The 57,671-nt window shown below is 71.8% G+C and carries 49 protein-coding genes and 1 tRNA gene (2 of these 50 cut by a window edge); 34 read left to right on the top strand and 16 right to left on the bottom strand.

Annotated elements, in window-relative coordinates:
* The 4 genes from G6R20_RS13180 to secA all read left to right on the top strand — a co-directional run.
* Positions 1–1,416, top strand: the 3' portion of a protein-coding gene (locus G6R20_RS13180) for an LpqB family beta-propeller domain-containing protein (RefSeq protein WP_163376653.1). It extends 330 nt beyond the left edge of the window; the window shows 1,416 of its 1,746 coding nt (coding positions 331–1,746); the start codon falls outside the window, past its left edge; the stop codon is at positions 1,414–1,416.
* 4 nt (positions 1,417–1,420) lie between these two features.
* The gene (locus G6R20_RS13185) at positions 1,421–2,191 is read left to right on the top strand and encodes a ComF family protein (RefSeq protein WP_167457921.1); all 771 of its coding nucleotides are present in this window, start codon (positions 1,421–1,423) and stop codon (positions 2,189–2,191) included.
* A 245-nt stretch (positions 2,192–2,436) separates the two neighbouring features.
* Positions 2,437–3,135: a ribosome-associated translation inhibitor RaiA gene (raiA, locus tag G6R20_RS13190; RefSeq protein ID WP_069388695.1), complete on the top strand. Its 699-nt coding sequence runs from the start codon at positions 2,437–2,439 to the stop codon at positions 3,133–3,135.
* Between the two features lie 165 nt (positions 3,136–3,300).
* Positions 3,301–6,078 carry a preprotein translocase subunit SecA gene (secA, locus tag G6R20_RS13195; protein ID WP_067712293.1) on the top strand — a complete coding sequence of 926 codons (2,778 nt, stop codon included), beginning with the start codon at positions 3,301–3,303 and terminating at the stop codon, positions 6,076–6,078.
* Between the two features lie 31 nt (positions 6,079–6,109).
* Here secA and G6R20_RS13200 read toward each other — a convergent pair whose 3' ends face one another.
* The gene (locus tag G6R20_RS13200) at positions 6,110–6,502 is read right to left on the bottom strand and encodes a hypothetical protein (RefSeq protein WP_240341453.1); all 393 of its coding nucleotides are present in this window, start codon (positions 6,500–6,502) and stop codon (positions 6,110–6,112) included.
* A gap of 368 nt (positions 6,503–6,870) precedes the next feature.
* On the opposite strand from G6R20_RS13200, the gene G6R20_RS13205 reads away from it, so the two are divergent.
* From G6R20_RS13205 to G6R20_RS13220, 4 genes are all read left to right on the top strand, one after another.
* Complete coding sequence (locus G6R20_RS13205; protein WP_067712297.1) at positions 6,871–7,281, top strand: HAD-IA family hydrolase; 411 nt, start codon at positions 6,871–6,873, stop codon at positions 7,279–7,281.
* A gap of 4 nt (positions 7,282–7,285) precedes the next feature.
* Positions 7,286–8,683 (top strand): wax ester/triacylglycerol synthase family O-acyltransferase, encoded by a 1,398-nt coding sequence (locus G6R20_RS13210; protein WP_163376654.1) that lies wholly within the window; start codon positions 7,286–7,288, stop codon positions 8,681–8,683.
* A gap of 44 nt (positions 8,684–8,727) precedes the next feature.
* Positions 8,728–9,249, top strand: coding sequence for a hypothetical protein (locus G6R20_RS13215; RefSeq protein WP_067712302.1), 522 nt, complete (start codon positions 8,728–8,730; stop codon positions 9,247–9,249).
* A gap of 194 nt (positions 9,250–9,443) precedes the next feature.
* Complete coding sequence (locus G6R20_RS13220) at positions 9,444–10,562, top strand: ferredoxin reductase (protein ID WP_067712304.1); 1,119 nt, start codon at positions 9,444–9,446, stop codon at positions 10,560–10,562.
* Positions 10,563–10,651: 89 nt separating this feature from the next.
* On the opposite strand, the gene rsgA is transcribed toward G6R20_RS13220, so the two are convergent.
* Both rsgA and aroA read right to left on the bottom strand, forming a co-directional pair.
* Positions 10,652–11,701 carry a ribosome small subunit-dependent GTPase A gene (gene rsgA, locus G6R20_RS13225; RefSeq protein WP_067712307.1) on the bottom strand — a complete coding sequence of 350 codons (1,050 nt, stop codon included), beginning with the start codon at positions 11,699–11,701 and terminating at the stop codon, positions 10,652–10,654.
* Between the two features lie 9 nt (positions 11,702–11,710).
* Entirely contained in the window at positions 11,711–13,072 is a 1,362-nt protein-coding gene (gene aroA, locus G6R20_RS13230) for a 3-phosphoshikimate 1-carboxyvinyltransferase (protein ID WP_240341454.1), read from the bottom strand.
* Between aroA and G6R20_RS13235 the strand changes: the two genes are divergently transcribed.
* Complete coding sequence (locus tag G6R20_RS13235; protein ID WP_163376655.1) at positions 13,071–13,931, top strand: SOS response-associated peptidase; 861 nt, start codon at positions 13,071–13,073, stop codon at positions 13,929–13,931. The genes aroA and G6R20_RS13235 overlap by 2 nt on opposite strands.
* 46 nt (positions 13,932–13,977) lie before the next feature.
* On the opposite strand, the gene G6R20_RS13240 is transcribed toward G6R20_RS13235, so the two are convergent.
* Entirely contained in the window at positions 13,978–14,508 is a 531-nt protein-coding gene (locus G6R20_RS13240) for an aminoacyl-tRNA deacylase (protein WP_163376656.1), read from the bottom strand.
* 106 nt (positions 14,509–14,614) lie between these two features.
* Here G6R20_RS13240 and G6R20_RS13245 point away from each other — a divergent pair, with 106 nt between their 5' ends.
* The 3 genes from G6R20_RS13245 to G6R20_RS13255 all read left to right on the top strand — a co-directional run bounded on the left by G6R20_RS13245 (position 14,615) and on the right by G6R20_RS13255 (position 16,092).
* A complete protein-coding gene (locus G6R20_RS13245; RefSeq protein ID WP_067712319.1) occupies positions 14,615–15,292 on the top strand; it encodes a sigma-70 family RNA polymerase sigma factor in 678 nt (225 codons plus the stop codon).
* Positions 15,292–15,618 carry a zf-HC2 domain-containing protein gene (locus G6R20_RS13250; protein ID WP_067712322.1) on the top strand — a complete coding sequence of 109 codons (327 nt, stop codon included), beginning with the start codon at positions 15,292–15,294 and terminating at the stop codon, positions 15,616–15,618. Before G6R20_RS13245 ends, G6R20_RS13250 begins: the two co-directional genes overlap by 1 nt.
* A 258-nt stretch (positions 15,619–15,876) precedes the next feature.
* Positions 15,877–16,092, top strand: coding sequence for a biotin/lipoyl-binding carrier protein (locus G6R20_RS13255; RefSeq protein ID WP_067712324.1), 216 nt, complete (start codon positions 15,877–15,879; stop codon positions 16,090–16,092).
* A 115-nt stretch (positions 16,093–16,207) separates the two neighbouring features.
* On the opposite strand, the gene G6R20_RS13260 is transcribed toward G6R20_RS13255, so the two are convergent.
* Entirely contained in the window at positions 16,208–16,456 is a 249-nt protein-coding gene (locus G6R20_RS13260) for a WhiB family transcriptional regulator (protein ID WP_163376657.1), read from the bottom strand.
* A gap of 394 nt (positions 16,457–16,850) precedes the next feature.
* On the opposite strand from G6R20_RS13260, the gene G6R20_RS13265 reads away from it, so the two are divergent.
* Entirely contained in the window at positions 16,851–17,273 is a 423-nt protein-coding gene (locus G6R20_RS13265; RefSeq protein ID WP_307872459.1) for a hypothetical protein, read from the top strand.
* A 59-nt stretch (positions 17,274–17,332) separates the two neighbouring features.
* Here G6R20_RS13265 and G6R20_RS13270 read toward each other — a convergent pair whose 3' ends face one another.
* Both G6R20_RS13270 and G6R20_RS13275 read right to left on the bottom strand, forming a co-directional pair.
* Positions 17,333–18,628, bottom strand: a complete 1,296-nt coding sequence (locus tag G6R20_RS13270) for a hypothetical protein (protein WP_163376658.1) — start codon at positions 18,626–18,628, stop codon at positions 17,333–17,335.
* Positions 18,629–18,657: 29 nt separating this feature from the next.
* Positions 18,658–20,208 (bottom strand): DEAD/DEAH box helicase, encoded by a 1,551-nt coding sequence (locus tag G6R20_RS13275; RefSeq protein ID WP_163376659.1) that lies wholly within the window; start codon positions 20,206–20,208, stop codon positions 18,658–18,660.
* Positions 20,209–20,495: 287 nt separating this feature from the next.
* On the opposite strand from G6R20_RS13275, the gene G6R20_RS13280 reads away from it, so the two are divergent.
* Complete coding sequence (locus G6R20_RS13280) at positions 20,496–20,723, top strand: DUF3107 domain-containing protein (protein ID WP_067712332.1); 228 nt, start codon at positions 20,496–20,498, stop codon at positions 20,721–20,723.
* Between the two features lie 50 nt (positions 20,724–20,773).
* Here the strand turns inward: G6R20_RS13280 and G6R20_RS13285 are convergent, their stop codons facing one another.
* Entirely contained in the window at positions 20,774–21,439 is a 666-nt protein-coding gene (locus tag G6R20_RS13285) for a TetR/AcrR family transcriptional regulator (RefSeq protein ID WP_067712337.1), read from the bottom strand.
* A gap of 151 nt (positions 21,440–21,590) precedes the next feature.
* Here G6R20_RS13285 and G6R20_RS13290 point away from each other — a divergent pair, with 151 nt between their 5' ends.
* The 8 genes from G6R20_RS13290 to nudC all read left to right on the top strand — a co-directional run bounded on the left by G6R20_RS13290 (position 21,591) and on the right by nudC (position 34,934).
* Positions 21,591–22,601, top strand: coding sequence for a DUF3152 domain-containing protein (locus G6R20_RS13290; protein WP_067712339.1), 1,011 nt, complete (start codon positions 21,591–21,593; stop codon positions 22,599–22,601).
* Positions 22,598–23,827: a ThiF family adenylyltransferase gene (locus G6R20_RS13295; protein ID WP_205475872.1), complete on the top strand. Its 1,230-nt coding sequence runs from the start codon at positions 22,598–22,600 to the stop codon at positions 23,825–23,827. The genes G6R20_RS13290 and G6R20_RS13295 overlap by 4 nt, the downstream gene beginning before the upstream one ends.
* A gap of 26 nt (positions 23,828–23,853) precedes the next feature.
* Complete coding sequence (locus G6R20_RS13300) at positions 23,854–24,744, top strand: TIGR02569 family protein (protein WP_240341455.1); 891 nt, start codon at positions 23,854–23,856, stop codon at positions 24,742–24,744.
* Positions 24,741–26,021 carry an MFS transporter gene (locus tag G6R20_RS13305; protein ID WP_163376661.1) on the top strand — a complete coding sequence of 427 codons (1,281 nt, stop codon included), beginning with the start codon at positions 24,741–24,743 and terminating at the stop codon, positions 26,019–26,021. Before G6R20_RS13300 ends, G6R20_RS13305 begins: the two co-directional genes overlap by 4 nt.
* A gap of 124 nt (positions 26,022–26,145) precedes the next feature.
* Positions 26,146–29,430 (top strand): UrvD/REP family ATP-dependent DNA helicase, encoded by a 3,285-nt coding sequence (locus tag G6R20_RS19030; RefSeq protein ID WP_275898254.1) that lies wholly within the window; start codon positions 26,146–26,148, stop codon positions 29,428–29,430.
* 5 nt (positions 29,431–29,435) lie between these two features.
* Positions 29,436–32,783, top strand: coding sequence for a UvrD-helicase domain-containing protein (locus G6R20_RS13315; RefSeq protein ID WP_163376678.1), 3,348 nt, complete (start codon positions 29,436–29,438; stop codon positions 32,781–32,783).
* Positions 32,784–32,846: 63 nt separating this feature from the next.
* Entirely contained in the window at positions 32,847–33,926 is a 1,080-nt protein-coding gene (locus tag G6R20_RS13320) for a potassium channel family protein (protein ID WP_163376662.1), read from the top strand.
* Between the two features lie 81 nt (positions 33,927–34,007).
* A complete protein-coding gene (gene nudC / locus G6R20_RS13325; RefSeq protein ID WP_163376663.1) occupies positions 34,008–34,934 on the top strand; it encodes an NAD(+) diphosphatase in 927 nt (308 codons plus the stop codon).
* Between the two features lie 43 nt (positions 34,935–34,977).
* Here the strand turns inward: nudC and G6R20_RS13330 are convergent, their stop codons facing one another.
* Positions 34,978–35,256, bottom strand: a complete 279-nt coding sequence (locus G6R20_RS13330) for a mycoredoxin (protein WP_119191979.1) — start codon at positions 35,254–35,256, stop codon at positions 34,978–34,980.
* 96 nt (positions 35,257–35,352) lie between these two features.
* Here G6R20_RS13330 and G6R20_RS13335 point away from each other — a divergent pair, with 96 nt between their 5' ends.
* Positions 35,353–37,494, top strand: a complete 2,142-nt coding sequence (locus tag G6R20_RS13335; RefSeq protein WP_119191980.1) for an ATP-dependent DNA helicase UvrD2 — start codon at positions 35,353–35,355, stop codon at positions 37,492–37,494.
* Between the two features lie 39 nt (positions 37,495–37,533).
* Here the strand turns inward: G6R20_RS13335 and G6R20_RS13340 are convergent, their stop codons facing one another.
* Together G6R20_RS13340 and G6R20_RS13345 are read right to left on the bottom strand one after the other, a co-directional pair.
* Positions 37,534–38,850, bottom strand: a complete 1,317-nt coding sequence (locus G6R20_RS13340) for an AarF/ABC1/UbiB kinase family protein (protein WP_119191981.1) — start codon at positions 38,848–38,850, stop codon at positions 37,534–37,536.
* An 8-nt stretch (positions 38,851–38,858) separates the two neighbouring features.
* A complete protein-coding gene (locus tag G6R20_RS13345) occupies positions 38,859–39,917 on the bottom strand; it encodes a hypothetical protein (protein WP_240341456.1) in 1,059 nt (352 codons plus the stop codon).
* Between the two features lie 123 nt (positions 39,918–40,040).
* Between G6R20_RS13345 and G6R20_RS13350 the strand changes: the two genes are divergently transcribed.
* A complete protein-coding gene (locus G6R20_RS13350) occupies positions 40,041–40,736 on the top strand; it encodes a M48 family metallopeptidase (protein ID WP_240341457.1) in 696 nt (231 codons plus the stop codon).
* 126 nt (positions 40,737–40,862) lie between these two features.
* Here the strand turns inward: G6R20_RS13350 and G6R20_RS13355 are convergent, their stop codons facing one another.
* The gene (locus G6R20_RS13355; RefSeq protein WP_163376664.1) at positions 40,863–42,284 is read right to left on the bottom strand and encodes a zinc-dependent metalloprotease; all 1,422 of its coding nucleotides are present in this window, start codon (positions 42,282–42,284) and stop codon (positions 40,863–40,865) included.
* Positions 42,285–42,362: 78 nt separating this feature from the next.
* Here G6R20_RS13355 and G6R20_RS13360 point away from each other — a divergent pair, with 78 nt between their 5' ends.
* The 6 genes from G6R20_RS13360 (at position 42,363) to G6R20_RS13385 (ending at position 50,437) form a co-directional block, all read left to right on the top strand.
* A complete protein-coding gene (locus G6R20_RS13360) occupies positions 42,363–43,424 on the top strand; it encodes a S16 family serine protease (protein ID WP_082923688.1) in 1,062 nt (353 codons plus the stop codon).
* Positions 43,425–43,490: 66 nt separating this feature from the next.
* Positions 43,491–46,553: a UPF0182 family protein gene (locus G6R20_RS13365; RefSeq protein WP_172812087.1), complete on the top strand. Its 3,063-nt coding sequence runs from the start codon at positions 43,491–43,493 to the stop codon at positions 46,551–46,553.
* A 113-nt stretch (positions 46,554–46,666) separates the two neighbouring features.
* Positions 46,667–46,743, top strand: a tRNA-Met gene (locus tag G6R20_RS13370).
* Between the two features lie 238 nt (positions 46,744–46,981).
* Entirely contained in the window at positions 46,982–48,436 is a 1,455-nt protein-coding gene (locus tag G6R20_RS13375; RefSeq protein ID WP_163376665.1) for an aldehyde dehydrogenase, read from the top strand.
* 2 nt (positions 48,437–48,438) lie between these two features.
* Positions 48,439–49,245 (top strand): enoyl-CoA hydratase-related protein, encoded by an 807-nt coding sequence (locus G6R20_RS13380; protein ID WP_163376666.1) that lies wholly within the window; start codon positions 48,439–48,441, stop codon positions 49,243–49,245.
* A gap of 49 nt (positions 49,246–49,294) precedes the next feature.
* On the top strand, positions 49,295–50,437 hold the full coding sequence (locus G6R20_RS13385) for an FAD-dependent oxidoreductase (protein WP_132063686.1): 1,143 nt from the start codon (positions 49,295–49,297) through the stop codon (positions 50,435–50,437).
* Positions 50,438–50,453: 16 nt separating this feature from the next.
* On the opposite strand, the gene G6R20_RS13390 is transcribed toward G6R20_RS13385, so the two are convergent.
* Entirely contained in the window at positions 50,454–51,614 is a 1,161-nt protein-coding gene (locus tag G6R20_RS13390; protein ID WP_132063685.1) for an acyl-CoA dehydrogenase family protein, read from the bottom strand.
* A 137-nt stretch (positions 51,615–51,751) separates the two neighbouring features.
* Between G6R20_RS13390 and G6R20_RS13395 the strand changes: the two genes are divergently transcribed.
* From G6R20_RS13395 to G6R20_RS13405, 3 genes are all read left to right on the top strand, one after another.
* Entirely contained in the window at positions 51,752–52,375 is a 624-nt protein-coding gene (locus G6R20_RS13395) for a TetR/AcrR family transcriptional regulator (protein ID WP_227022361.1), read from the top strand.
* A 155-nt stretch (positions 52,376–52,530) separates the two neighbouring features.
* The gene (locus tag G6R20_RS13400; protein ID WP_069388447.1) at positions 52,531–53,241 is read left to right on the top strand and encodes a peptidase S1; all 711 of its coding nucleotides are present in this window, start codon (positions 52,531–52,533) and stop codon (positions 53,239–53,241) included.
* 107 nt (positions 53,242–53,348) lie between these two features.
* The gene (locus G6R20_RS13405) at positions 53,349–53,528 is read left to right on the top strand and encodes a hypothetical protein (protein WP_132063683.1); all 180 of its coding nucleotides are present in this window, start codon (positions 53,349–53,351) and stop codon (positions 53,526–53,528) included.
* An 80-nt stretch (positions 53,529–53,608) separates the two neighbouring features.
* Here G6R20_RS13405 and G6R20_RS13410 read toward each other — a convergent pair whose 3' ends face one another.
* The 3 genes from G6R20_RS13410 to G6R20_RS13420 form a co-directional block, all read right to left on the bottom strand.
* Positions 53,609–54,814 (bottom strand): acyl-CoA dehydrogenase family protein, encoded by a 1,206-nt coding sequence (locus G6R20_RS13410; RefSeq protein WP_069388448.1) that lies wholly within the window; start codon positions 54,812–54,814, stop codon positions 53,609–53,611.
* Positions 54,815–54,863: 49 nt separating this feature from the next.
* Positions 54,864–56,264, bottom strand: a complete 1,401-nt coding sequence (locus G6R20_RS13415) for an acyl-CoA dehydrogenase family protein (RefSeq protein ID WP_069388449.1) — start codon at positions 56,262–56,264, stop codon at positions 54,864–54,866.
* A 118-nt stretch (positions 56,265–56,382) separates the two neighbouring features.
* Positions 56,383–57,186, bottom strand: coding sequence for an inositol monophosphatase (locus tag G6R20_RS13420; protein WP_163376667.1), 804 nt, complete (start codon positions 57,184–57,186; stop codon positions 56,383–56,385).
* A gap of 172 nt (positions 57,187–57,358) precedes the next feature.
* Here G6R20_RS13420 and prfB point away from each other — a divergent pair, with 172 nt between their 5' ends.
* A protein-coding gene (gene prfB / locus G6R20_RS13425) for a peptide chain release factor 2 (protein ID WP_154830266.1) crosses the window boundary here: on the top strand, positions 57,359–57,671 show its 5' portion. The gene runs 794 nt beyond the window's last position; only the first 313 of its 1,107 coding nucleotides appear in the window; the start codon lies at positions 57,359–57,361; its stop codon lies beyond the right edge, outside the window.

The following is a 57,671-nucleotide window of genomic DNA, read 5'->3' on the forward strand; positions in this document are numbered from 1 at the left end:
GGCCGGTCGGCCGACCGCGCCGAGTACACGCTGCGTGCGGAGAAGGTCGGCACCCTCGACCCCGGCGGCATCTTCCGCGAGGACGTCGGCCAACTCGAGGTCACCATCGGCCTGACCCGCACCGACGGCCAGTGGCGCATCGACGAACTGCCGCCCGGGGTGGTGATCGAGAAGGCCGAGTTCTTGTCGACCTACGCGCAACGGGACCTGTTCTTCCTCTCCGGATCCGGTGACGCGCTCGTCCCGGACCCGCGCTGGACGGCCGCCGACCGCACCGATCTCGAGTACTCGCTCGTCAATCTGCTCGCCACCGGCCCCCGGCCCGGACTCACCGACGCGGTCCTGTCCCGCGTACCCGCCTCCGTCTCCGTCCGCCCCGACGAGGACGAGGACGGCGCCGACGCCGCGGGCACCACCATCGACTTCGCCGGATTGCCGGTCCTCAGCAGCCAGGCCACCACCCAGTTCGCCGCGCAGGTCGTGTGGACCCTCGCCCGCGCCGACGTCCCCGGCCCCTACCGCCTCGAGCGGGACGGCGCCCCCCTCGACGAGCGATACGCGACCGGGTGGACCACCGAGGACGTCCGTGACTTCGACCCCTACCCGCCGGCGGAGCCCATGCGATACGCCCTCACCGCCGCGGACGGGTTGGTGCGGCTCGAGGCCGGCGGCGCACGACCGGCCTCGGGGCCCTGGTCGGAGGTGCGCGGCGGCACCAACGCGGTGATCTCCCACGACGGACGCAACCTCGCCGTGGTGACCGGGGAGGGGGAGATCGGACCGCGCCGTGTCCTGGTGGGGCCGATCGACGGCGCGCCCGCCGAGGCCCTCACCGCCGGGACGGTGGCCGGCCCGACGTTCCACCCGGTGACCGGGCGGGCCTGGGTGCTGGTCGACGACGCGCGACTGCTCCGTATCGGGATGGGCGAGAACGCCCCCGCCGTCCAGGAGATGGACGCCGGGCCGCTGCTCGCCCTCGGGGCGAGGGTGACCGGCCTGCGTATCGACCAGTCCGGAACCCAACTGGCCGTGGTCGTCGACGGCAAGGTGTTCATCGGCGCGTTGTCCGCCGAGACCGGACAACCGCTGCCGGGCACGTTCCGCCAGGTCGGCCGCGCACTCGGGGAGACCGTCACCGCCGTGGCGTGGCGGGACCGGTCCACGATCGTCGTGGGTCGCGACACCACCGAGGCCCCCGTCGCGACCGTCTCCGTGGACGGGGCGATCGCCGAGCCGTTGTCCCAGCGCAACATCTCGGGGCCGGTGACCGCGGTCGCGGCGGCCGGGCGCGAGATCTACGTGGTGGACCGGCGGTCCCTGCTGCGACTCGACACCAGTGCCGACACCGGTGACAGGTACTGGCGGGAGATCGCCGGACTGGCCGCCATCCGCGCGGACCCGGTGGTGGCGGGCTGAGCCGGTGACCGCCGGGGACGAGGGTGCGCCGGCCCGGTGGCGCGGCGGGGAGACCTGGACCGCGGCTCTCGCCGACCTGGTCGTACCCGTGGAATGCGCCGGATGCGGCCGCCCCCGTCACCGGTGGTGCCCGGACTGCGCCGCCACACTCGCGGGCGCCCCGCTGGGAGTGCGGACCCGCGCCGACCTGCGGGTGCCGGTCTGGGCGCTGTCCCGGCACGCCGGCCCGGCCGCCCGGGCGGTGTCCGCCTACAAGGACCGCGGGCGGGCCGACCTGGCACGGCCACTCGGAGCGGCACTGGCCGCGGCCGTCGACGTGCTCCGGGCAGACGGGGAGATCGCGGAGGCGGGCGACCGCCCCACCGTGCTGGTGCCCGCGCCCGCGTCGGCGCGGGCCCGGCGGCGGCGGGGGTTCGACCACGTCCGTGGCGTGGTGGACGTCCTCGCCGCCGAGCTCGCCGGCTCGGTGCCGGGCGGGCCGGTGGTGGTGGCCCCGCTCCTCGAGGTCCGGGGACGGGTGCGGGATGCGGCCGGGCTCGGCGCGCAGGCCCGCGCGGACAATCTCTCGGGGCGGATCCGCCGCCGCCCGGTGGGCGCAGGGTTGCGGGCGACCCCGGGGGCGCCGGCGACCGTGCCCGCCCTGTTGGGGACACCGTCGACCGTGCTCCTCGTCGACGACGTGGTCACCACGGGCGCCACCGCCGCGCAGTGCGTCGCGGTCCTGGACGCGGGCGGGTTGCGCGTCACGGGTGTGCTCGCCGTGACCGCCGCCTGACGGCGGACGACTCCCCGTGGGGGAGGGGTCGACGCGACCTTCGCGGTCCGCGGGTCCGCGCCCACGCGAGGGGGTAGGGTGGGTTTTGGACGCGTTCACCAGCACGTTCGCCGCCTGGCGGCTCCGGTGGACAGCGTCTGCAGAGTATCCACTCAGCCATGTGGGTGGCCCCTTCGGCCGGGATTCCGGGCGGTTACCGGATCGGCCGCAGCGGTCCGCCGCAGGCCCGATGAGGAGGAGCTTCGATGGCGAAGACCCCCGCAGTCCTGCTTGATCCCGCCACCTTCGACGGTCCGTCGACGGACGACCCCGGTACGCCGGAGGCCCCGGTCACCATCCGTGGCCGCAATGTCGAGGTCCCCGAACACTTCGCGAGCCGCATCAACGCCAAGCTCGCGAAGATCGAGAAGATCTCGCCGGCCATCCAACGGTTCGACGTGATCCTGCTGCACGAGAACAACCCGCGGCTGTCCAAGGTGAGCCAGCGCATCGAGATCACCCTCAAGGGCAAGCCCGGCGTCGCTCGCGCGGAGGCGGCCGAGGACACCTTCTACGCGGCCCTCGAGTCGGCGGTCGCCAAGCTCGAGCGTCAGATGCGCAAGGCCCGCACGCGGCGCAAGATCAGCCACTCCGGCCACCGGCGCCCCCAGTCCGTCGCCGAGGCGACCGCCGAGCTGACGGCCGACGCCGCCCCGGCCGAGATGCTGGACGGGGTCGACGGCGCCGAGTACGACGACGGGGTCGACGAGCAGATGCCGGGACAGATCGTGCGGAAGAAGGAGCACGACGGCGCCCCGATGTCGGTCGACGAGGCACTCGAGAAGATGGAGCTGGTGGGCCACGACTTCTATCTCTTCCGGGATACCGAGACCGGACGCGCCACCGTCGTCTACCGCCGGCACGCGTTCGACTACGGGCTCATCACCCTGAGCGACGAGGGCTGACGGCCCCGTCCCGTAACCCCCGAGGGCGGTCCGGTCCCCCCTGACCGGACCGCCCTCGGCGTGTCACGACGGCCCACAGCGCCTAGGATGAGGACGGGCCCGCGTGTCGCCACGCAGGTCGCCGTATCCACGACCACTTCCCCGACCACGAGGACGTTCGAGACTGTGTCGATTCTTTCCAAGCTGCTCCGTGCCGGCGAGGGGCGAAAGCTCAAGAAGTACACCGCTCTCGCCGACTACGTGGACACACTCGCCGACGAGACGGAGAAGCTGAGCGACGACGAACTGCGGGCAAAGACCGACGAGTTCAGGCGTCGCGTCGCCGACGGGGAGACGTTGGACGAGCTCCTCCCGGAGGCCTTCGCGGTGGCCCGCGAGGCGGCCCACCGGGTCCTCGGTCAGAAGCCCTACAAGGTGCAGATCATCGGCGCCATCGTGCTGCACACCGGCTCGGTCGCCGAGATGAAGACCGGCGAGGGCAAGACCCTGACCTGTGTGTTGCCGGCCTACCTCAACGCCCTCGCCGGGAACGGCGTGCACGTGGTCACCGTCAACGACTACCTGGCCAAGCGCGACGCGGAATGGATGGGTCGCGTCCACCGCTTCCTGGGCCTGTCGGTGGGAGCGATCCTCGGCGGGATGACCCCGGCGCAGCGCCGCGAGGCCTACCACGCCGACATCACCTACGGCACCAACAACGAGTTCGGCTTCGACTACCTGCGCGACAACATGGCGCACGACACCGCCGACCTGGTCCAGCGCGGCCACAACTACGCGATCGTGGACGAGGTCGACTCGATCCTCATCGACGAGGCGCGGACCCCGCTCATCATCTCGGGACCCGCCGACGGTTCCAGCAAGTGGTACGGCGAGTTCGCACGCATCGCGCCGCTGCTGGAGGAGGGGACCCACTACGAGGTCGACCGCAAGAAGCGGACCATCGGCGTGACCGAGCAGGGCGTGGAGTTCGTCGAGGACCAGCTGGGGATCGACAACCTCTACGAGGCCGCGAACTCGCCCCTGGTGAGCTACCTGAACAACTCCATCAAGGCCAAGGAGCTGTTCACCAAGGACAAGGACTACATCGTCCGCGACGGTGACGTGATCATCGTCGACGAGTTCACCGGCCGCGTCCTCGACGGGCGTCGCTACAACGAGGGCATGCACCAGGCGATCGAGGCCAAGGAGCGGGTCGAGATCAAGGCCGAGAACCAGACGCTGGCCACCATCACCCTGCAGAACTACTTCCGGCTCTACGACAAGCTGGCGGGCATGACGGGCACGGCCGAGACCGAGGCCGCCGAGCTCTACTCGATCTACAAGCTCGAGGTCATGCCCATCCCGACCAACCGGCCGATGGCCCGCGAGGACCAGGCGGACCTCATCTACAAGACGGAGGAGGCGAAGTTCGCCGCCGTCGTGGAGGACATCGCCGAGCGGGTCGAGAAGAAGCAGCCGGTGCTCGTGGGCACCGCCTCGGTCGAGCGCAGTGAGCACCTGTCCAAGCTGCTCACGCGCAAGGGCATCAAGCACCACGTCCTCAACGCCAAGTTCCACGCCTCGGAGGCGCAGATCATCGCGCAGGCCGGACGGCCCGGTGCGGTCACGGTCGCCACGAACATGGCCGGCCGCGGCACCGACATCGTCCTCGGCGGCAACGCCGACATCATCGCCGACCTCAACCTGCGCGAGCGCGGACTCGACCCGGTCACCACCCCGGAGGAGTACGAGCAGGCCTGGGACACCGAGATCGAGCGGATGCGCACGCTCACCAAGGAGGAGGCGGAGCGGGTCCGCCAGGCCGGTGGCCTGTACGTGCTCGGCACCGAGCGGCACGACTCGCGGCGCATCGACAACCAGCTGCGCGGGCGCTCGGGACGTCAGGGCGACCCGGGCGAGTCACGCTTCTACCTCTCACTGGGTGACGAGCTCATGAGGCGCTTCAACGGTGCTGCCGTCGAGGCGATCATGAATCGCCTGAGCCTGCCCGACGACGTGCCGATCGAGGCCGGCATGGTCTCGCGGGCCGTGAAGAACGCCCAGACGCAGGTCGAGTCGCAGAACTTCGAGATCCGCAAGGACGTCCTCAAGTACGACGAGGTGATGAACCAGCAACGCACGGTGATCTACCGTGAGCGCAAGCGGATCCTCGAGGGCGAGGACATCACCGACCAGGTCGAGTCGATGATCTACCAGGTCGTCAGCGCCTACGTCGACGGTGCCACCGCCGAGGGGTACGTCGAGGACTGGGACCTGGACAAGCTGTGGGACGCGCTCCACCAGCTCTACCCGGTGACGATCGCGGCGCAGGACATCATCGACGGCGACGAGTACGGGTCGTCCGGCGACCTGTCCGCCAAGAACCTCAAGGACGCCGTCCTCGACGACGTCTTCGCCCGCTACGACGAGCGTGAGGCAGAGATCGAGGGCATCGGTGGCGAGGGTGCCATGCGTCAGCTCGAGCGGTCGGTCATGCTGCAGGTCCTCGACCGGAAGTGGCGCGAGCACCTCTACGAGATGGACTACCTCAAGGAGGGCATCGGCCTCCGCGCGATGGCCCAGCGTGACCCGCTCGTCGAGTACCAGCGCGAGGGCTACGACATGTTCTCGGTGATGATGGACGGCGTCCGTGAAGAGACGGTGGCGTTCCTCTTCAACGTCAAGGTCGAGGCCAACCAGCAGCAGAAGGCGATGGCCGGTCCCTCCGCGTCGCAGGCGGCGGCACTCGCCGGCGCCAACCCGATCCTCCGGGCCGCCGGTACCGGCCGGGATGTGAGTGCGGACCAGATGCAGTTCTCCGGCCCGTCGGAGAGTGGCGACCCGGAGCTGGTCGACGAGGGTGCCTCCGCGAACCGGGCGGAGCGGCGGTCTCAGGAGCGGCAGCAGCGCGCAGAGCGCCGCGAGAGGGCGGCCAAGGCCGCCACGAGGGGCCGCCGGGACTGACCCGGCACCCCCGCGCGGCCCGCGGGATGGTTCAGACCAACCTGAGGGCCACGCAGCCGGCACCGGTGGGGGTGACCCGAATGCGGGCCGCGACGGCGAACAGTCGCGGCCCGCGGGCGTACGTGGCGCAGACCTCGTAGTCCACCGCCTCCGCGTCCGGCGCTCGTCCGGGGTCGGCCGTGCGGCCTTCCGACCTGCCGGGCTCCGACCTGCCGGGCTCCGACCTGCCGGGCTCCGACCTGCCGGGCTCCGCCCGACCGGGGTCGGCGGCGTGGATGTGCAGCCGGTGAACCCTGGCCGGTCCCAGGTGCTGTCCGGGCACACCGTCACGCGCGAGCGTGCGCAGCATCTCTGCGAGATGGGGCGGGAACGCGCCCCTGGTGTGGTGCGGGGCCCGCCTGCGATCCACGACTTCCAGAGCCATGACGACCAGGGCGTGTGCGGCCCGCCGCGCGGGGACCGGGACGCCGCGTTCCGGAGCCGGCACCGGCCTGGCGGGCGGGGTGACGACGCACTCCCGATCCGTCGTCCCCGCGGCCCCCGGCACTCCCGGCGCGGGTTCGGTGGAGGGTAGGGGCCGGACGCGGCCGGCCTCCCGATCGGTTTCGGCCGACCGGTGAGGCCGCACCGTCGTGGGTGGCGAAACGGGCGTCGGTGCCATCTGGGGTCTGCTCCCTCCCGCGCCGGACCCGGGGTGGTCTGGCGTGCTCTACCCCTCATGACGCGCCGGAACGGGCGCCCGGTTCCACCTCGCCTACTGCACCGTGCCCGGGTGTTGCCTAGGCTGTCCCCATGCGTGGACTGATAGTCGACTACTTCGGGGTGCTGGACGGCACGGAGGAGGACCGTGAGAACTGGCGGTCGATCCTGACCGGTGCGAGGGCGAATGACGTCCGTCTCGCCGTGCTGAGCAATGAACCCGAGGGGCCGGGGGCGGACCGTGTCCGGGAGGACGCCCGCGATCTCGGGATCGAGCACGTGGTGCTCAGCGGTGTGACCGGGGTGGAGAAGCCCGAGCCCGAGGCGTTCCTGGAGGCGGCGCGCCGGCTCGAACTCGAGCCGCGGGAGTGCGTGATGGTCGACGACGCCATCGAGAACGTCCTCGGCGCCGTGCGGACCGGCATGATCGGCGTGTTCTACCAGGTGTTCGATCGTGCGGCCGTGGAGATCCGGGGACTCCTCGGGTTGGACGAGGTGGTCTGACACCGTGGCGACCAGGTTGGCCACCGCGGACGCGGATCTGCTCCTCGGTGACGCCGCGCGTTCCCGGAGCAGGCACTCGTGCTCGTTGGCGCTGGTCGCCAGGGACGAACCGTGGGACATCGACCGCGTCATGGAGTTCGTCGACGCCCGCCTGGCCGACGCGCCCCGGTACCGTCAACGGATCCGGCACATCCCCTTCTCCCTGGCCAGGGCCGTGTGGGTGGACGACCCGGACTTCGACCTCAGTTTCCACGTCCGGCGGTCGGCGCTCCCCGCTCCCGGCGGGATGCGGCAGCTGGCCGACCTCGTGGCGCGGCTCGTCGACAGGCCACTGGAGGCGGATCGCCCGCTGTGGGAGCTGTACCTCATCGAAGGGCTTCCGGATGGACGGTTGGCGATCCTCACCAAGACGCACCATGCGCTGCTGGGCGGTCCCCACGCCGTGGATCTCGCCCAGGTGCTCGTGACGGACGAGCGGGCCTCCGCGGATGTCGACGAGGTCGCCACGTGGACCCCGGTGCCGGCGCCCGGGGACGGGGTCCTCGTCCTGGACGCGCTCATGACCATCGCGACCGACCCCCTGGAGCTGGTGCGCCGCTCGGCCCGCCTGGCTCACGCGCTGGAGCGGGCCACCCGCGGACTGGTCGGCGCGGCGAATCTGTCGGTGCTCCGTCCCGCAGGCGGTCTGGCGGAGATGTTCCGCACCACCCGTCCCCGCGGGAGCCGGGTGGGGTTGGCGTCCTTCCCCCTCGCGCAGGCGCGGGAGATCGCGCGCGAGCACTCCTGCAAGGTGAATGACGTCGTGCTCGCCGTGCTCTGCGGGGCTCTGCGGTCCTGGATCCTGTCGAGCGGCCACCCCCTGTCCACCTCGGACACGCTCAGGGCGATCGTGCCGATGGCGGTGACCTCGGAGGCCGACGGGTCGGAGAACCAGAGCGAGGCCACCTCGGCGGAGATCGCCTCGGCGCTCATCGGCATGCCGGTCGGGGAGCCCAATCCCCGTATGCGTCTGGCGCAGATCGCCCGCGAGACGGCCACCCAGCGTCATCCGCGTGAGGCCGTGGGGGCCAAATCCCTGGCGCGGCTGTCCGGGTTCGCTCCGCCCACATTGCACGCGCTGGCCTCCCGGGCGGCGATCATGTTGCCGTCGGAGAGCTACGACCTGGTCGTCACCAACGCGCCCGGCCCCCAGCGCAAGGTGTTCTGGGGCGATGGCGAACTCGTCGAGGTCTACCCCGTCCCGGCCCTGCTCGAGGGGCAGGCGCTGGCCGTGTCGATGAGCAGCTATGCCGGGACCGTGTACTGCGGGTTCACCTCGGATCGCCAGGCCGTCCCGGACGTGGAGGAGATCGGAGAGCTCATCTCGTCCGCGTTGGACGAGCTCACCGGCACCGCCGGTTGAGCAGCACCGCCTGCTGACCATCACCCGCCCGAGGAGAGTCCATCATGCGTTTGTTCGTCCCCGCCACCATGGCGATGCTCGAGACCCTGCTCGAGGCAGGGGAGATGCCCGTGCGGAGCGGCACCGCGTTCGCGGCGACCCCCGCGCTCATCGAGTCCTACGCCGAGGGCGACATGGAGGAGATCGAACACGTGGCGTTCCTCGAGGCCGCGCGGGCGTCGCTCCGGCTGCTCGGCGGTGAACTCGACTCCGGCGCCGCGCACGAGGCCCACCCGTACCGGCGGGTCGTGGTGAGCGCGGACGTCCCCGACGGGCGGGTGCAGCCGCGGCCGGACCTGGACACCGCCGTGGTGCGGCTGGACGGTGCCACGGTGGGGACCGCGGAGATCGCCGCCGTCCACGTTGATCTGGCCGGGGCCGTGGACCTGGTGAAGGACGCGGTCGAGGTGGTGGACCGTGCGGATCTGGGGGACGAGGACGCCGAGCTCACCGTCGGTGACGCCCTCGACGTGGACCTGGCGTGGTACGACGCGGTGGAACTGCCGTTCCTGCTCACGCTGCTCTAGGGGTGCGGGCGCACCCGGGCCGGACACCGCCCGGATGCCGGGACTGCCCCGATCGCCTGCGGACCCGGGTCGACGGCGTGGAGAATCGGCCCGGGGGATCCCGCCGGACGGGAACCTACGCTACCGTAGGTTCATAGTCCGGAAGCGGCGGTCCGACCCCCGGGCCGCGGGGATCCGTTTTCAAGGAGGCACCAGTGTCCGAGTCGAGAAGTGGGCTCAATCGCGTCCTGCGTGCGGCGGCCGCGCGGGTTCCGGAGCCGCGGGGGGCGCGTACGTTCCTCAACCGCCTCACCCACCCGCTGCGGATGGATGACTACTCGTCGCTCATCTACCCGCTGTGGTCGTCCCGCGAGCTGCGCGGCGAGATCGTCTCCGTGCGCCGTGAGGCCGACGACGCGGTGACCCTCGTGATCAAGCCGGGCTGGGGCGCCACGCCCGAGTACCGCCCCGGTCAGTACCTGGGGATCGGCGTCCTGCTCAACGGCCGGTGGACCTGGCGCTCGTACTCGTTGACGTCGGCGCCCACGACGGGGCGTGGCGAGTACTCGGTGACGGTCAAGGCCCTGCCGGAGGGGCTGCTGAGCAACCATATCGTCGGAACGGTCGAGCCGGGGATGATCGTCCGGCTGCAGGCGCCGGCCGGTGATTTCCACCTGCCCTCGCCCACGCCCGAGAAGCTGATGTTCGTCACCGCCGGCTCGGGCATCACCCCGGTGATGGGCATGCTGCGGTCGCTGGACCGCCGCTCGGCCGACGAGGGGTTCCCCGACGTGGTGCACGTCCACTCGATCCGCGACCGTGATGACGCGCTGTTCCACGACGAGCTCCTCGCGCTGGAGCGCACCCAGCCGGGTTACACGCTGCACCTGCGGGTGACCAGCGAGGACGGCCGCATCGACTCCGAGCAGATGTCGGCGCTCGTGCCGGACTGGTCGGAGCGTCCCACCTGGGCGTGCGGGCCCTCGGCGATGCTCGACGAGCTGACCGAGCACTTCGAGGCAACGGGACGGGACGACCTCCACATGGAGCGTTTCACCGTGGACCGCAACGCGGGCGCGTCGGGCGGGACCGTCAAGTACGGCTCGACTGACAAGACGGTGGAGCTCGACGGGGCCACCACGATCCTCGAGGGCGGGGAGAGCGTGGGCGTGCAGATGCCGTTCGGCTGCCGGATGGGTATCTGCCAGACGTGCGTCGTGGGCCTGGAGGAGGGCCACGTCCGCGACCTGCGCAACGGCACCGACCACGGTCCGGGGGAGCGGATCCAGACCTGCGTCTCGGTGGCGCTGGGGGACGTCGAGATCAAGATCTGATCGGCCGCCCGGCCGGCGCCCCCGTGAGGCCCGGGTGCCGGCCGGGCCACACCCGGCCGCCGGGCCACGCCCCGCCGCAGTCCACCGGATCAGTCCTGGTCGAACCCCAGCGCCCACGGGTCGTTGGACTGTAGCGCCCCGAGGAGTTCCCGCACCGCGAGCGCCCGCCGGTGCACGGCGGGGTCGGTGACGGCGTCGAAGGCGCACTCGGGGTCCGCGGGCGGGCCCTGGTGGGTGCATCCGCGCGGGCACGCGCCGGCGATCTCGTCGAGGTCGGAGAACGCGGCCACCACGTCGTCGGGGGAGACGTGCGCCAGCCCGAAACTGCGGATGCCGGGGGTGTCCACCACCCAGCCGCCCGTCGCCAGTTCGAGTGCGACGGACTGCGTGGAGGTGTGTCGGCCCTTGCCGACGCCGGAGACCACGCCCGTCGCCCTGTAGGCATCGGGGACCAGGCGGTTGACCAACGTCGATTTGCCGACGCCCGAGTGCCCGATCATCGCGGAGATCCGGCCGTCGATCAGGTCATGGAGATCGTCCAGCTCGTCGTCGACCCCCACCCGCAGGACCGGCACGTCGAGTTCGGCGAATTCGGCGGCGAACACCGACGGGTCGTCCAGGTCGCCCTTGGTCAGGCACAGGACCGGGTCCAGCCCCCCGGTGTAGGCGGCGACGAGGGCGCGGGCGACGAACCCGGCGCGCGGCGGGGGGTCGGCGACGGCCACGACGATGAGCAGGAGCTCGGCGTTGGCCACCACGACCCGCTCGTAGGGGTCGGAGTCGTCGGCGGTCCGGCGCAGCACCGTCGAGCGTTCCTCGACGCGAACGATCCGGGCGAGGGTGTCGCGCGCGCCGGTGAGGTCGCCGACGACGCCCACGCGGTCACCCACCACCACGGGGGTCCGGCCGAGCTCGCGGGCCCGCATGGCGACGACGCGGGTCCCGGCGGTGTGGTCGGGGCCGTCGTCGAGCAGCACGCAGCCCCAGCGCCCGCGGTCCACGGCGACGATCATCGCGGCGGCGGCGTCGTCATGGCTGGGCCGACGTTTGGTCCTGGGGCGTGAGCCCTTCCCGGGCCGGATCCGGACGTCGGACTCGTCCCACCCCCGTGCGCTGCCCGCACCCCGTCCGCTCGGCATGGCCGCCCGTCAGCCCTGTCCGGCGAGCATGTCGGCCCACATCGCGGTGAAGCCGGGCATGGTCTTGGAGGTGGACTCGACGTCGTCGACCCCGACGCCCGGGGCCACGAGGCCGATGATGGCGCCGGCGGTGGCCATGCGGTGGTCGGCGTAGGCGCGCCAGGGCGCGCCGTGCAGCGGGGCCGGGGTGATCTCGAGGCCGTCGTCGAGCTCGGTGACGCCGCAGCCCACGGCGCCGAGTTCCGCGGCGAGCGCGGCGAGGCGGTCGGTCTCGTGTCCGCGCAGGTGCGCGATGCCGGTGAGCCGGGAGGGGCCGTCGGCGAGCGCGCACAGGGCGGCGACGGTGGGCGTGAGCTCGCCGATGGCGGACAGGTCCAGGTCCACGGGGGACAGGCGTGAGGGGCCGACGACGACGAGGGTGCCATGGCCCGCACCGTCGGCGTCCTCGAGGGTGACGGTGGCGCCCATGGCCTGCAGGATGACGCGGATGGCGTCCCCGGGCTGGGTGGTGGCGGCGGGCCAGTGCGGGACGCGGACGGTCCCGCCGGTGACCGCGGCGGCGGCGAGGAACGGGGTGGCGTTGGACAGGTCCGGTTCGACGACCCTGTCGACGGCGTCGATCGGACCCGGCGCGACCCGCCACGAGGACGGGGTCGGTTGGTCGACGGTGACGCCGGACTCGCGGAGCATCTCCAGCGTCATCTCGATGTGCGGCCCGGAGGGGACAGGCGAGGCGCCGACGTGGACCAACTCGGCGCCCTCGTCGAACCGCGCGGCGGAGAGCAGCAGGCCGGAGACGAACTGCGAGGAGGCGGAGGCGTCCATCTCGACGCGGCCGCCCCGCAGCGAGCCGGCGCCGTCGACGGTGAACGGCAGGCTGTCCCCGGCGATCCGGGCACCCAGTGCGCGCAGGGCGTCGAGCACGGTGGCCTGCGGTCGGACACGGGCCGCGGGGTCACCGTCGAAGGTGGAACGGCCGGTCGCCAGGGCGGCGACCGACGGGACGAATCGCATCACCGTGCCGGCCAGTCCACACTCGACGTCGGCGCCCCGCAGCTCACCGGGGGTGATGACGAGGTCGGTGTCACCCGGGCCGAGCGGTCCGGACGGTCCCTCGATGCGTGTCCCCAGCGCCTGCAGCGCGCCGATCATGAGATCGGTGTCCCGACTGCGCAGCGTGCCGACCAGGCGGGAGGGGCCGTCGGCCAGCGCCGCGAGCACCAGAGCACGGTTGGTCAGTGACTTGGACCCGGGGATGGTGACGTCGGCGTCGACGGGGCCGGCGGCGACGGGCGCGTTCCAATGACTCACCTGGTCATTGTCGCCCATCGAGGCGGCATCCGCCGGACCCGGGTGCGAGGATGTCGGCATGTGTGGACGGTTCTCCCTCTCCTCGGACCCGGCGCTGCTCGCGGTGGAGCTGGACGCGGTCGACGAGGCGAGCTCCCCGCCTCCCGGTCTGTTCCCCGCCTCCGCGCCCCGGGCGCCGCGGTTCAACATCGCGCCCACCACCACGATCCCGGTTCTGGCACTGGACGTCCCGCGGTCCGAGAGGCTCGTCGAGCCGGCCGGATCGGCGGCGACGGCGGGTCAGGGCGTGACCCCTGGCCCGGGCGCGGCGGCGGGCACGGCGACGCCCCGGCGGGTGCTCCGGGCGATGCGGTGGGGGCTCGTTCCCTCGTGGGCGGGGGACTCACAGCGGCTGCCGAACCTGTTCAACGCCCGGGTGGAGACCGCGTACTCCAAGCCGTCGTTCCGGTCCGCGGTGGCCCGCCGGCACTGCGTGATTCCGATGGACGGCTGGTACGAGTGGGTGGCGGGCGAGCCCGCGACCCCCGGCGGGAAGGCGGGGCCCAAGCAGCCGTACTTCATGAGCCTGCCGGGGGACCGCGGCCTGCTCATGGCCGGGTTGTGGGAGGCCCGACGGGACCCGGTGGACGAGACGGTCACCCAACTGTCGTGCACGATCCTCACCACGGAGGCGCTCGGGTCGCTGCGCCGGGTGCACGACCGGATGCCGCTGGTGGTCCGCCCCGAGGTGCTCGGGGACTGGCTCGATACCGCCGTCATGCGTGACCCGCGTGCCCTGGTGGACGGCGCGGGCGGTGACCTGGGCGAGTGGGCCGAGTCGGTGGAGATCAGGCCGGTGTCGCGGGCGGTGTCCACTGTCCGCAACGACGGCCCGGAGCTGGTGCGGCCGGTCGACCCCGCCGAGGGGATGCTCTTCTAGGCGGTCGGGACCGGGCGGCCGTGTCCGGGCGGCCGTGACCGGGCGGTCAGCCGGCCGTGATCGGGGCGGTCACCGCCCGGGTGATCGCCACCAATTCCGCGGGGGCGAGCTCGATCTCCCATCCGCGTCTGCCGGCGCTGCACAGGATCGTGGGGTGGTCCAGGGCTGAGGCGTCCACCACCGTCGCCAGGGGGCGCCGCTGGCCGACGGGTGACACGCCCCCGACGAMGTACCCGGTGCTCTTCTCCGCCACGTCGATCGGCGCCAGGGTGGCCTTGCCGCACCCCAGGGCGGCGGCCGCGGCCTTGAGGTCCAGCGAGCAGGTCACGGGCAGGACCGCCACCGCGAGCGGGACCCGTGACCCCTCGGGAGGTCTGCCGGTGGCCAGGACCAGTGTCTTGAACACCCTGTCCGCGGCCACCCCCAGTCGGTCGCCCATCACGCGGGCCGCCTCGTCGCCGTAGGCGGCGTCACCGGTCGCCTCGTAGGTGTGCACGGTGTGGTCGATACCGGCGTCGCGCAGCGCGGCGATCGCCGGGGTCGCCGCGGCGCCGCCTCGTCCCTTCCTGCTGCCCACGGGACGGGAGCCTAGCGGGTGACGGGGTCCGGAATACCCCGACGGCCCACCGCGTTGATTCCCAGCAGGTACCCGGGGTAGGTCCCGGGTCGGAAGGGAGGGTGCGATGCGGACCGCGGTCCTCGACGCCCCGGGCGTGCGGTTAGACTCCGGGACACCGACAGGTGAGGAGTTCCGGTTGCCGACCGAGTTGCAGCCCGACGAGGCCGACCAGCGCGCAGAGAAGTTCGAGGAGCTGGCGATGCCACTCCTCGACCAGCTCTACGGCGCGGCCTTGCGGATGACCCGGAATCCCGCCGATGCGGAGGACCTGGTGCAGGAGGCCTACGCCAAGGCCTTCGCGGGATTCCACTCGTTCAAGCCGGGGACCAACTTCCGTGCGTGGATGCACCGCATCCTCACCAACGCCTACATCAACCACTACCGCAAGCGTCAGCGCCAGCCCGCGCAGTACCCGACCGATGAGATCACGGACTGGCAGTTGGCCGCCGCGGCCGAGCACACCTCGACGGGCCTCCGCTCGGCGGAGGTCGAGGCGATGGAACTGCTGCCGGACGACGAGATCCGGGCGGCCCTCGCCGAGCTGCCGGAGGAGTTCCGGATGGCGGTGTACTACGCCGACGTCCAGGACCTGCCGTACAAGGAGATCGCGGAGATCATGGACACCCCGCTGGGGACCGTGATGTCGCGTCTACACCGCGGTCGCAAGCAGCTGCGCGAGCTGCTGCGCGACGTGGCCACCGAGCGGGGTTTCGGCCGCGACCGCGAGGAGGGGGCGAAGTGATGAGGGAGCACGACCCACGACTCGACGAGATCGACTGTCGGTCGGCGAAGCGCGACCTGTCCCTGCTGGTGGACCTCGAGTGCGACGACGCCTGCCGCTCTCGACTCGAACATCATCTCGCGGGGTGTCCGGACTGCCGGGAGTTGTTCCTCTCGGAGCGCCGCCTCAAGGCGAAGCTCTCCAGTTCGTGCTGCGAGAAGGCTCCGACCGGGCTGCGGGAACGCCTGATGGTGGAGATCCGACGCACGACGGTGACCACGACGGATGCGGACGGCACCACCGTGGTTCACAGACACACGACCGTCGAGAGACGCGACTTCGGCTGATCCGCGGACGCGGTGACGGACGACGAGGGGGCGGGCACCGGTCAGGTGCCCGCCCCCTCGTCGTCCACGGCGTCCGTACTCAGCTGTTCGGACGCTTACCGTGGTTGGCGTTCTTCTTACGGCGATCCCGCCTCTTGCGGCCACGCTTGCTCATGGTCGCCTCCTTTCGTCGGTGTACAAGTCTTCCATGCGCGGGCCCGTGTGGTTGCATTGGAGGTGTCCGGGGGCCGTTGTCGAGGAAGCAGAGGAATAATCCATATGACTGAACAGGTCCGTGCCGAGATGGTCGCGAACGTCTTGGAGGTCGTCGCGGCGGTCGGCACCGAGGTCGCCGAGGGCGACACGATCGTTCTCCTGGAGTCGATGAAGATGGAGATCCCGGTGCTGTGTGAGGGCTCGGGAACCGTGACGGAGGTCGCGGTGAAGCCCGGCGACGTCATCCAGGCGGGCGATCTCATCGCCGTCATCGACTGACCGATCGGCCGCCACAACGGCGGGAGGCCGGTTCCCACCCTGATCGGGTTGGGAACCGGCCTCTCGTACGCTGGCCGTCCTGGGGTCGGGCGACGGACGCGTCAGACGGTCGGGGTCAGACCGTGGTCCGGGTGCGGGCGCGGCGACGCTTGAGGGCGCGACGCTCGTCCTCGCTCATGCCGCCCCACACGCCGGCGTCCTGGCCGGACTCGAGGGCCCAGGACAGGCACTCGGCGGTGACGGGGCAGCGGTTGCAGACGATCTTCGCCTCGGCGATCTGCGCGAGGGCGGGGCCGGAATTGCCGACGGGGAAGAACAGCTCGGGATCCTCGTCGCGGCAGATGGCCTTGTGGCGCCAGTCCATGGGAACTCCTTCGTCGTGAGACCGAGGTCGGGTGCGCCGGGCAGCACGAAAACGCGCCGTTCAGGCGTGGACCTGTACGATCGACGTGAGAACGTGCGTGTTCGGTGACACCCGACGGGGTGGTGGGGGTTGTACCCGCTCCGCGGGCTCGCTCCTGCTGGAGTGGCTCCCGGTTAAGGCAAGGCAAACACGGTGTGTCTGCGCTGTTACAACTGATCGTCCCACGATTCCCTGACAAGTCAACCCTCTTGAATCTCGATGTGGTAAACGTCACGCGCTTTGTCAAATCGGCGCGAAAGCGCACACCAGAGGCTGTTATCGCCTAGGCGGAGCGCGCCCCACCAGGGGTGTGGGGCCCGGTGGATCCGGTGCCACATAGTCTTGAGAGGTGAACGTGAGACGACAGGACGAGCCCCGTGTTCCGGCCGACCCCCGGATCGCGATCCCCGGCCCGGTCCGCCTCGCCGGCTGGATCGCCTCTGCTCAGGGGCTCATCGGCGTGGGCATCGCGGTGGTCCTGTTGGTCCGTGCGATCGGCGGCCACCGCGAGGAGACCGTGGTCATCAGCGGGTACGGGACCGCCGTGTGGTTCGCGATCCTCGGGGGCGGGTTGTTGGCCGCCGGGCTGGGATTGCTGCGCGGTCGGCGGTGGGGCCGCGGTCTGGTGGTGATCGCCGAGCTGTTGCTGCTCTTCGTCGCGTGGTACGTGGGGGTGGGATCGCACCAGTACCTGGCCGGGATCGCTCTGGCGGTGGTGTGTGCCTCCGCCCTGGTGGCGTTGTTCCGGCGCGACGCCGTGGAGTGGTACGCCGCCTGACCGACTGGTACGTCGCCTGACCGTCTGATACGCCGCCTGAACGGCCGTCCGCGGCCCGGTCAGGCCAGCAGTTTGTAGGCGTGGATCGAGCCGCCGCGGCGTTCGTAGAGGATGTCGCCGATCTGCGCCAGCCCGGTGACGCCGTCGCCCTCCGCGGAGGTGGCACCCAGCCGGAGTGTCTCGACGCCCGAGTCGTGGTCCAGGAGACCGAATCCGCCGGCGACGGGGAGCAGTACCCAATCCCGCGCGGTGGTGACGTCGGGGTCGGGTGACCACCCGCCGGTCAGGCCCGGGCCGGTCGCCCCGCCGGCCGTCCAGGTGTGCTGGCCGGTATCGGTCCGGAAGGCATGGGTGGCGCCGCCGTCGAACCACCGTGCCTGGGTGTCGTCGCCGGAGAGTGTGGTGGCGCCCGGTTTCGCCGCGGGTTCGGAGTCCAGTCGCAGGACGGGGGAGTACTGGCGCGGGGAGGTGAACCACTCGACGGCCCAGGCACCGTCACGGTCGGTCAGTGCGAGGACGCCCTCGTCGGTGACGTCGATGATCCACAGGCCCCGGGCGCCGGTGGTCTCCGAGGCGATCTCCTCGGGCTTGCGGCTGTCCTCGGGGACGGTCTCGGCGAGCGTGAGCCGTGTGGAGTCGTCGCCGGGGCAGCGTTCGGCGACGGCGAACCGGTCGTCGGTGAGGTCGGCCGTTCCGAGGGTGCAGTCGGCGCGTGGTTGCATGTCGGCTTCCTGGGGCGCCTCGACGGCGCCGTACTCGACGGTGCGGACGAGGTCGTCGCGCCAGATCTCGAGCCGCTCGGGGCTGGAGGCGAGCGCGTGCCGCCAGGTCGAGGTCAGTTCCATCGCGTCGGGGAAGGCGCTCTGTCGGGTGCTCGTGTACTGCTGCGTCGTCGGATCGAGGGCGGTGACGTCACTGCACCCGGCGGCCCCGTCGAACGCCGCGGCGAGGATGTCGGCATAGAACGTGGCCGCGCAGGGACGTCCGGCGTGCGAGTAGGTCCACCGCGGCTCGCCCGAGCCCGCGTCGCGGCCCACGAGGGTCCCGTCGTCGTCGATGGTGACGAGGTTGCCCTTCGTGGTCAGTGGGGCGCCCGCGCCCCCCGACGCGTGGGACCACAGGGGCTGGAGGGAGGTGGGGCGCTCGACCGCGGGGCCGTAGACGGGCTGCTCGTCGTCGGCGGCGCCGAAGTCCGATCGGTTCGCGCTCCCCGACAGTAGGACGGCGGCGGCCACCACCGCCATGACGACGACGATGACGGCCGCGGTCGCCAGATCGCGGCGTGTCCCCCGTTCGGAGGGCACACCGGGGAACCGTCGGCCCGGGCCGCCGGTGGCGTGTCTGTCTGCGCGCACGTGCCGTGTGTGGGGAGGTGGTGGCCCGGTCAGTCCTGACCGGCCTGGTCGGGCGACGACGACGAGGGGCGCCGACGGCGACGGCGGCGCCGCGGGGGCGCGTCCCCGGGGGTCGCCGAACCGTCTCCGCTGTCGGTCCCGGGAGCGGGGTCACCGGACGTGGCGGGCGTCGAGGCCCCGTCAGCGCCGGAGGCCCCGGTCCGGGTACGCCGCCGACGGGGTCCCGATCCGGTCCCGGACTCCCGGGCGGGCCCGCGGGAGTCACGGTCGGCCGGGCGGCGGCCGGAGCCGGTCCCGGTGGGGGCGCCGACGCGTCCGCCAGCGCTCTCCGGGATGCCGAGGTCGGACCGCAGGTGCGGGGACGTCGAATAGGTCTCGGCGGGCTCACCGGACCCGAGTCCGAGGGCCTTGTCGATCAGGCCCCACCGGGGCAGGTCGTCCCAGTCCACGAGGGTGACGGCGACACCCGTACGTCCGGCGCGGCCCGTGCGGCCGATCCGGTGCACGTAGGTCTTCTCGTCCTCCGGGCACTGGTAGTTGATGACGTGGGTGACATCGTCGACGTCGATCCCGCGGGCCGCGACATCGGTGGCGACGAGGACGTCGACGTCACCGGAGCGGAACGCCTTGAGGGACTTCTCACGCGCTCCCTGGCCGAGGTCGCCGTGGATGGCGCCCACCCGGAAGCCGCGCTCCGCGAGATCGTCGGCCAACTTCTGGGCGGTGCGCTTGGTGCGGCAGAAGATCATGGTGGCGCCACGGCCCTCGGCCTGGAGGATCCGGGAGACCACCTCGGGCTTGTCGAGCGAATGGGCCCGGTAGACGTACTGGGTGGTGTTCTCGTGCGTGGCGCCGGAGTCGGCGGCCTCGGCGCGGATGTGGGTGGGTTTGGTGAGGAAGGTGCGGGCCAGGGTGATGATCGGGCCCGGCATGGTGGCCGAGAACAGCATGGTCTGGCGCTTCTCCGGAACCATGCGCAGCAGCTTCTCGATGTCGGGCAGGAAGCCCAGGTCGAGCATCTCGTCGGCCTCGTCGAGGACGAGGGCCTCGACCTTGCCCAGCACGAGCTTCGACTGGTTCGCGAGGTCGAGCAGGCGGCCGGGGGTGCCGACGACCACGTCGACGCCCTTCTCCAGGGCCTCGGTCTGCTGCTCGTACGGCGTTCCGCCGTAGATCGCGAGGACCTTGAGCGGGCGGGTGCCGGACCCGGAGGCCGCCGGCGCGGTGAGGCCGGTCGCGGCGATCTTGAGGTCCTGGGTGACCTGGACGCACAGCTCGCGGGTGGGGACGATGATCAGCGCCCGGGGGGTGCCGTCGAGCGTCCTCGTCGCCTCGCCGGTGGCGATGCGGTGGAGGAGCGGGACGCCGAACCCGTAGGTCTTGCCCATTCCGGTCCGGGCCTGACCGATGAGGTCGGATCCGGCCAGTGCCAGCGGGAGGGTGAGTTCCTGGATGGCGAACGTGTGGGTGATCCCGCGCTCGGCGAGCGCGGTGACGATCTCCGGGCGGACGCCGAGTTCGGCGAAGCTGGGGGAGGAGTCGGAGGACGGGGCGTCGACGACGGCGGTCGTCGTGGCCATGCCGTCGACCTCTTCGGTGGTGACATCTGTGGTGGACAGGGCGGTGCCTTTCTCGTCTCGCGCGCGGATGGTTCGGGCCGCACAAGGTCCGGCCTCGCGAGCGGGGCGCGCGCACATTTCCACGGGACCTGTCACGCCCGGCGCCGGAGCGATCCGGACCCGGGGAGTGATCCACGTGCACACATCCTATCCCGTGCCGCCGCCTTTCGAGCGCGTCGGGCTAGCCTGGATCGCACGCACCGCCGATGACGGCGTGACATGCGCCTACGACGAGAAGGGCAGGCACCGTGGAGGTCAAGATCGGCATCGCCGACAGCAACCGTGAGCTCGTGTTCAAGACCGGGATGACGCCGGAGGACGTGTACAAGCGCGTCGAGGCGGCCCTGACCGCGGAGGCCAAGGCGGTACTCGAGCTCGAGGACGAGAAGGGGCGCCGTTACCTCGTGTCCACCGATCGGGTGGCGTACGTCGAGATCGGCGAGACCGCGCGCCGCGCGGTCGGGTTCCTCTCCTGAGGGAGTGAACCCCGGGCCGGGGCCGCCCTCGCGGCCCCGACCCCCGGGGGTCAGGCCTGGTTGTCCGGCTCGGTCCGGTCCCTTCCGTGACAAGGGATCTTCGACAGGCCGCCCCAGCACAGCGTGACCGTCGTCGAGACGGCGTCCGCGCGGGGGATCGGCCGGCCGGCGTCGAGCCAGTGCCCGGCGCTGACACGACTGGCCCCGACCAGTCCGACGGCCAGCAGTCGCGAGCGGTGGGCGTCGAGCCCCGAGTCCCCGCGGACGAGGTCGTGGACCGCGTCGATGCAGCCGTCGGTGGCCCGGTCGAGTTCCCGCCGGACGTCCTCGTCACCGGACTCGGAGTAGAAGACCAGCCGGAACCCGCGGGTGTCGGCGTCGGCGTACGCGAAGAACGTGTCGACGGCCGCCTCGACCCTGCGCCGGTTGTCGGAGGTCGAGTCCAGCGCGGCACGGATGCGTCCGAGCAGTTCGTCGACGTGGTGGCGCAGCACCTCGATGTACAGGTCACGTTTGGAATCGAAGTGCTGGTAGAGCACCGGCTTGGAGACGCCGGCCAGGACGGCGATGTCATCCATCCCGGAGGCGTGGAAGCCCTGGTCGACGAACACGGTCCCGGCGGCGTCGATCAGCTGGCTGCGCCGGGCCCCGCGGGGGAGCCGGGCCGCTCGGGTGCGGCCCGGTGCGGCCGGGAAGGATCCGTCCGGGCTCGTCATCTGCTGGCTCCTTCTCCGCCCGGGCGGGAGTCGACAGGCGTCCGGGCCAGACGGACAATACCCGCAGCCGCGGAGTGCGGGAGGAGGCGCCTCACCCCTCATGTGGGATCGTGTAGGCCTTGACTTCAGGAGTGGACGTGGAGGTGTACGGATGAGCGACGGCCGTCGCCGGACGCCGGGCGGTGCGGACGCCGAGGGTCGTCAGCGACCCCCGTACTACCCTCCGCACGGCGAGCCGCTGCGCGCGCCGTGGGACCCGCAGGAGTCGACCCCGGGGCGCCGCCGGTCGGTGCCCGGATCCCGGGACCACCTGCGTCGGCAGACCCCGGTCGGCAGGTTCTTGGCCACCTGGGGCTGGCGCGCGTACGCGATCCCGGTGCTCGTGGTGCTCACCGCCCTGGTGATCGGGGACGCCATCGTCTCGCCGGGCGCGTCGGACGAGGACCGGGTGGTCCGGGCGGAAGAGACCCCGGCCGTGGTCGGGGTACCCGCGGCGGGTGAGGTCCCGCCCAGTGGTGAGTTGCCGGAGGGCGGCTCCTTCATCGGGGCCGCGAGCGGGGAGTTCAGGATCGTGCCCGGCGGCACCGATCCGGTGGGACGCCCGACGGCCGAGCAGTTCAGCTACACGGTCGAGGTCGAGGACGGGATCGACACCGTCGACTTCGGCGGGGACGACTCGGTCGCCAGGATGGTCGACGCGACCCTGGCCAACCCCAAGAGCTGGACGGCCGACGGCGCAGTCGCGTTCCGGCGGATCGCCGGTGACGAGCCCGCGTTCCGGGTCTCGCTGGCGAGCCCCATGACGGTCCGCGAGAACTGCGGGTACGACATCGAACTCGAGGCGAGTTGCTACAACTCGGCCACGGGTCGCGTCTACCTCAACCTCGCGCGCTGGGTGCGGGGAGCGAGGTCGTTCCAGGGCGACATCGGGTCCTACCGGCAATACCTGGTCAACCACGAGGTCGGCCACGCGATCGGCTACCCGGCCCACGAGCCGTGCCCCGCGGACGGCGCCCTGGCGCCGATCATGATGCAGCAGACGTTCGGCGTGAACAACGGCGACATCCACCAGTTGGATCCCGAGGGCGTGGTCCCGGACAACGACGACACGTGTCGATACAACGCGTGGCCGTTCCCCGACGGACCCCCGGTGGCGGGATGACCGCCGCGGGCGGACCGGGGGACCGCGGCCTTCCCCCGCTGGTGGACCCGGTACCGGAGCTGACGAGGGACGAGCGGGAACGGTACTCGCGGCACCTGTTGCTCGGCGCGATCGGCGACGAGGGGCAGCGTCGCCTGCGCGCCGCGTCGGTGTTCGTCGTGGGTGCCGGCGGCCTGGGTGCCCCGGTGCTCATGTACCTCGCCGCGGCGGGTGTCGGGCGGATCACGGTCGTCGACGACGACGAGGTGGACCTCGGCAACCTGCACCGGCAGGTGATCCACTCCGTCGGGGCCGTGGGCCGACCCAAGGTGGACTCGGCGAGAGACCGTCTGGCCGAGTTGGCGCCCGGGGTCCGGGTCGACGCGATCCACGCCCGACTCGACGCCCTGAACATCGAGTCGCTTCTCGAGGGCCATGATCTGGTGATCGACGGCAGCGACAACTTCGCGACCAGGTACCTGGTCTCCGACGCCTGCGAGATCGCGGGGATCCCGCTCATCTGGGGGACCATCGACCGCTTCCGGGCGCAACTCGCCGTGTTCTGGTCGCGCCCACCGGCGCCCGCCGACCCGGTGACCCTGCGGGACCTCTACCCGTCCCCACCGCCTCCCGGGTCGGTGCCCAGCTGTGCCGAGGCCGGGGTCGTGGGTGCGTTGTGTGGCACGGTCGGGTCGATGATGGCAATGGAGGCGGTCAAGCTCGTCACGGGAGCGGGCCGGCCCCTACTCGGACGCCTGGTCCTGATGGATCTGCTCGAGTCGACCCACCGGGCGGTGACGATCCGACCGGACCCGTCGAGGGAGCCGGTCACCCGACTGCCCGACGGGGCCGACGACGTCTCCTGCGAGATGCCGGCGGCCGGGCCGGCGGCCGTGCCGGTCGTCACCGCCGCCGAGCTCGCGGAGGAGTTGACGCAGGCGGGGTCCCCCGGCGCTGCCGCCCCGGTCCTCGTGGACGTCCGCGGGGCGGGTGAGCGGTCCATCGCCCGGATCGAGCCGTCGCTGTGGGTGCCCCTGGACTCGGTCGCCGAGGACGCCGCGGACCCCACCGGTGTCCTCGGTCGCGCCGCCGCCCGGGGGCGCCTGGTCCTCTACTGCAAGTCCGGTGTGCGCTCCGCGCGCGCCGCCACGACCCTGTCCGGGGCCGGATTCACCGGCGTCCGGTCGTTGGCGGGCGGAATCGACGCGTGGACACGCGACGTCGACCCGTCCCTGCCCGGGTATTGACCGAGGAGGTGGGTAGCGTGGGCGGCGTGAACGATGCGAGGGTCCCCGAGCACGTCCGTGGCGCGTTCGGCGTGACGGACGGCCCGGCCGTCCCCGTGGTCGCCGGCTCCGGGACCGGCTGGCTGGTGTCCACCTCCGGTGCCGCCGTCGTGCTCCGCCCCGTCGCGGACACGGCGCTGGCGAACTGGTCCGCCCGGGTCCGGGAGGAACTGGACGTGACGGGGCTCCGGGTGGCCCTCCCCGTCCGCTCGACCGATGGACGCCACGTCGTGTCCGGCTGGCGCGCCGACCGGGTGGTGTCCGGTCGCCCCGAGGCGCGCGCCGACGAGACCATCGCGTGGTCGGCCCGCATCAACGCGGCGCTCGCCGACGTGGAGCCCCCACGGCCCGCCACCCGCCCGGCGAGGCGACCGTGGTCCGAGACCGACCTGTTCGCGTTCGCCGAGGCGGCCGCCTGGGACGGTGATCCCGAACACGACCTGGCGCCCGGGATGGAGGACCGTGGCACGCCGTTCGCGACCCACCGTGCGGCCGCTCTGCTCGGTGCGACGGGCCTCATCCGGCACCGCAGGCCGGTCGGGATCCCCGTGACCGGCGTGGTCCACGGGGATCTCGCCCGGGGTCTGCTCTTCGACTCGTCCGCCGAACCCGCACTGACCGACGTCGTGCCCTATGCCCGGTCGGCCTCGTGGTCGGCCGCGGTCGTCGCCGTCGACCACCTGTCGTGGGGGACGGCCGATACCGGGGTCCTCGGCAGATGGCGCCATCTCGAGCAGTGGCCCCAGATGGTGTTGCGCGCTGCCGTGTTCCGGCTGGCGGTGCACGCGCTGCACCCCGGTTCGCGCCCACATGCCATGGACGGGTTGCAGTCCATGGCCCGCGAGGTCGGCGAGTTCGTGGGGGACACGTCGGCATGACCCCCCGTTCCCCGCGGGCATCGTCCCGCCCGGGTGCCCTCGCGTTTCCGCTCGCGGCCCTCGTCGGCGTCGTCCTCGTCTCGCTGAACCTCCGGACCGCCGTCACCTCCCTCAGCCCGCTGCTCGGGGTGATCGATGCCGAGATCGGCCTCGGCGCCGCCGGGATGGGGCTGCTGGGGATGGTCCCGACCGCCATGTTCGCCGTCTGGGGTGTGCTCACCCCGATCGTCCTACGCCGGGTGGGTCTGGAGATACTGACGGTCCTGGCGATGGTCGCGGCGGCCGTCGGGCAGCTCATCCGGGCCGCCGCCCACGACCCCTGGGTGATGGGAGCGGGGTCGCTCATCGCGCTGGCGGGGATGGGTATCGGCAACGTCGTCGCCCCGCCCCTGGTCAAGAAGTACTTCCCCCGGCACGTGGCCGCGGTCAGCATGGCCTACATCACCGGTCTGCAGCTGGGCACCGTCGTCCCGGCGCTGGTGGCGGTACCGGTCGAGGAGGCCGCCGGGTGGCGGGTCTCCATCGGGTGGTGGGCGGTCCTCGCCGTCGTCGCCGCGATCCCCTGGATCGTCGAGATCGTGCGGCCGGGCACCCCCACCGACTCCCCTCGTGCCACCGGATCCCCGCGCCCCGCCGACGGCCCCACCGACAGTGCTGCCGCCAGCGCCCCCGACGGCTCCGCCGCGCCCCCCACCCGGCGCATCCGCCCGTGGCGTTCGCCCGTCGGCGTGGCCCTGGCCCTGTTCTTCGGAACCAACTCCTTGTGCACGTACGCGTTCTTCACCTGGCTCCCGGCCGTGGCCGAATCGATCGGGATGACGCGCGCGGAGGGCGGGTTGGCGTTGGCGGTGTACTCGGCGATCGGCCTCATCGCGGCGTTGGTGGTGCCGTGGGCGGCGGGCCGCTTCGAGGACCCGTACGCCGTCGTCGTCGTCTCCGTCGTGTCCTACCTGGCCGGGTTCGCCGGCCTGCTCTGGGCTCCCGGCGCGGCGTGGGTGTGGATCTGCCTGCTCGGCGTGGGACCCAGCACGTTCCCGCTCTGCCTCACGCTGATCAACCTCCGCACGCGCACCCAGGCCGGCTCCGCCGCGCTCTCCGGGTTCTCCCAGGGCGTGGGGTACACGGCCGCGTCCCTCGGGCCGCTCGTGTTCGGCATGCTGTTCGACGGCCCCGGGCTCGGGGCGGGCCTGGCGTTCCTCACGGTGGTGTTGGCCATCATGACGGTCGTCTCGCGGACCGCGTGCCGCCCGAACATGCTCGAGGACACCCTGCGCTGAGGCGTACCGTCCCCCGCGCCGGTCGCGGGCCCGGTCTGCGCGGTGCGGGGTCGACATGCCCTCCGGCGAGCGGCTCGTCCGGGCGGGCAGGGGGGATGTCGTGGTCGTGTGGTCTCATCGAGCCGTGACACAGCCCGCCACCGCCTTGACCGCCACTGCCTTGACCGCCCCTGCCCCGACCGCCCCCCGCGACGCACGCGCGGTCGACGAGCACGGAACGTCCTGGTCGGCGGAACTCGACGACCTCCTCGGGCGTGACTGGTCGGGTGCCCGGACGCGCAGGCAGGACCGGTGGGTCGTGCGCGGGGGCCCGGGCAGCGGGAAGACGTCGCTGATCGTCGATGTGGTGCGCTCCGCGGTGGCCGGCGGGGTGGGGATGGACGGGGTCCTGGTGCTCACCGGCTCGGCGGCGGCCGCGGCCACCCTGTTCGAACAGGCCACCCACGGGATGCCCCCGCACCTCGTGGTCGGCACCGACGCGCCCGTCCGCACCGTGCACTCCCTCGCCCACGCGGTCGTCCGGTTGGCGGCCGCGCGGGCCGACGCACCGCCCCCGCGCCTGCGCACCGGAGCCGAGCACGACGCGGTGGTGCGGGAGACCCTGATGGGCGAACTGGCGGACGGGGCCCCGCACTGGCCCGAACAGATGCGGCCGGCTCTCTCCACCGTCGGATTCGCCCGCGAACTGCGCGACCTGCTCCTGCGTTCGCTGGAGAGGGGCATCGGACCCCGTGAACTCGCCCGGCTGGGCCGCACCGCGGGGCGTCCGGCCTGGGTCGCCGCCGCCGGGTTCTTCCGCCGCCACGAGGAGCAGATGGCGCTGCGGTCCGGGGTGCGTTCCGGACAGTCGGACATACCGGAGGCGCTCAACGCAGCTGAACTCGTCGGGGCCGCACTGGACGCCCTCACCGCCGATCCCGATCTGCGCGAGATCTTCCGGTCCCGCCGTCTCGTCGCGGTGGATGACGCGCAGCACCTCGATCCGCTGGCCGCCGAGTTCGTCGCGGCGGTCGGAGGCGGGGCGGACGTCCTGCTCGTGGCCGAGGACGGCGACCAGTCGGTGTTCCGGTTCCGTGGCGCCGACGGGGGTCTCGCCCGGGCCGTGGTGGACCAGGGTGGCCGCGCGATCGACCTGAACACCGGGCACCGCATGTCACCGGCGATCACGGCCGTCGCCGCGCGCGTCGCGTCGAGACTCCCCGGGGCCGCCCGCCACCGGCCCCGCGAGACGCCGGGCCCGGCCGAGGGGTCGGTGGGGGTGACCGTCGCGGGCTCGTCCGCCGCGGAGGCCGCGGTCATCGCCGACTTCCTCCGCCGTCGACACGTCCTGGACGGCGTCGACTACGCGGAGATGGCGGTGGTGACCCGCTCGCTGCCCCGGGTGGCGGACGCGCTCTTCGCCGCCCTCGACGCCGCGGGGGTCCCGGTCGTGGACGCGGGCGCGGAGATCCCGCCCGCCCACGACCCCGTGGCGTCGGCGCTCCTGCTGCTGGTGCGTTCCGCCGTGGACGGCGAGACCGGAACCGATGCGGAACAGACGCTGGCGATGCTCTCCGGCCCGATCGGACGCGCCGACGCGGTGGCCATGCGGCGCCTCCGGCGCGGCCTGCGTCGCTCCGGGATCGGCGGGAACGAACCGAGCGCGGACACACTGCGCCGGCTCGTGCTCGCGGAGGAGGACCAAATCCCGCCGGGCCTGACGGCGGTGGAGCTCGCGCCGGTGACGAGGATCCGGCGGGCCCGCGCGGCGGTCCTGCAGGAACTCGAGGCGGGCGGCACCGCGGAGGAGGCCCTCTGGGCCGCGTGGTCGGCGTCGAGACTGGAGAAGCGCCTCGTCCGTCAGGCGGTCGCCGCCGACCCGTGGTCCCGGTCCGCCGACCGCTCGCTCGACGCGGTCGTGTCGCTGTTCGACCACGCCGCCGACTTCGTCGACAGGGTGCCCGGCGGGTCCGTCGCCCTCTTCTGCGACGTCGTCTCCGGCGAGGACCTGCCCGCCCCCGGACGCGCGGACACCAGAGCCCGCGGAGGGGCGGTGAGCGTGTTGTCCGCGCACGCCGCGGTGGGCAGGCAGTGGCGGGCCGTGGCCGTGTGCGGCGTGCAGGACGGGGTGTGGCCGGCACCCCGCCGGCGGTCCGGTCTCCTGGGAGTCGACGAGCTGGTCGACCTGACCGAGGTCGCCGGTGACGGCCCGGTGCCGTCCGAGGCCGAGCGGGCCGTGTCCTCCGCCGCCGCCCGCTCGGCCGAGGAACGTCGACTGTTCTACGTGGCGTGCTCCCGCGCGAGGGATCACCTCCTGGTGACCGCGGTCGAGTCGCCGGAAGAGGGTGACATCGCGCCCTCCCGGTTCGTCGACGAGATCTCGGACCTGGCCACCACCACCCCCACCGCGGCGCCCGCCGGGGCGGTGGCAGGCCCGCCCCGGCACGCGCCGACCGTCTTCACGCTCCCGCACCTGGCCGTGGACCTGCGGGCGGCACTCCACGACCCGGCCACCGACCCCGCGGACGCCCGGCACGCGGCCGGACTCCTCGCCGGGCTCCGCGACGCCGGGGTGGAGGTCGCCGACCCGCGGACCTGGTTCGGCGCCGCCGAGCCGTCCTCGACGACCCCGGTGGTCACCTCGACGCCGGGCGAACCCCTCGCGGTCCTCTCACCCTCCGGTTTCGGTGCCCTGGAGGAGTGTCCCCTCCGGTGGTTCCTCCAGAAGGTGCGGGGCGACTCCTCGGACGCCGGATCGGCGGCCCCTCTCGTGCGGGGTTCGGCGGTCCACGCGCTGACACAGGCGGTGGAGGGAGGGATCCCGGAGGACGCACTTCGGGGGGCCGTGCGGCGACGGGCGGAAGCCCTCACGATGGCCCGTGGGTGGTTCGCCGAGCGGGGCGCGGAGTCGATGGTCGAGATGGCCGAGACCTTCCGACTGTGGCGTGCCTCGACGCGCGACCAGTACACCACCGCCGGGGTCGAGGAGGCGTTCGAGTTCGATGTCGACGGCCCGGTGCGGGTCCGCGGACGGATCGACCGGCTCGAGGCGACCACGGCGGGGCAGGTGATCCCGGTCGACGTGAAGACCTCCCGTGCCGCGGCGAGCCACGCCGAGGCCGCCGTGCACCCGCAGCTCGCCCTCTACCAACTCGCCGTCGCCGCCGGGGCCGTCGACTCCGCGGCGGGTCGGGCCCCCGGCGGAGGACTCCTGCTCTACCTGGCGGGCAGGGAGGGGCGCATGCCAGCCGAACGGATGCAGGACCCCCTCGGGACGGCGGCCGGGGAGGAACTCGCCCGGCGGGTGACGGAAGCGGGCCGCGCGACCATCGGACCGTCCTACACCGCGAGGGTAGGTCGCTGGTGTGAGCACTGCGACGTCAGATCCAGCTGCCCGGCGCAGCCCGAGGGAGAGCAGGTGATCGGGTGACCACGATGATCGAGCCCGACGTCATCGCCGACGCGCTCGGGATCCACCGGCCGACCGCCGAGCAGGCCGAGGTGATCTCGGGTCCGGCGGAACCGACGCTGGTCCTGGCGGGAGCCGGTGCCGGCAAGACCGAGACGATGGCCGCCCGCGTGGTGTGGCTGGTGGCGAACGGCTACGCCCGCCCGGGGGAGATCCTCGGGCTGACCTTCACCCGCAAGGCCGCGCAGCAGCTGTCCCGTCGCATCCGCCGGCGGCTCGACGCGCTGGCGCGCAGTCCCCTGTGCACGGGTCCGGGAGCCGCTCCCGGGATCGCGGAGGCCATCCGCACCGAGGATCCACAGATCTCGACCTACCACGCGTTCGCCGGGACCCTGCTCGGGACGTACGGACTGCTCGTCCCCGTCGAACCGGACGCGCGGCTGCTCACCCCCACCGCCGCCTTCCAACTCGCCCACGACGTGGTGTCGAGGTGGGAGAGTCCCCTGACGACCGGATCGACCCCCGGCCGGGTGACGCGCGACGTGCTCACGCTGGCAGGACAGCTGTCCGACCACCTCGTCACCACCGACGACCTGCGCACCGACCCCGACCTGATGACCACCCTCATCGCGACCCTGCCCCCCGGGCCGCGGCAACGCCAGGCCCCCACCCGGTGGCTCCAGGAGACGGCGGACGTGCAGGGGCATCGCGACGAACTGGCGGACCTGGTGGACGCGGTCGCGGCCCGCATGCGCACGGAATCGGCGCTCGATCACGGTTCGCAGATGGCGCTGTCCGCCACCGTCGCGCGCGACCACCCCCAGGTCGGCCAGGCCGAGCGCCGGGCGTTCCGGGTCGTGCTGTTGGACGAGTACCAGGACACCGGGCACTCGCAGCGAGTCCTGCTCTCCTCCCTGTTCGGGGGCGGGGCGGGACCCGTCCCGGCCGTCACAGCCGTCGGCGATCCCATGCAGTCCATCTACGGCTGGCGCGGGGCCTCGGCCTCGAACCTCGACCGGTTCCGCGAGGACTTCCCCCTGGCCGACGGTCGGCGGTCGCACCTGCGCGAGCTCACCACCTCGTGGCGGAACCCACCCGAGGTCCTGACGCTGGCCAACCGGATCACCGCGCCCCTGCGCGACCGGCCGGGGTCGATCCCCGTCCCCGAACTGCGAGCCCGACCCGGTGTCGAGGCCGCCGACCTCAGGGTCGCCGTCCTGGACACCGCGTCGGACGAACGGGAATGGCTCGCAGACGCGATCGCCGCGAGATACAGCGCGGCCGCCCGGGACGGTCGCACGCCGACCGCTGCGGTGCTGGTCAGACGCAACGGGGATTCCGCGGCGATCGCCGCCGCCCTCGAGTCGCGCGGCCTGGCCGTCGAGGTGGTGGGGGTGGGCGGACTGCTCGACGTCCCCGAGGTCGCCGACGTCGTCGCGCTGCTCACCGTGGTCTCCCGCCCGGGTGCGGGACCCGCACTGCTGCGCCTGCTCAGCGGCTCCCGGTTCTCTCTCGGAGCCGCGGACCTCGCCGCGCTCGCCCGGCGTGCCTCCCACCTGTCGCTGCGCCGGCCCGCGGCCCCCGGCGGGGCGGTGACCGCTCTCGGCCAGCTGGAGGACATCCTCGACGGCATCGCCAGGGGGGAGGAGACCGACTCGGCCGGGCTCGCCGACGCCCTCGCCGACCCCGGCCCCGCAGGCGGCTACAGCCCGGACGGCGCCGCCCGCATCAGCGAACTCGCCGGGATCATCTCGGGCCTGCGCGCCCGCTCGTCGGCACCCCCCGCCCGTCTGGTCGCCGCCGCCGAGCAGGCGCTCGGACTCGACGCGGAGGTCCGCCTACGTCAACGCGCGGGAGTCGGCGAGGCCCGCGAGCAGCTCGACGCGCTGCAGGAGGTGGCGGCGGGGTTCCGGCCGGACCGGGGAACGGGACTGGACGCCTTCCTGTCCTACCTCGACCTCGCGCGCACGGTCGACGGGGGACTCGCGCGCGGCGAGGTCGCCGCCACACCGGGGCGGGTCCAGATCCTCACCGTCCACTCCGCCAAGGGGCTCGAGTGGGAGATCGTGGCCGTCCCGCACCTGGCGCAGGGGGTCTTCCCGTCCGACCAGGCGCCACAGACCTCGGTGCGCACGGCGACCCAGTTGCCCGAGCACCTGCGGGGGGACCGTGAATCGGAGGACAACCCCGGCGGCGTCCCTGTGCCCCGGCTCGACGACGTGACCGACCGGAAACTCCTGCAGGACGCGCTCGAGACTCATATCAAGCGGGTCCGGCGACGCTCACTGGACGAGGATCGGCGACTGTTCTACGTGGCGGTGACACGAGCCGAGCAGACGCTGCTGCTGTCCGGGTCACACTGGATCGGAGGGGCCGCCACACCCAAGGGCCCGTCGGAATTCCTCGACGAGGTCCTGGAGGCGTGCGGGGGAGACGAGCCACTGGGGGAGATCGATCACCTCGTCGTCACACCCTCCCCGACCAACCCCGCCACGACGACCGTCGTGGAGGCCACGTGGCCTCGACCGGCCGTCCCCGGCCGCGTCGCCGTCGCACGGGCGGTCGACGCGGCCGTGCCGGTGGACCCAGAGAACGAGGACCCGCCGGAATCTGGACCGGCACGCCGCTGGCACCTCGCCGCGGCACCGCTGCTGGCCGACGCGCGGCGGGCGGCCGAACAGCGGGACGAGGTGATCCTGCCCCGCCGGCTCACCGCGGGCCAGATCGTCGCTCTGGCGTCCGACCCCCGGGAGTTCGCGGACCGACTCCGCAGGCCGGTCCCGTTCCGTCCCGACCGCTTCGCCCGGCGCGGGACCCGCTTCCACCTCTGGCTGGAGCACCGCTTCGGCGCCACCCACCTCCTCGACATCGACGACCTGCCCGGCGCCGGCGACCAGGGCGCGGCCGACGGACTGTCCGAGGCGGACCTGACCGCACTGCAGGAGGCGTTCGAGGCATCCCGGTGGGCACGGATGACACCCGAAGCGGTCGAGGTGCCCTTCGAGGTGGGGCTCGGCGAACACCTGTTGCGCGGACGGATGGACGCGGTGTTCACCGCCACCGCCAGCGCGGACACCGACGGCGACGACGACCCGGGGTGGATCGTCGTGGACTGGAAGACGGGACGGGTTCCCGCCGAGCGGGACATGCCCGCCGTCGCCCTCCAGCTGGCCGTCTACCGGTACGCCTGGGCCCAGATCGCCAGTGCCCGCCTGGGACGACCCGTGGGGCTCGACCGCGTGCGCGCCGCGTTCCACTACGTGCGTTCCGGGCGCACGATCGAACCGGCCCATCTGCCGGACGCCGACGAGCTGTCACGACTGCTCTCCGACGGGCCGGGGCGGGGTCGGTTGTTGTCCCGCGGCGGGCGATAGGCGACGATTCATGTCGATGACGGCACGGTCCCCGCGGGGGACGCGTCGCGGAAACGGAGTCCCATGGTGAAGAAGCGCGCACTGGCATCGCGGTTCCGTGGCCACGACCCGCTGGACGAGAGCCCCGACCATGCGCTCGTGGGCGTGGTGAGCATCCCGGAGAACAGTGAGACGCCGTGGCGGCTGATCGGCAAGCGCGTGGTGATGGCCGTCGTCGCCCTGTGCATCGCTGTGCTGGTGGTGTGGTTCGACCGCGGGGGCTATACCGGTGGCGGCGGAGCGAATGGTGAGCTGACGCTCATCGATTGCTTCTACTACGCCACGGTCTCCCTCTCGACCACCGGTTACGGAGACATCACCCCGATCACCCAGCAGGCGCGGCTGATCAACACCATCGTCGTCACCCCGCTTCGCCTCGTATTCCTGATCCTGCTCGTCGGCACCACTCTGGCCGTGCTGACCGAGCAGTCCCGTCAAGCCTTCAAGATCCAGCGATGGAGAACTCACGTGCGCAATCACACCGTCGTCGTCGGCTACGGCACCAAGGGCAAATCCGCCATCGCCGCGATGCTCGCCGACGACACCGCCCCGGACGACATCGTCGTCGTCGACACCGACCCCCAGGCACTCAAGGCCGCGGCCGCCCACGGTCTGGTCACCGTCCACGGTTCGGCCACCCGGTCCGACGTCCTCAAACTGGCCGGCCTCACCCGCGCCTCCGCTGTCGTGGTGGCCACCAACTCGGACGACACGGCCGTGCTGGTCACCCTCACCGCGCGGGAACTGGCACCCAACGCGAAGATCGTCGCGACGGTCCGCGAGAGCGACAACAAGCACCTGCTCAAGCAGTCCGGCGCAGACTCCGTGGTGGTCTCCGCCGAGACCACCGGACGTCTCCTCGGTCTGGCCACCAATTCGCCGACGGTCGTGGGGATGATGGAGGATCTGCTCACTCCGGACGAGGGCTTCTCCATCGCCGAACGACGGGTCGAGGAGTCCGAGGTGGGCGGCTCGCCCCGGCACCTGGCCGAACTCGTTCTGGGAGTGGTGCGCAAGGGACAGCTCATCAAGGTCAACGAGTCCGAGGCGGACGCGCTCGAGAGCGGCGACCGGCTGCTCTACATCCGGATGATCCCCGACTGAGGCACGGGTCGGGCGGGGACGCCGAGGTGGCCGGGCTACGCTGATCGACGCCCCTCACGACCGCGAAAAGGACCCCACACGATGCCGATGGACTTCACCCTCGACTCCGATCCGGTGCTCTCGGTGGCGGCGCCCGACAGGGCGGCACCCCTACGGCAGGACTCCGATGAGTTGAACAGAGGATGGGCCACGGCGCGCGTGATGAAGGTGGACCGTCGCAACAAGTTCGCGATCGAGCCGGCACCCGGTGATCGGCAGCGGATCCGCCTGGAGCCCGCCCTGGACCTCGCGGACACCCTCCCCGAGGAGGCGGTGTTCCTCGGGAGGACCGAGGACGCCCGGCACATCTGGGCGGTCCCGGTCGACGAGCTCCCCGCCGAGCCCGCGGTGACGTCGCTCCGCTCGTGCGGGGCCGACCTCGTCGAGGGTGACGGGTCGCTGGCCTCCCAGGCCATGGCCCTACTCGGGTGGCATCGCGACAACGTCCGCGGCCGCGAACGCACCCACCATCCGCGCCGGGTCGACGCGGGATGGGCGATCGAGGACCCGTTCCACGGTGGCCTCGAGTACCCACGGACCGACCCCGCCGTGATCTGCCTGGTCCACGACGGGGGACGACGAGTGCTCCTCGCCCGCCAGCCGATCTGGCCCGAGGGCATGTACTCGCACGTCGCCGGTTTCGTCGAGGCGGGGGAGTCCCTGGAGGGCTGCGTCCGACGTGAGGTCGCCGAGGAGGTGGGCGTGGTCGTCGACCGCGTGCGCTACCTGGGCAGCCAGCCCTGGCCGTTCCCCCGGTCCCTCATGGTCGGCTTCCACGCCATCGGCGACCCGGAGGCCCCGATCGTGCTCGAGGACGAGGAGATCAGTGAGGCCGCGTGGTTCGACGTCGACCGGGTCCGTGACGCGCTGGCCGGCCGTGGCGACCTCATGGTGGCGCCAGCCGTCTCCATCGCGCACGTGATGCTGCAGTCCTGGGTCGCAGCGGTCGACGCGGACGCCGACGCCTGAGGGCGCCGGTCCCCGGCGTCGCCGTCAGACCCGGCCGAACGCGTCAGACCCCGGCGAGTTCGGCGAGCTTGGCGCGCACCTGCGAGGCCGGGGGATTGGTGGCAGTGGTGCCGTCCGAGTACAGCGCCGTCGGGACGACCCGGTTGCCGCCGTTCACGCTCTCGACGAAAGCGGCGGCATCGGCGTCCGCCTCCACGTCGACCTCGGTGTAGCCGATCTCCTTCTCGTCCAGCAGCTTCTTGAGTCGCGTGCAGAAGAGGCACCACGTGGTGGTGTACAGGGTCAGGGCGCCGGCATCGTCGTTCGTCGTCAGATCGCTCATGATGGGGTGTAACGCGCACGACCGCGGGAATCATCCCCGGGGGGAGGCCTCGGACGCGATGTCGGAGGCGGATGCCACGATGGGGGCGTGAGTGACATGCGGCGCGGACGGGGAGATGGTCGCGGACGGGGAGACGGTGCGGAGTCGGCCCTCGAGGGTCTCGACCCGCAGCAACGTCGTGCCGTGCTGGCGCCGCGGGGTCCCGTGTGCATCCTCGCCGGCGCCGGGACCGGCAAGACCCGCACGATCACCAGGCGAATCGCCCACCTGGTCACGACCGGGCACGTCCGCGGTGACCAGGTGCTGGCGGTGACGTTCACCGCCCGCGCCGCCGGGGAGCTGCGCATGCGGTTGGCGGGGCTGGGAGTCGCGGACGCCGGGACGGGACCCGTACAGGCCCGGACCTTCCACTCGGCCGCCCTGCGGAACCTGTCGTACTTCTGGCCACGGGTGTACGGGGAGGAACCCTGGCAGCTGTTGGACGGGCAGTTCCGCGCCGTCGCCCAGGCGGTGCGCCGGGTCGGCCTGGACCCCGCCACGGAGACCATCCGCGACGTGCTGACCGAGATCGGCTGGGCCAAGTCCAGCCTGCTCACGCCGGACACGTACGCGGAGCAGGCCGTCGCGCTGGGTCGCGACCTGCCGGTGCCGGCCCCCGAGGTCGCGCGCGCGTTCCGGGCGTACGAGGACCTCAAGGTCTCCGGACCGGTCCGGATGCTCGATTTCGACGATCTCCTGAGCCACATGGCCGAACTCGTCGAAGAGGTCCCGGCGATCGCCGAGGAGTTCCGGGACCGCTACCGCTGCTTCGTCGTCGACGAGTTCCAGGACGTCACGCCGGCCCAACAACGGCTGCTCACCGCGTGGCTGGGCAGGAGGGACGACCTGACGGTGGTCGGTGACGTCAACCAGACCATCTACTCGTTCGCCGGCGCAGAACCGGACTTCCTGCTCGGCTTCGCGGACCGCTACCCGGGTGCCACCGTCGTGCGCCTGGAGTCCGACTACCGCTCCACGCCTCAGGTCGTGGACCTGGCCAATGCGGTGATCGGCGCCGGCAGCGGCCGTTTCCGCAGTGCCGGGCTCACCCTGCGGGGTATGCGGCCGCCGGGCCCCGAGCCGGTCCTCGCCGAGTACCCCGACGAGGACGCCGAGGCGGAGGCGGTGGCGGGGGCCGTCGCCGATCTCGTCCACGGTGGGATGGACCCTTCGGAGATCGCGGTGCTGTACCGCATCAACGCCCAGTCCGAGCGGGTCGAGGCGGCCCTGGACGAGGCCGGGATCGGATACCGGCTCAAGGGGGGAGAGGGCTTCTTCGAGAGGCCGGTGGTCCGTCGGGCCATGTCGGCGATCGACCGACTGATCGACGGCTCGGACGAGGCGCGGGCGCAGGCGTACTCCCAGCTGTCGGACCCCACGGAGATCGTCGCCGTCATCAGGCAGGCGCTCGAGCCCCTCGGTCTCACCGCCGCCGAGCCGTCCGGTGCCCAGGCCAGGGAGACCTGGAATTCACTGAACTCGCTGGTGGGTCTCGCGGAGGAGATCGCCACGGCCGAGGCTCGCGAGGGCCTGCTACCGGTGGTCGCGGGGCTTCGAGAACGGGCGGCGGCACGTCACGCCCCGGACGAGCGGGGTGTGACGCTGGCGTCGTTCCACGCCGCCAAGGGGCTCGAATGGGACGCGGTGTTCCTCATCGGAGTCCACGAGGGGAGTTTGCCGATCAGCCACGCGATCAACGCCGGACCGGACGCGATCGAGGAGGAGCGGCGCCTGCTCTACGTGGGCGTCACCCGCGCCCGCGAGCACCTGACCGTGTCGTGGAGTCGGAGTCGACGCGCCGGTGGCCGGGCCGGCCGACGCCCCAGCCGCTTCCTCGACCCCGTTCGCCCGGCCCAGTCCCCGGTCGGACCGCGCGGGTCCACCGACACCTCGGACAAGGGACGGTGCCGCGGGTGCGGGGAGAAGCTCACCGGGCCCATGCACCGCGCGCTCGGGCTGTGCCCGGAATGCTCGGTGGAGGTCGATACCGGCCTGTTCGAACGACTGCGGGACTGGCGCAAGGAGACCTCCGAGCGGATCGGCAAACCCGCCTACACGGTGTTCACCAACGACACGCTCGCCCAGATCGCCCGGGAGCGGCCCGCCGACACCCGCGCACTGGGCCGGATCGGCGGGATCGGGGCGCACAAGCTGAGCGAGTACGGCGACGACGTGCTGAGGCTAATCCGCGCCACCTGAACCCGCGCCGCGCGGGAGGATCCCCGAGCCGGGGGCTGGTCAGCCCTCGTCGGGGAAGATCTCCGGCATCCAGCGCTGCACGATCTCCCGGTACGGGGCGGACGCCTCGAGTTGGCACAGCATGCCCACCGACGCGGACAGCACCCGGTGGATCAGGACGTACTCGCGCGGCAGGGTGAACGAGCGGGAGGTCCGGAACTCCCGCCCCGACACGTCCCCGTAGACGGACATGATGCTCTGCATCCACGCGCGGCTGAAGTGGAAAACAGGCTCGCGCATCGGCTCGATGAACGGGTTCAGGAACGCCATCGCGTCGGCGGGGTCGAGGCCGTTCCGGCCGACGTATCCGGCCCGGGTCATCAACCGGACCAGTTCCGCGGAATCGCCGGCCTGGGCGAGCCGCATCATGGAGGTGAGGACCTCGGGCACGCCCTCGGGCAGCGGGATCGACGCGCCGAAGTCCAGGACCACCAGCCGACCGTCATCGGCGAGCAGGAAATTACCGGGGTGGGGATCACCGTGCATCATCCGGGCACGGGTGGGGGAACTGAACTGGAATTCGGTGAGGAGCTCGCCGGCCCGGTTGCGTTCCTCGGGGGTGCCGTCGCTGGAGATACGGCTCAGGGCCCGCCCGTCCACCCACTCGGTAACGAGCACCTTCGGCGACGAGGCCAGCACAGAGGGCACCCGGAAGAGGCGATCGTCGCGATAGGCGGCCGAGAACACCCGCTGGGTGTCGGCCTCCGCGCGGTAGTCGAGTTCGCTCACGGTGCTGTCGTAGAGCTCATCGATGATGCCCCTGATGTCGGTGCCAGGGTTGAGCGGCCGGAACAGGGGAGCCAGTCGCCGGAGTTGCCGTAGGTCCGAGCGGAGGGCCTCGTCCGCGCCGGGATACTGGATCTTGACGGCCACCTCCCGACCGTCGGACCAGACGGCGCGGTGGACCTGCCCGATGGAGGCGGCCGCGGCGGCGTCACCGTTGAATTCTGCGAACCGCTCGCGCCAGCGCAGCCCGAGCTGGGCGTCGAGGACCCGCTCCACCTCGGCGGCGGGCATGGGTGGAGCCTCGGCCTGCAGCTTGGTGAGGGCCTCCCGGAACGGCTCGGCGTACTTGTCGGGCATCCCGGCCTCGAACACGCTCAGGGCCTGGCCGACCTTCATGGCGCCGCCCTTGAGTTCCCCGAGGACGGCGAAGACCTGCTCGGCGGCCTGATCGGCCAGTTCCTCGCTCAGATCCCCGTCACCCCGCCCGAGGGCGCGTCGACCGAGTGAACCGGCGGCGCGACCGGCGATGCCCAGTGGGAGTCCCGCGAGGCGTGCTGCGCGGCGGGACGAGGTGCGGGGTAGGTCGGACACGCCTTCAATCATGACAGAGGACGGACATGCGGGGCGGCGCCACAGTCGCAGCCTGCGTCGGCCTGCCATTCGAGCCGGCGCCACAGTCCCTCGGACGGATTGATCTCCACGGTGGCACCGATGGTCTGGAGCCTGGTGCGGGGTTCGCGGCTGGCGGCGACCTCCGCCAGCACCAGGGCTGCGGCGGCGGTGAGGGCGGGAACGGCCGCGTCAGGGCTGTGTCCGATGAGTTGCGCGGCGACGAACGGCCACCGCGGGTCCCGGCGGGCGCGGTACAGGTCGGTGCAGCGCAGACACGGGGTGACACCCGGCATCACGGTCGGGCCCACCACCACACGGCCGTCCCGGCAGTACACGTGCATGTGCGCCTGCCCGGACCGGGCGAGTGCGGTGGTGACCACCGGATCCACCGAGACGGTGCCGGTGAGGATGACCAGGTCGGGGGCCCTGCCCCGGCGGAACCAGGGCGGCCGCTCGGCGTCGAGCGTCAAGCCCGGGCTGGGGCCGGTGGTCACACGACAGCCGTTGACCGACAGCGGCCCCCGAAGCACCTCCGAGATCTGGCCGACCCCCAGGATGTGGACCCGACGCACCGGCGCGGGCCTAGGAGTGGGGCCCGTCGCGTGCGCGTCTGCGTCCGTGTCTGCTCCCGGTTCCGTCGGGTCGAGTCGTAGATGACCGAGGTCGGCCAGGTGGACGAGGATCCGGGCCACGGTGGACATCCCCGACGCGTCGATCCCCGCGCGGGCGGCCACGTCGTCGAGATGGGCCCCGCCGTCGAGGCCGCGGAGTAGTGCAGTGAGGCGGCGGGCGCCCACAACGGCGGGGGCGTCGACCACCACCGCGCGGTCAGGTGCCAGTCCCACCTGGACGGTGTGGTCATCCCGCGCGACGACCACGGTGCCGGGACGCAGGGTGGCCCGGACCCGGGAGACCGGGGCCTCGGCCTGAGCGGCGATGACGGGGGCGGCGGTGCGCGGGGAGACGGGCGCCACCGCCGCGGTTCCGGTGCCGGCCTCGGTGGCGGCGCGTGGAGGGTCGTCGGCGGGAGCGGTCACTGGGGTCACGGGGCACATCGTGGCACGCGACGACCGTGTCCGGACGCTGCTCGTGCCTCGTTGTCCACAGGCCCCGGTCTCGTCGGCGCCTGTGGATAACCGCACCGTGTCGGGTGGTCTACCGTGGTCCGCGTGTCGCCAGCCCCACGCCCCGCCGCCGCGTCCGCGAGCCCACCGTCACCCGGCCCGGGCCCGGCACCGGCGCTACCCACCGAGCCTGATGATCCTCGGATCGAGGTCCGCCGCTCCACACGCCGCAGGAGGACGGTCTCAGCTCGGGTGGAGGGCGAGACCGTGGTGGTCCTCATGCCGGCGGGGCTGCCGCGCGCGGAGGAACGACGTCTCATCACCGACATGCTCGGCCGGCTCGCCCGGTCCGGTCGCCGCAAGGGTCACCGGGCGTCCGATGCGGACCTGATGCGGCGCGCCACGGAGCTGTCGACGAAGTGGCTGGAGGGTCGGGCGCGGCCGGCATCGGTGCGGTGGGTGCCGGCGATGACCACCCGCTGGGCGTCCTGTTCACCGGATTCCGGGGAGCTCCGGATCAGCGAGACGCTGCGGGACGTGCCTGCCTACGTGCTGGACTACGTCGTGATGCACGAGCTGGTCCACCTCGTCGTCCCCGGGGGTCACCCGCCCGAGTTCTGGGAGGTGGTGCGCAGGTATCCGCGTACCGAACGGGCGATGGGGTACCTGGAGGCCTACTCGCGGGTGCTCAGGCAGGGGGCCGGGTCGGACGCCCCCGGTGGCGGGGGAGGGCCGGGGACCGTCGGCGAGGGCGTGGGCGACCTGGTCGAGGGCGACGACGACGAGACCGGCCAGTACTAGGTCGGCCCGCCCGTCACGACGCCCGCCGATCAGGCCCCGTCGTGCGGCCCCTCTGAGCCTGAACCCTCGGAGCCTGACCCCTCCGGAGTCTGAACCCTCGGAGCCTGACCCCTCGGAGCCGGAACCTTAGGAGCCGGAGCCGTCAGAGCCGGAACCCGGGCCATTCGGGCCTGAGGCCTCGGGTCCGCCGTCGCCTGTCCCGCCGGCCTCTCCGGTCCCGCCACCCGATTCGCGGAGAAAGCGCTCGATCTCGTCGACGCCGCTGGAGTCCCCGGTCGACTCGTCGAGGAGCCGGTCGATGACGGCGGCGGGGTTCTCGAGGTCCTCGCCGACGGGCAGCAGGTCGGGGTGGCTCCACAGCCCGTCGCGGCGTTCGGTGCCCACGGCCTCCCCGACCCGGCGCCACAGCTCGGAGGCCTCACGCGCCTTGCGTGGACGCAGTTCGAGTCCGACGAGAGACGCGAAGGCCTGTTCGGCGGCGCCGCCGGTGGCCCGGCGTCGCAGCCACATCTCGCGGAGCTTGTCGGCGCTGGGCAGCCGGTCGCCGACCGCCGCGGCGACGACGGCGTCGACCCAGCCCTCGACCAGCGCGAGCAGCGTCTCGAGCCGGCCGAGCGCGGCCTCGTTGACGTTGGTCACCTTGGGGCCGATCGCCCCGGCGCCGCCGGAGAGCAACTCCTGGAGCTTGGTGGGGTCCTGCAGGATGGACGGGTCGAGTCCGGAGGCGAGGTCGTCGAGCCCGGAGGTGTCCACGCGGATGCCGCGCGCGTACTCCTCCACGGTGGCCAGGAACCGGGCGCGCAGCCAGGGGGCGCCGGCGAACAGTCGCAGGTGTGCGGCCTCGCGTGCCGCGAGGAAGACCACGACCTCCTGCCGGGGCAGTTCCAGCTCGTCGGCGAACTCGTCGATCGCGGCCGGGCTGAGCGCGGCCACCCCGTCGTCGCCGAACGGGATCCCGACCTCGGAGGAGAAGAGCACGGCCGGCGCGAGCTTGCCCAGCCCCTGCCCGAGCTGCATGCCGAAGCCCATGCCGCCCATCTGGTCGAGCATGCCGAGCAGCGGGCCGGCGAGCTGGCGGGCCTCCTCGGGCATGGCGCCCTTGGTGGCCGAGTTCATCTGTTCGGCGACGGGCGTGCAGATCTTCTCCCAGGTGGGCAGGGAGTGCTCGACCCACTGCTGGGGCGTCCACACCTCGGTGCGGTGCACTCCGGAGGGGAACTGGGTGGTCTCGTCGAGCCACAGTTCCGCCAGGCGGACCGATTCCTGCGCGGCGGTGCGCGAGGCGTCGGTGATCACGGGCGTGCGACCGAGGGACTGGAGGGCGACCGTCCGCGCCAGTTGGTAGTTGACGGGCCCCGAGCTCCCCGGGCCGGACATGGCCGACCCCATGGAGCCGAGCATCTGTCCGAACTGGGAGAGCATCTGGCCGAAGTTGCCGAACTGCGAGGGGTCGAAGCCGCCGGGACCGCCGGGACCGCCCTGGCCGCGGTCGCGGTCGTCGTCGCGCCCGTCGTCGTCGGAAGCGGAGAAACCGAAGGGCTGGTTCATGCCACAACGGTACAGCGTGCAGGGGTGGGGGGTCCGGCCGCGACGCGGCCGGCAGCGGGTGCGGTCTACCCTTGCCCCGTGAGTCGTCGCCTGTTCACCGTTCTCGCCGCGCTGGTACCGGCGGTGCTGCTGCTCGTCCTGGCGACGTCGGCCACCGTCCCCCTGGTGTCGATGGGGCCCGGACCCACCTACGACACCTTCGGCACGGCCGAGGTGGAGACGGAGGACGGTGACACGGAGCGGGTTCCGGTGGTCGACGTAGCGGGCAGGGAGGCGGACGAGACCGCCGGCTCCCTGTTCATGACGACGGTGGCGGTCCGCGACCGGCTGACGCTGCTCGACGCGATGCGGTTCTGGGTGGATCCGGCGCAGGTGGTGGTACCGCGCGACCAGGTGTTCCCTCCGGACCGTTCACGCGACGAGGTGCGCGAGTCCAACGCCGCGGAGATGGTCGGTTCGGAGAACTCCGCCGAGGCCGCCGCCTACCGGTTCCTGGGGATCCCCATGCAGCCGCGCGTCGAGGGGGTGGAGCCGGACGGTGCCGCCGCCGGGCGCCTGCGCCCGGGCGACGTGTTGACCTCCATCGACGGGGAATCCGTCGACGACGCCACGGCCGTGGTGGAGCGGGTCGGTGAGCGCCGCGCGGGTGACGAGGTCCGCATCGGGTTCACCCGTGACGGGCGTGAGGAGACGACGACGGCGACGTTGCAGTCCGCCGGACCGGACGGCGATCCCGAACAGGGCCGACTGGGCATCCTGGTCGGCGACACCCCGGCGGACGGCACCGACGTCGACATCACGGTGGACCCCGCGGTGGGCGGCCCCTCGGCGGGCCTGGTGCTGGCCGTCGCGATCGTCGACAAGCTGTCGCCGGGTGAGGCGACCGGGGGGACGCGGGTGGCGGGGTCGGGCACCATCCGTCCCGACGGGACGGTGGGGCCCATCGGCGGTATCCGGCACAAGATCCGGGCGGCCCACGACGCGGGGGTGAGCGAGTTCCTGGTCCCCGCGGCCAACTGTGCGGAGGCTGTGCAGGGCCCGCCGGAGGGCGTCCGGCTGATCGAGGTGGAGACGCTGGAGGGCGCGCTGGAGGCGCTGGAGACGGCGGCCTCCGGGGGCCAGCCACCGACCTGCGGCTGAGGCACGGCTTTTCCGTAAGGTGGGGGTCACGAGCATGTCCGCCCCAGCAGTGCAGGAGCTTTCCAGGTGTCCGTCCGCCCACCCGGCAATTCCCCCGGTCGGCCGATCGCGATCTCTCGTCGCGGTCGGGCCGTCGCCGTCGCCGTCGTCGTCCTCATCCTCCTCATCCAGGTCCTGCCCAGACTGAACACCGCGTACACGGACTGGCTGTGGTTCGGCAGTGTCGATGCCACCAGCGTGTTCCGGACCGAGTTGCTGGCGCGGCTCGGTCTTTTCGTGGCGGTCGCCCTCCTGGTCGGCCTGGCGGTGGGCGCCGGCATTCTGCTGGCCTACCGGTATCGCCCGGTGTTCCTGGCGCAGGCGGGCATGCCGGACGCGCTGTCCCGCTACCGGGCGGCCATGGGGGCCTCGCCCGGCAGGACCGTGCTCTGGATCCCGGTCGTCCTGGCGATCCTGGCCGGGTCGGTCGCGCAGACCGGGTGGCAGACCGTGCTGGCGTTCTTCAACTCGACGCCGTTCGGTGAGACCGACCCCCAGTTCGGTCTGGACATCTCCTTCTACGCCTTCGAGCTCCCGATGTGGCGCGCGATCGTCACCTGGCTCATGGTGGCCGTCGTGCTGGCCCTCCTGGCCAACCTGTTCACCCACTACCTCTTCGGCGGACTGCGACCCGGCGCCCGCGAGGGCGCCCTCACCCGCGCCGCCCGGATCCAGCTGGTGACCCTCGCCGGGCTGTTCGTGCTGGCCAAGGCCGCCGCGTACTGGCTGGATCGCTACGAGCTGTTGTTCAGCGAGAACAGCACGTTCACCGGCGCCAGCTACACCGACGTCAACGCCCTGATGCCGGCGAAGATCTTCATGTTCTCGGTGGCGCTGGTGTGCGCGGCCGCGTTCTTCTCCGCCATCGTGATCAGGGATCTGCGGATCCCCGCGCTGGCCACCGTCCTGTTGCTGTTCTCCGCGCTCGTGGTGGGGTCGGCGTGGCCGCTGGCCGTCGAGCAGTTCTCGGTGAAGCCCAACCGTGCCGAGAAGGAACGGGAGTACATCGCGCGGAACATCGACGCGACACGCGCCGCGTACGACATCGGTGAGGAGCGGGTCACCTACATCGACAACTGGGGGGCGGCCGATCCGAACCCCCGCGAGGCGGCCTCGGATCTCACGACACTGTCCAACGTCCGCGTGCTCGACCCGAGCGTCCTGGCGCCGACGTTCACCCAGCTACACCAGTTGCGCAACTTCTACGGTTTCCCCGAGACGCTGGGCATCGACCGCTACACGATCGACGGCGAGATGCGGGACTTCCTCGTGGCCGCGCGTGAGCTCAACCCCGAGTCCCTGCAGGCCAACCAGCGGGACTGGATCAACCGCCACACGGTGTACACGCACGGCAACGGGTTCGTGGCCGCACCGGCCAACCGGGTCAACGAGATCGCCGACGACGCCGGCTCGGACCGCGGCGGCCTGCCGAATTTCCAGGTCTCCGACCTCGAGGCGATCTCCAGTGGTCAGGAGATGATGATCCCGGTGACCCAGCCGCGGACCTACTTCGGTCCGCTCATCGCGCAGGCGGACCCCGACTACGCCATCGTGGGGGACAACGGCGACGGGCCCCGTGAGTACGACACCGACACCGAGCAGTACACCTACACCGGCGAGGGCGGTGTCCCCGTTGGTGGCTGGGTCAACCGGATCGCCTACTCGCTCAAGTTCGCCGAGCGCAACATCCTGTTGTCCAGCATTCTCGGGGACGACTCGAAGATCATCTACGACCGCGACCCGCGGGACCGGGTGCAGAAGGTGGCCCCGTGGCTGACCACGGACACCAACACCTATCCGGCGGTGATCGACGGCCGTATCAAGTGGATCGTCGACGGGTACACGACGCTCAAGACCTACCCGTACGCCGAGCTCAGCTCGCTGGAGGCCATGACCTCGGACTCGCTCAACGACGCGAGCGGTCGGGTCCTGCCGGACGAGGAGGTCTCCTACATCCGCAACTCGGTCAAGGCGACCGTCGACGCGTACGACGGCACCGTCGACCTGTACGCGTTCGACGAGTCGGACCCCGTGCTGCAGACGTGGATGAAGGCACTGCCGGACATCGTCCAGCCACGCGAGGCGATCTCCGAGGAGTTGGAGGAGCACCTGCGCTACCCGGAGGACCTGTTCAAGGTGCAGCGTGAGCTGCTGGCCAAGTACCAGGTCGACGACCCGGGTCAGTTCTTCACCAATGACGCCTTCTGGTCGGTGCCGTCCGATCCCACGGTGACCTCGTCGATCCAGAACCCGCAGGGTCCGCCCGTGGGCGGGCCCGCCGGTGGTCCGGCCGGCAGCCCCGCCGGTGGTCCCGCCGGCGCCCAGACCGTCGACCGTGACGGGCCGGCCCAGCCGCCGTACTACGTGGTGGCCTCCGATCCGACCGACCCGGAGTCCGACGAGCCGTCGTTCCAGCTCATCTCGGCGTTCCGCGGCTATGAGCGTGAGTTCCTCGCCGCGCACATGACGGCGAGCTCGGACCCCGAGACCTATGGGCAGATCACGGTGCGGGTCCAGAGGCCGACAGAGCCGCTGTCGCAGGGGCCCAACCAGGCGCAGGACATCATGATCGCCTCGCCGGCGATCGCCGAGGACCGGCGACTGTGGGGTGAGACCGCCGAGATCACTGAGGGCAACCTCCTGGCGCTGCCGTTGGCGGACGACTCGGTGCTCTACGTGGAGCCGATCTACACCCAGCGCAAGGACCAGGACTCCGCCTTCCCGAGGCTTCTGCGCGTGATGGTCTCGTACGACCGGGCGGTGGGTTACGCGCCCACGCTGTACGAGGCGCTGCGACAGGTCGGGATCGAGGCAGACCCGGACGTCGTGCGGATCGACGAGAGCGGGGAGGCGGAGGCCGAGGCAGAGGAAGGCGCCGCGCGGCCCGCCGAGGGCGCCGCCCCGCGACCGTCGTCGCCGGCCACTGGGGGAGGCGCTGACGACTCCGAGCGGGCGGCCGCCGTGCGCGAGCTCAACTCGGCGCTGAACGCGGTCCGCTCGGCCCAGAGCGGGGGAGACCTCTCCGATCTGGGGCAGGCGCTCGAGGACCTGCAGGCCGCCGTCGACGCTTATCAGGGCCTGGGGAACTGACGTGACCTGGGGCGATGGGTGCGGGGGTGTGAGTTACGTCATCTTCTAGTCGTCGAGCGTCCACCGATTTGCAATGTCCGGTGAATGGCACGTAGTGTCATAGACGCAAACGACGCGGGGTGGAGCAGCTCGGTAGCTCGCTGGGCTCATAACCCAGAGGTCGCAGGTTCAAATCCTGTCCCCGCTACCACGCACCAGGCCCGGTTCCCGAAAGGGAGCCGGGCCTGAGTTTATTTCTGGAGTTGTCTCGCTCGAGTATGCCGACGCCGTGGTCGGGAGTGCGGACGTCGTAGATGCCTCCGGAGCGATCATCGCGCCTGTCCGTGTGTTCCGGCCCACACAGTGGTTCGGTCCTCGTATGGTGGACAGGTGTCTGTTCGCATGTCCGATGCGGCCACGACGACGCCCCGTGACGGCAGGAGAGCCACATGACCACCTCACTCGACCGCGATGCCCTGTTGATCGGCACCCAGTGGCGTTCCCCCGCCACCGATGACGTCATCGAGGTGATCAGCCCGCACACCGAGGAGGTCGTCGCCCGGGTACCCGAGGGATCGGTGGCGGACGTGGACGCCGCGGTGGCTGCCGCGCGCGAGGCCTTCGACCACGGCCCGTGGCCCCGCATGAGCCCCGACGAGCGGATCGAGGTCGTCGCCAGGCTGTCCGCCCTGTACGCGGCGCGGCTCGACGACATGGCGACCGTCATCTCCACGGAGATGGGCTCCCCGATCTCGTTCAGCAAGCTCGCCCAGGCGCCCGCCCCGTGGATGCAGATCGAAGCCTTCCTCGCCATCGCGCGTGAATTCCCGTGGGAGGAGACCCGCCCCGGCGTCCTCGGCGGGGAGGTGCTGGTGCGACACGAGCCCGTGGGCGTGGTCGCGGCGATCCCGCCGTGGAACGTCCCCCAGTTCACGGTCCTGTCGAAGCTGATCCCGGCGCTGCTGACGGGGTGCACGATCGTGGTCAAGCCGGCGCCGGAGACGCCGCTGGACACCTACCTGCTGGGCGAACTGCTCATCGAGGCGGGCGTGCCCGAGGGCGTCGTGAGCATCGTCGCCGGCGGCCGCGAGGTGGGCGAGCACCTGGTGCGGCACCCCGCGATCGACAAGGTGGCGTTCACCGGATCCACCGCGGCGGGCCGGAGAATCGGCGCGATCTGCGGCGAGCAGCTCAAGCGCTGCTCCCTCGAGCTGGGCGGCAAGTCCGCGGCGATCGTGCTCGACGACGCGGACCTGACGACCGTGGTCGAGGGGCTCAAGTTCGTGGGCGTGATGAACTCCGGCCAGGCGTGCGTGGCACAGACCAGGGTGCTGGTGAGTCGCGACCGCCACGACGAGGTGGCACAGGCGCTGGCCGACGGCATCGGGTCGATGGTCGTGGGGGACCCGCTCGACCCGGCCACGGAGATCGGGCCGATGGTCGCCCGTCGCCAGCAGGAGCGGGTGAACTCCTACATCGAGATCGGGCAGCAGGAGGGTGCGACGCTGCTCGCCGGGGGCTCCGACCGCCCCGACGGCCTGGACACCGGCTGGTACGTACGACCCACGGTCTTCGGTGGCGTCGACAACTCGATGCGCATCGCGCAGGAGGAGATCTTCGGTCCCGTCATCTCCGTGATCGCCTACGACGACGTCGACGACGCCGTCCGCATCGCCAACGACTCCGAGTACGGACTGGCGGGCACCGTGTGGACCGCCGACCGGGAGGCGGGGCTGGGCGTCGCGCGACGGGTCCGGACCGGCACCTACGGCGTGAACACCTACACGATGGATTTCTCCGCCCCGTTCGGCGGCTTCAAGGCCTCCGGGGTGGGTCGCGAGTTCGGCCCCGAGGGGTTGGCCCAGTACACCGAGCTCAAGTCCGTCTACCTGGAGCAGAGCTGACCATGGCGCGAGACGAGAGGACGACGGGCCTGTCAGTGTGCGATGCGGACCGGGTCCGCACCCTGACACTGGCGCGCCCCGATGCCCTCAACGCCTTCAACGAGGCGCTGTACGACGCGGTCACCGAGGCATTGCACGCCGCCGCGGCGGACCCCACGGTCGCGGTGGTCCTGCTCACCGGTGAGGGCCGGGCGTTCAGCGCGGGCACCGACCTGCTGGAGATGGGTGAGCGGATCACCAACCCCGATTTCGTCCCCGGCGAGCACGGATTCCTGGGACTCGTCGACGCGCTCACCGGGTTCGACAAGCCGCTCGTCCTGGCGATCAACGGGCTCGGACTGGGTATCGGCATGTCGATCATCGGGTTCGCCGACCTGGTGTTCATGGCCGACGACGCCCGGCTCAAGTGCCCGTTCACCCGCCTGGGAGTGGCGCCCGAGGCGGCGTCGAGCTACCTGCTGCCCAGGCTGGTGGGTCGGCAGAACGCCGCGTGGGCCCTGCTGTCCTCGGAGTGGATCACGGCCCGCGAGGCCCACGAGATGGGACTGGTCTGGCGGCTGTGCGCCCCCGCTGAACTCCAGCAGGTCGCCGGCGAGCACGCCGCACGGTTGGCGCGGCTCCCGATCTCGAGTCTGCGGGCGGTCAAGCGGACGATGACCGAACCGCTGGCGCGCCAGATCGCAGACGCCCGCGAACGGGAGAACCGGGCCTTCGCCGACCTCATGGGTGGACCGGCGAACGCGGAGGCGCTGGCGGCATTCGCCGAAGGGCGCACGCCGGACTTCGCCTCGTTGCCCGACGGGTGCTGACCCCGGCGTCTGCGACGATCCCGCGCCCGCCCGTCCTCGCCGGAGCCGCATGGCCCACCATGGTGGCGTGACGCCCGATCAGGAGAGCCCCACCCGTCCGGTCGACGTGGTGGTGATCGGCGCCGGCCAGGCCGGACTGTCGGCCGGCTACCACCTCAGGCGGCGGGGGTTCGCGCCGGTCGGCCGTGCCGAGGCGGGGGAGCGCAACTTCGTCATGCTCGACGCCGAGGACGCCCCCGGCGGGGCCTGGCGGCACCGCTGGGAATCCCTCACCATGAGCACGGTCAACGGCATCTTCGAACTGCCGGGCCGACCCGTCCCCGATGTCGACCGCACCGCCCCGAGTCGGGACGTCCTGCCGCCCTACTTCGCCGACTACGAGAACCGATTCGGGCTCGACGTCCGGCGGCCGGTCCGCGTGCGCTCGGTCCGCAGACCCACGCCCGGGCGGGACGGGCCGGAGTCCGACCACCTCGTCGTCGTCACCGATCCAGGCGGTGACACCCGCCCTGAGGCCTGGGCGGCGCGCTACGTCATCAACGCCACCGGCACCTGGACCCGACCGTTCTGGCCGTACTACCCCGGCCAGGAGACGTTCCGCGGCCGACAGCTCCACGTCCACGACTACGTCGACGCCGAGGAGTTCGCCGGACAGCGCGTCGTGATCGTCGGCGCCGGCATCTCCGCCACCCAGCTGCTCGAGGAGATCTCGCGCGTCGCCGACACCCTCTGGGTAACCAGGCGGGAGATCGAGTGGGAGACGGACCCCGCCCCGGAGAACTTCTCCGCCGCGATCGACCGGGTCGCCGATCGCACCGCGCAGGGACTTCCCCCGCAGAGCATCATCCGCGTCACCGGCATGTACCGCGCCCCGTGGATCGAGCGCGCCGACGAGCGCGGCGTCCTGGTCCGCCACCCCATGTTCACCCGCATCGAACCCGACGGGGTGCGGATGCCCGACGGGCGACACGAACCGGCGGACGTCATCCTCTGGGCGACCGGGTTCCGACCCGCGGTCGCCCACCTCGCGCCCCTGGGCCTGCGCACCCCCGAGGGGGGCATCCGGGTGGCGGAGGGCCGGGCCCTCGACGAGCCGAGTCTGTTCCTCATCGGCTACGGCCCGTCCCAGTCGACCGTGGGGGCCAACCGGGCGGGCCGTGACGCCGTCCGGGCGATCGTCGCCGAGCTTTAGTTGTCGCCGACGAACTCTAGAGGGTCCGCGAGATGAGCTCCTTCATGATCTCGTTGGTGCCACCGTAGATCTTCTGCACGCGGGCCGAGGCGTACATGCGGGCGATCGGATACTCCGTCATGAAGCCGTAACCACCGAAAACCTGCAGGCAACGGTCGATGATCTCGCACTGCTTGTCGGTGCAGAAGTACTTGGCCATCGACGCCGTCGACGGGTCCAGTTCACCCTTGAGATGCAGGCCGATGCAGTGATCCAGCAGGGTGCGCGAGGCGAGCGCCTCGGTCTTGCACTCGGCCAGCTCGAAACGCAGGTTCTGGAACTTGAGGATTGGCTTGCCGAACGCCTCGCGCTCCTTGGCGTAATCCGTCGCCAGCGTCACGGCGGTCTCGGCCGCCGCGACCGCCGTCACCGCGATGATGAGGCGCTCCTGCGGGAGCTGCTGCATGAGCTGGATGAACCCCTGGCCCACGCCCTCCTCGCCGCCCAGGATGTTCCCGGCGGGCACCCGCATGTCGTCGAAGAACAACTCCATCGTGTCCTGGTACTTCAGGCCGATCTTGTCGAGCTTGCGGCCCCGGTCGAAGCCGGGCAGGTCGGTGGTCTCCGCGACCAGCAGGGACAGGCCCTGCGCGCCCTCGCCACCCGTGCGGGTGACGATGACGAGCAGGTCGCAGTGCATACCGTTGGAGATGAAGGTCTTGGCACCGTTGACCACGAAGTCGTCACCGTCGCGCACCGCCGAGGTGCGCAGCGCCTGCAGGTCGGACCCGGCGCCCGGCTCGGTCATCGCGATGGCGCCGACCATCTCGCCGGTCGCGAGCTTCGGCAACCACCGCTGCTTCTGCTCCTCGGTGCCGTACTGGACGATGTAGTGGGCCACGATCGTGCTGTGCACCGAATTGCCCCAGCCGTCGTCGAGGGCGCGGGTCTGCTCCTCGGCGATCACGGCCTCGTGGGCGAACGTGCCGCCGCCACCGCCGTACTCCTCCGGGATGGAGATGCACAGCAGGCCAGCGTCGCCGGCTTTGTTCCAGAACTCACGGTCGACGGCGCCCTGCTCGGCCCAGCGCTCGAGGTGCGGGGCGGTCTCCTTCTCCAGGAACGCACGCGTATGGGCGCGCAGCGCATCCAGATCGTCGGTCATCCACGGGGATCGGAAGGGGGCGGTCTCTAGCACGGGGGACTCCAGCGATGGGGTGGGGGCCGGTTGACGGCCATGACGATCCCCACCATACAACTGCATTGCCTGACATGCATGTGTATGGTCGACCTTCCGGCGGCGCCCTCGGGCGTCGCACGTCGCGGCGAGACGAGGTGGGGCGAGTGATCGCAACTGAACCCGGGTCGGGGGACGGTGTCCCGCGCTCTGCTGACGGTGACCTCACCGCCCGCGCGCGAATCCGCTACGCGGCGCTGGAGCTCTACTCCGATCACGGCGAGGACCGCGTCTCGATGCGGCGGGTCGCCGCCCGGGTGGGGGTCACCATCGGGTTGATCCAGCACCACTTCGGCACCAAGGAGGGGTTGCGCCGCGCTGTCGACGAGCTCGTGGTGGAGCAGGTGGTCGCCGCACTGGCGACGGTCGAGCACTCCGGATCAGCAGCGGAGGTCGTGGCGGCCCGCGACGCCGCGGTGCGGGAGATGCTCGAGCGCAACCCGATGTTGGTGAAGTACATCAACCGGGCCCTCCTCGAACCCGACGGCCGGGGTGTCCCGCTTCTCGAGGCGATCGTCGAGCTCACCACCAGGGAGGTCGACAGTCTGCGGCGCGGTGGCCACGCCTCGACGCGGGCCTCGGACAAGGTCCAGGTGGTCCGCACGCTCATGGGTCAGGTGGGCGAGCTGTTCCTCGAGCCCGTCGTCGCGGGGATCTGGGCACAGATCGGCGGAGACCCCGACGAGCGGCCCTCCATCCGCATCATCGTCGAAGGCCGCTGACCGGGGGATCGGCCGGGATCCGACGTGTCGGGGCCAGCGCCGCACGGGTGGTGGGGCTCCGGCCGGCCCGCGCGTGGTGCACCGGCGGCTGATCGCCGCTACCCTGTCGAGGGCGTATACCCGGGCAGTCCGCCCGGGGTGGGAAGGACACATTCATGAGGCTCACCCGTGTGGCGAAGCTCGCCGCGACGGCCGTGATGGCCGGTGCCGCCACGTTGATGGCGCCCGCAGCTGCCCAAGCCGCCGTGCCCGTCGGGGGTGCGACCCCTGTTCTGGTCGGGGGAGTGGCCGGATGCACCATTACCGCCGCCGGGTACGACGACTCCGGAGCGCCAGTCGCGTTCACCGCCGCCCATTGCAGTGAGCGGATCGACGCCCCGGTGATCCTCCGCGACGACCCGGGTGCCGGCGTGATCGGCACCATCGCCACCCGCAACGAGATCCTCGACTACTCCGTGATCCGTCTGGACCCGGGCGTCGCCGTCCCCGTCCGACAGGCGGGCATCGTGGGCCGCGGACCCGCGCCGCAGTTCGGTGACGTCGTCTGCAAGGACGGGCTGACCACCGGACACACCTGTGGCATCACGTGGCAGCGCGAGGGCGACCGGTTCTGGACCCACACCTGTGCCGGTTACGGCGACTCCGGTGGCCCCGTGATCCGCGAGGGGCGTCTCGTCGGGCTCCTCTCCGGCGGGCACATGCCGCCGGACGCGGGATCGGCCGGCAGCATCGGCCCCATCCTGCCCTCGTGTATCCACCCGGCGCAGACTCCGTTCTTCCTGCCGGCGGTGGCGTACTCGTTCGACGCGATCGTCGCCGACGCCACCGCGCGCGACTGGCCGGGGAGCGGCTTCCGGATGGCCTGACCGCCCGGCACCCCGCCCCGTGGGCGAGAGGCGGACGAGGGCCCGGTACCGACGCGGTCGGTACCGGGCCCTCGTCTGTGTCCGACCCCGTCGCTACCGTCCGCTCCATGCTCTGGACCGAGGACGCGCCCACCCACTGCCCGTACGGGCATGAACTCGGGCCCGACCGGGTCCTCGTCGGCTGGGATGCCGGTCGCAGCGGCAGTCTCGACCACGGTCACCGTGTCCACATCTGCCGACAGTGCGGAACCATCATGTCGTGGACGCCGATCAGTCGGCTGGAGTGAGCCGGCCGAAACGGGCGGCGCCCCCGCGGACAAATGTCCGCGGGGGCGCCGCTCAGTGCGGTGATCGCGCCGGGGTCGGCTCACTTCAGCTCGGCGCTTGACAGGTTCAGGATCCGGCGCGCGATCACCAGCTGCTGGATCTGCTGCGTGCCCTCGAAGATGTCGAGGATCTTGGAGTCGCGCGACCACTTCTCCAGGAAGCTGCGTTCGGAGTAGCCGTAGCTGCCGGCCAGCTCGACCGCGCCCAGGGTCACGGCGGAACCGGTGCGCCCGGCCTTGGCCTTGCACATCGATGCCTCCTTGGTGTTGGGCATCTTGTTGTCTGCCATCCACGCCGCGCGGAGCGTGAGCAGGTAGGAAGCCTCCCAGTCGGCTTCGAGGTCGAGGTACTTGGCGACGGCGGCCGGCTGGCTGGTGGCCGGACGGTCGTAGTCGATCTCCATGCCGGCCTCCTCGAGGAGGGTGCGGATCTCCTCGAGCGCGGCCCGGGCGACGCCCACGGCCATGCCGGCGACCAGCGGACGGGTGTTGTCGAAGGTCTGCATGGCACCAGCGAAGCCCTTGTCCACGCGGACCTCCGGATCGCCCAGAAGATTCTCTTTGGGGACCCGGCAGTCGGTGAAGCTGATCTGCGCCGTGTCCGAGGCCCGGATGCCGAGCTTGTGCTCCAGCCGGTCGACGGAGACGCCGGGATGGTCCCGGGGCACGACGAAGGACTTGATCGCGGCGCGGCCCTTGCTCTTGTCCAGGGTCGCCCACACCACGATGTGATCCGCGCGCTGGCCCGAGGTCACGAAGATCTTGGTGCCGTTGATGACGTACTCGTCGCCGTCCAACCGCGCGGTGGCCGAGACGGCGGCCGAGTCGGAGCCGAATTCGGGCTCGGTGATGGCCATCGAGGCCCACACCCGGCCGAACTTCTGCATCTGCTCGTCGCTCGCCACGGCGGCGATGGCGGAGTTACCCAACCCCTGGCCGGGGACGGACAAGGTCAATCCCGCGTCGCCCCAGCAGGTCTCGATGGCATTGAGCAGCGACTTCATATTGCCGCCGTTGGACACGCCCTCGCGCCGGGGTGCGCGACCTGATCCCATGGTGGCGCCGGAGGCCGCCTGACCGGCGTCCTCCATGGCCTCCATCATGGCCTTGAGGGTGTCCAGCTCGACGGGGTACTCATGCTCGGCGAGGTCGTACTTGCGGGAGATGGGTCGGAAGATCTGCATGGCCACCTGGCGGGCCTGGTTTGCACCCGCCTGCAGCTTCTTGGGGATTTCGAGATTGATCATCGCTTCAGGTCCTTGGTCCGGTTCGGGAGTGTGGCGGAGCGGGCGGACGTCACAGGACCACCACGCCCTCGGCCACTCCCACGGCGCGCAGGTCGCGATACCACCGCTCGACCGGGTGTTCCTTGGTGAACCCGTGGCCACCGAGCAGCTGGACACCGTCGAGGCCGATCTTCATACCTTTGTCCGCGGCGATCTTGCGGGCCAGCGCGGCCTCGCGGGCGAAGGACAGTCCCTGTTCGGCGCGGGCGGCGCCGCGCCAGGTGACCAGGCGCATGCCGTCGAGTTCGGTGGCCATGTCGGCCACGGCGAACGCGACCGCCTGCCGGTGGGCGATGGGCTCGCCGAAGGCGTGACGCTCCTTGACGTACGGGGTCACGTAGTCCAGGACGGCGTGGGAGGTGCCCACGGCGAGGGAGGCCCAGCCCAGACGCGACAGGCGGATGACGTCGGCGTAGGCCGAGGACCGGTCCTCCGGCGAGACGTCAGCGCCACCGAGGATGGCGTCGGCGGGAAGGGAGACGTCGGTGAGGACGAGTCGGCCGAGGCCGGCGGCGCGCAGGCCCATGGACGGGTCGGCCTCCACCACGAGTCCGTCGGTGTCGGATTCCACGACGAAGAAGGTCGGCGCGCCGTCGAGGGAGGCGGCGACGACGAAGAGTTCCGCGCTGCCGGCCGTGGGCACCATCGACTTGACGCCGCTGAGCGTGAACCCGCCGACGGTGCGGGTGGCGGTGGTCTTGAGATTGAACGGGTCGAAGAGTGGCTGCGGCTCGGCCACCACGACGGCGGCGGCGGGGACCTGCTCGGAGGCGAACGCCGGGAGGTATGACTTCTGCTGGGTGTCCGAGCCGAACTGCGTCAGGGTGGTGGCCACGCCGGAGGGGGCCAGGATCGGCAGGGCCAGGCCCATGTCGCCGTAGGCCAGGGCCTCGGCGACCAGCGAGTTGGTCACCACACCGCGCTCGGACGCGATGCCCTCGAACTCCTCGGGCACGTTGAGCATGGTGGCGCCGATCTCGGCCGAGCGCTCGAGCAGCGACGCGGGTGCCTCGGCGGCGGCGTCGGCGTCGTGCGCGGCCGGCCGGATGACCTCGGCGGCGAACTCTCGCACGGTCTGCGAGATCATCTGCTGGTCCTCGTCCAGCGTGAGGTCGAACAGGTCGGGCCGGGCCTCGGAGTCGGGAAGACGCTTGGGTGCGCCGCCGCCGGAGACCTTCTTGAACGACTTGGTCGCTGCACCGAGGGTCTTGAAACCGGTCTTGGTGGCCTCGTAGGTGACCCGGTCGACCTTTTGCCGCAGGCCGAAGCGCTCGGCGAACTCCGACCCGGTAATGGTGGTCAGCGCGCGCATGGCGGCGCCGATGGCGTCGATGCGCGCGGGGTTCTTACCCGGTGTCGAGGTCTCCGCGCGTCCGGTCGTGGACGGGGCTGTGGGGTTCTTGCTCATCATCACCAGCTGTTCTCGTGACGGACGGTGGACTGTGCTGTCCCCGACACCTTACTTCGGAGTAAGTTCCGAGCGCCACACTTTCCTCGAACACGTCCCTGCCGCCGGTGGGCGGGCGGTGTCAGCCGCGCAGGAGGACGACCGCCTGCTCGACCGCGCCCGGGCGACCGGCCACGAACCAGTCGTAGCCGTTCACCTCGACGGTCGCGCACACCCCGCCCGCCCCCTCGACGAGGGCGCGGCCGGGTAGCCAGTCCCACTCGGGGCAGGAGTGCTGGCACCACACCGTGTGGATCCCGCACGCGACGGAGGCCAGGTCCACGGACCCGGACCCGAGCATCCGGATGGTCGCCGCGCCGCGGCTCACGCGGTGGAAGGGCTCGGCGAGATGGGGATCGTCGAAGAACGGCGGGTGCAGGTAGGTGGCGAGGCTGCCGGCGGCCAGGTCCCCGGGGGCCAGGCGCGCGACGGGCACCCCGTTGCGGCGCGTCGGCACGTCCGAGCCGCCGACGAACGTCTCCCCGGTGACGGGTCGGTGGACCGCCCCGAGCAGGTAGTCGTCACCGCCGGTGACCGCGACGGCCGAGCACCAGTAGTCGGAGCCGGAGACGAAGTTGTAGGTGCCGTCCACCGGGTCCACGACCCACCGCCGTTCGCCGTCGCCCGCGACGAGGGAGCCCTCCTCGCCGAGGACGCCGTCGGACGGGCGGTGTTCGGCGAGGAGTGCGGTGATGTGTCGCTCGGCCGCGTCGTCGGCCTCGGTGACCACGTCGGAGACGGAGGTCTTGCGGCGGACGTCGAGCCCGTCCTCGCGCAGTCGCCGCGCGAGGTTTCCGGCGTCGACGACGAGGCGGGCGGCCAGATCGGCGTCGGTCATCCCCCCGGTGGACTCGTCGTGCAGGGGGCCCGGGTGGCGGGTGTCCATGGACGTTCACTTCCTCCGCTTGGTCGTCGCGGCTCGCTGACCACGAGCGGTAGCGGGTCCGAGGCATCCGACGCTACCGCCGGGGGGTGACGATCGGAGGCGCGGCAGGCCACGGGGAGGGGGCGGGTGGGCAAACGCTGGAAGGCGCCCGGGCCGCGTAGAGTTGGTAGACGTGCACCCTGAAGTTTCTGCCGACATCGCTGCCCTCGACGCGACCCTGACCACGGTCGAGAAGGTCCTCGACATCGAGGAGCTCGCCCGCCGCGTCGACGAGCTCGAGCAGATGGCCGCCGACCCGGACCTGTGGAACGACCAGGACCGGGCGCAGAAGGTCACCAGCGAGCTGTCGTACATCCAGGCCGATCTGCGCCGCTGCCGTGATCTGCGGCAGCGGATCGAGGACCTGCCACTGATGTACGAGCTGGCGGAGGAGGAGGGCGGCGGTGCCGTCGAGGAGGCGGACGCCGAGCGCTCCAGCCTGCGTG

Origin of the sequence: Dietzia sp. Alg238-R159 (assembly GCF_900537145.1) — a bacterium.
GTDB lineage: Bacteria > Actinomycetota > Actinomycetes > Mycobacteriales > Mycobacteriaceae > Dietzia > Dietzia kunjamensis.

What these genes read in the sequence shown, in the direction of transcription:
- nudC (WP_163376663.1), top strand. Translation starts at nt 34,008, where the DNA reads ATGCCGATGGACTTCACCCTCGACTCCGATCCGGTGCTCTCGGTGGCG.
- G6R20_RS13330 (WP_119191979.1), bottom strand. Translation starts at nt 35,256, where the DNA reads ATGAGCGATCTGACGACGAACGACGATGCCGGCGCCCTGACCCTGTAC.
- G6R20_RS13400 (WP_069388447.1), top strand. Translation starts at nt 52,531, where the DNA reads ATGAGGCTCACCCGTGTGGCGAAGCTCGCCGCGACGGCCGTGATGGCC.
- G6R20_RS13245 (WP_067712319.1), top strand. Translation starts at nt 14,615, where the DNA reads ATGCGGACCGCGGTCCTCGACGCCCCGGGCGTGCGGTTAGACTCCGGG.
- G6R20_RS13410 (WP_069388448.1), bottom strand. Translation starts at nt 54,814, where the DNA reads ATGATCAATCTCGAAATCCCCAAGAAGCTGCAGGCGGGTGCAAACCAG.
- G6R20_RS13250 (WP_067712322.1), top strand. Translation starts at nt 15,292, where the DNA reads ATGAGGGAGCACGACCCACGACTCGACGAGATCGACTGTCGGTCGGCG.
- G6R20_RS13295 (WP_205475872.1), top strand. Translation starts at nt 22,598, where the DNA reads ATGACCGCCGCGGGCGGACCGGGGGACCGCGGCCTTCCCCCGCTGGTG.
- G6R20_RS13355 (WP_163376664.1), bottom strand. Translation starts at nt 42,284, where the DNA reads ATGAACCAGCCCTTCGGTTTCTCCGCTTCCGACGACGACGGGCGCGAC.
- G6R20_RS13335 (WP_119191980.1), top strand. Translation starts at nt 35,353, where the DNA reads ATGCGGCGCGGACGGGGAGATGGTCGCGGACGGGGAGACGGTGCGGAG.
- G6R20_RS13215 (WP_067712302.1), top strand. Translation starts at nt 8,728, where the DNA reads ATGCGTTTGTTCGTCCCCGCCACCATGGCGATGCTCGAGACCCTGCTC.
- G6R20_RS13275 (WP_163376659.1), bottom strand. Translation starts at nt 20,208, where the DNA reads ATGGCCACGACGACCGCCGTCGTCGACGCCCCGTCCTCCGACTCCTCC.
- G6R20_RS13385 (WP_132063686.1), top strand. Translation starts at nt 49,295, where the DNA reads ATGGCCCACCATGGTGGCGTGACGCCCGATCAGGAGAGCCCCACCCGT.
- G6R20_RS13420 (WP_163376667.1), bottom strand. Translation starts at nt 57,186, where the DNA reads ATGGACACCCGCCACCCGGGCCCCCTGCACGACGAGTCCACCGGGGGG.
- rsgA (WP_067712307.1), bottom strand. Translation starts at nt 11,701, where the DNA reads ATGCCGAGCGGACGGGGTGCGGGCAGCGCACGGGGGTGGGACGAGTCC.
- G6R20_RS13290 (WP_067712339.1), top strand. Translation starts at nt 21,591, where the DNA reads ATGAGCGACGGCCGTCGCCGGACGCCGGGCGGTGCGGACGCCGAGGGT.
- G6R20_RS13320 (WP_163376662.1), top strand. Translation starts at nt 32,847, where the DNA reads ATGGTGAAGAAGCGCGCACTGGCATCGCGGTTCCGTGGCCACGACCCG.
- G6R20_RS13235 (WP_163376655.1), top strand. Translation starts at nt 13,071, where the DNA reads ATGTGTGGACGGTTCTCCCTCTCCTCGGACCCGGCGCTGCTCGCGGTG.
- G6R20_RS13305 (WP_163376661.1), top strand. Translation starts at nt 24,741, where the DNA reads ATGACCCCCCGTTCCCCGCGGGCATCGTCCCGCCCGGGTGCCCTCGCG.
- raiA (WP_069388695.1), top strand. Translation starts at nt 2,437, where the DNA reads ATGGCGAAGACCCCCGCAGTCCTGCTTGATCCCGCCACCTTCGACGGT.
- G6R20_RS13315 (WP_163376678.1), top strand. Translation starts at nt 29,436, where the DNA reads ATGATCGAGCCCGACGTCATCGCCGACGCGCTCGGGATCCACCGGCCG.
- G6R20_RS13375 (WP_163376665.1), top strand. Translation starts at nt 46,982, where the DNA reads ATGACCACCTCACTCGACCGCGATGCCCTGTTGATCGGCACCCAGTGG.
- G6R20_RS13380 (WP_163376666.1), top strand. Translation starts at nt 48,439, where the DNA reads ATGGCGCGAGACGAGAGGACGACGGGCCTGTCAGTGTGCGATGCGGAC.
- G6R20_RS13205 (WP_067712297.1), top strand. Translation starts at nt 6,871, where the DNA reads ATGCGTGGACTGATAGTCGACTACTTCGGGGTGCTGGACGGCACGGAG.
- G6R20_RS13255 (WP_067712324.1), top strand. Translation starts at nt 15,877, where the DNA reads ATGACTGAACAGGTCCGTGCCGAGATGGTCGCGAACGTCTTGGAGGTC.
- G6R20_RS13415 (WP_069388449.1), bottom strand. Translation starts at nt 56,264, where the DNA reads ATGATGAGCAAGAACCCCACAGCCCCGTCCACGACCGGACGCGCGGAG.
- aroA (WP_240341454.1), bottom strand. Translation starts at nt 13,072, where the DNA reads ATGCCGACATCCTCGCACCCGGGTCCGGCGGATGCCGCCTCGATGGGC.
- G6R20_RS13260 (WP_163376657.1), bottom strand. Translation starts at nt 16,456, where the DNA reads ATGGACTGGCGCCACAAGGCCATCTGCCGCGACGAGGATCCCGAGCTG.
- G6R20_RS13200 (WP_240341453.1), bottom strand. Translation starts at nt 6,502, where the DNA reads ATGGCTCTGGAAGTCGTGGATCGCAGGCGGGCCCCGCACCACACCAGG.
- G6R20_RS13405 (WP_132063683.1), top strand. Translation starts at nt 53,349, where the DNA reads ATGCTCTGGACCGAGGACGCGCCCACCCACTGCCCGTACGGGCATGAA.
- G6R20_RS13285 (WP_067712337.1), bottom strand. Translation starts at nt 21,439, where the DNA reads ATGACGAGCCCGGACGGATCCTTCCCGGCCGCACCGGGCCGCACCCGA.